This is a genomic window from Salipiger marinus (assembly GCF_035481585.1).
Taxonomy (GTDB): Bacteria; Pseudomonadota; Alphaproteobacteria; order Rhodobacterales; family Rhodobacteraceae; genus Salipiger; species Salipiger marinus.
The window spans coordinates 55,845-110,312 of sequence record NZ_JAYKSL010000004.1; the positions used below are offsets into that span (position 1 = coordinate 55,845).

At 66.8% G+C, this 54,468-nt stretch carries 57 protein-coding genes, 3 tRNA genes and 1 other RNA gene (2 of these 61 running past the window's edge); 25 read left to right on the plus strand and 36 right to left on the minus strand.

The window, feature by feature from the left end; translation table 11 throughout:
* The 7 genes from VK682_RS06725 to VK682_RS06755 form a co-directional block, all read right to left on the minus strand.
* On the minus strand, window positions 1-408 hold the start of the coding sequence (locus VK682_RS06725) for an acyl-CoA dehydrogenase family protein (protein WP_230795339.1). It extends 753 nt beyond the left edge of the window; only the first 408 of its 1,161 coding nucleotides appear in the window; its start codon is at window positions 406-408; the stop codon falls past the left edge of the window.
* 39 nt (window positions 409-447) lie between these two features.
* Entirely contained in the window at window positions 448-1,650 is a 1,203-nt protein-coding gene (locus VK682_RS06730) for a CaiB/BaiF CoA transferase family protein (RefSeq protein ID WP_230795341.1), read from the minus strand.
* A gap of 184 nt (window positions 1,651-1,834) precedes the next feature.
* Window positions 1,835-3,070: a saccharopine dehydrogenase family protein gene (locus tag VK682_RS06735; RefSeq protein ID WP_230795343.1), complete on the minus strand. Its 1,236-nt coding sequence runs from the start codon at window positions 3,068-3,070 to the stop codon at window positions 1,835-1,837.
* Between the two features lie 52 nt (window positions 3,071-3,122).
* Window positions 3,123-4,217 carry a carboxynorspermidine decarboxylase gene (locus VK682_RS06740; protein ID WP_089850124.1) on the minus strand — a complete coding sequence of 365 codons (1,095 nt, stop codon included), beginning with the start codon at window positions 4,215-4,217 and terminating at the stop codon, window positions 3,123-3,125.
* A gap of 194 nt (window positions 4,218-4,411) precedes the next feature.
* On the minus strand, window positions 4,412-5,326 hold the full coding sequence (locus tag VK682_RS06745; protein WP_230795345.1) for a glycosyltransferase family 2 protein: 915 nt from the start codon (window positions 5,324-5,326) through the stop codon (window positions 4,412-4,414).
* Window positions 5,327-5,846: 520 nt separating this feature from the next.
* Window positions 5,847-8,306 (minus strand): hybrid sensor histidine kinase/response regulator, encoded by a 2,460-nt coding sequence (locus tag VK682_RS06750; RefSeq protein WP_230795347.1) that lies wholly within the window; start codon window positions 8,304-8,306, stop codon window positions 5,847-5,849.
* A gap of 136 nt (window positions 8,307-8,442) precedes the next feature.
* Complete coding sequence (locus VK682_RS06755; RefSeq protein ID WP_110506218.1) at window positions 8,443-8,964, minus strand: putative pterin-binding protein; 522 nt, start codon at window positions 8,962-8,964, stop codon at window positions 8,443-8,445.
* A gap of 362 nt (window positions 8,965-9,326) precedes the next feature.
* Between VK682_RS06755 and VK682_RS06760 the strand changes: the two genes are divergently transcribed.
* Window positions 9,327-9,941, plus strand: coding sequence for a response regulator (locus tag VK682_RS06760; protein WP_324781640.1), 615 nt, complete (start codon window positions 9,327-9,329; stop codon window positions 9,939-9,941).
* A gap of 12 nt (window positions 9,942-9,953) precedes the next feature.
* On the opposite strand, the gene VK682_RS06765 is transcribed toward VK682_RS06760, so the two are convergent.
* The 7 genes from VK682_RS06765 to VK682_RS06795 all read right to left on the minus strand — a co-directional run bounded on the left by VK682_RS06765 (window position 9,954) and on the right by VK682_RS06795 (window position 15,421).
* Window positions 9,954-10,763 (minus strand): ABC transporter permease, encoded by an 810-nt coding sequence (locus VK682_RS06765; protein WP_089850131.1) that lies wholly within the window; start codon window positions 10,761-10,763, stop codon window positions 9,954-9,956.
* 85 nt (window positions 10,764-10,848) lie between these two features.
* Entirely contained in the window at window positions 10,849-11,730 is an 882-nt protein-coding gene (locus VK682_RS06770; protein WP_230795348.1) for an ABC transporter permease, read from the minus strand.
* A 51-nt stretch (window positions 11,731-11,781) separates the two neighbouring features.
* Window positions 11,782-12,504 (minus strand): transporter substrate-binding domain-containing protein, encoded by a 723-nt coding sequence (locus tag VK682_RS06775; RefSeq protein WP_230795349.1) that lies wholly within the window; start codon window positions 12,502-12,504, stop codon window positions 11,782-11,784.
* Window positions 12,505-12,579: 75 nt separating this feature from the next.
* Entirely contained in the window at window positions 12,580-13,356 is a 777-nt protein-coding gene (locus VK682_RS06780) for an ABC transporter ATP-binding protein (RefSeq protein ID WP_230795350.1), read from the minus strand.
* Window positions 13,357-13,502: 146 nt separating this feature from the next.
* Window positions 13,503-13,943 carry a tellurite resistance TerB family protein gene (locus tag VK682_RS06785; protein ID WP_230795351.1) on the minus strand — a complete coding sequence of 147 codons (441 nt, stop codon included), beginning with the start codon at window positions 13,941-13,943 and terminating at the stop codon, window positions 13,503-13,505.
* A gap of 134 nt (window positions 13,944-14,077) precedes the next feature.
* Window positions 14,078-14,485, minus strand: coding sequence for a tellurite resistance TerB family protein (locus VK682_RS06790; protein WP_089850140.1), 408 nt, complete (start codon window positions 14,483-14,485; stop codon window positions 14,078-14,080).
* 147 nt (window positions 14,486-14,632) lie between these two features.
* A complete protein-coding gene (locus VK682_RS06795) occupies window positions 14,633-15,421 on the minus strand; it encodes a 23S rRNA (adenine(2030)-N(6))-methyltransferase RlmJ (RefSeq protein ID WP_230795353.1) in 789 nt (262 codons plus the stop codon).
* Window positions 15,422-15,579: 158 nt separating this feature from the next.
* On the opposite strand from VK682_RS06795, the gene VK682_RS06800 reads away from it, so the two are divergent.
* The 5 genes from VK682_RS06800 (at window position 15,580) to VK682_RS06820 (ending at window position 21,716) form a co-directional block, all read left to right on the plus strand.
* Entirely contained in the window at window positions 15,580-16,923 is a 1,344-nt protein-coding gene (locus VK682_RS06800; protein WP_089850143.1) for a glutamine synthetase family protein, read from the plus strand.
* A gap of 61 nt (window positions 16,924-16,984) precedes the next feature.
* Window positions 16,985-17,668 carry a type 1 glutamine amidotransferase gene (locus VK682_RS06805; RefSeq protein WP_230795355.1) on the plus strand — a complete coding sequence of 228 codons (684 nt, stop codon included), beginning with the start codon at window positions 16,985-16,987 and terminating at the stop codon, window positions 17,666-17,668.
* Window positions 17,665-19,029 (plus strand): glutamine synthetase family protein, encoded by a 1,365-nt coding sequence (locus VK682_RS06810; RefSeq protein WP_089850147.1) that lies wholly within the window; start codon window positions 17,665-17,667, stop codon window positions 19,027-19,029. Before VK682_RS06805 ends, VK682_RS06810 begins: the two co-directional genes overlap by 4 nt.
* 75 nt (window positions 19,030-19,104) lie before the next feature.
* Window positions 19,105-20,406, plus strand: a complete 1,302-nt coding sequence (locus VK682_RS06815; protein WP_230795356.1) for an NAD(P)/FAD-dependent oxidoreductase — start codon at window positions 19,105-19,107, stop codon at window positions 20,404-20,406.
* A gap of 98 nt (window positions 20,407-20,504) precedes the next feature.
* Window positions 20,505-21,716, plus strand: coding sequence for a DegT/DnrJ/EryC1/StrS family aminotransferase (locus tag VK682_RS06820; RefSeq protein ID WP_230795357.1), 1,212 nt, complete (start codon window positions 20,505-20,507; stop codon window positions 21,714-21,716).
* A gap of 46 nt (window positions 21,717-21,762) precedes the next feature.
* On the opposite strand, the gene phaR is transcribed toward VK682_RS06820, so the two are convergent.
* From phaR to VK682_RS06840, 4 genes are all read right to left on the minus strand, one after another.
* Entirely contained in the window at window positions 21,763-22,308 is a 546-nt protein-coding gene (phaR, locus tag VK682_RS06825; protein ID WP_089850153.1) for a polyhydroxyalkanoate synthesis repressor PhaR, read from the minus strand.
* A gap of 129 nt (window positions 22,309-22,437) precedes the next feature.
* Window positions 22,438-23,412, minus strand: coding sequence for a Gfo/Idh/MocA family protein (locus VK682_RS06830; protein ID WP_230795358.1), 975 nt, complete (start codon window positions 23,410-23,412; stop codon window positions 22,438-22,440).
* 108 nt (window positions 23,413-23,520) lie between these two features.
* Window positions 23,521-24,417, minus strand: coding sequence for an RNA polymerase sigma factor RpoH (rpoH, locus tag VK682_RS06835; RefSeq protein ID WP_230795359.1), 897 nt, complete (start codon window positions 24,415-24,417; stop codon window positions 23,521-23,523).
* 161 nt (window positions 24,418-24,578) lie between these two features.
* Window positions 24,579-25,619, minus strand: a complete 1,041-nt coding sequence (locus VK682_RS06840; protein WP_230795360.1) for an RluA family pseudouridine synthase — start codon at window positions 25,617-25,619, stop codon at window positions 24,579-24,581.
* On the opposite strand from VK682_RS06840, the gene VK682_RS06845 reads away from it, so the two are divergent.
* A complete protein-coding gene (locus tag VK682_RS06845) occupies window positions 25,618-25,935 on the plus strand; it encodes a DUF6476 family protein (protein WP_230795361.1) in 318 nt (105 codons plus the stop codon). The two genes, VK682_RS06840 and VK682_RS06845, sit on opposite strands and share 2 nt — an antisense overlap.
* Window positions 25,936-26,071: 136 nt before the next feature.
* Here the strand turns inward: VK682_RS06845 and VK682_RS06850 are convergent.
* Window positions 26,072-26,148, minus strand: a tRNA-His gene (locus tag VK682_RS06850).
* Window positions 26,149-26,285: 137 nt separating this feature from the next.
* Between VK682_RS06850 and VK682_RS06855 the strand changes: the two genes are divergently transcribed.
* The gene (locus VK682_RS06855) at window positions 26,286-26,480 is read left to right on the plus strand and encodes a DUF6324 family protein (protein ID WP_089850205.1); all 195 of its coding nucleotides are present in this window, start codon (window positions 26,286-26,288) and stop codon (window positions 26,478-26,480) included.
* 6 nt (window positions 26,481-26,486) lie between these two features.
* Here the strand turns inward: VK682_RS06855 and VK682_RS06860 are convergent, their stop codons facing one another.
* Window positions 26,487-26,963, minus strand: coding sequence for an MmcB family DNA repair protein (locus tag VK682_RS06860; protein ID WP_230795362.1), 477 nt, complete (start codon window positions 26,961-26,963; stop codon window positions 26,487-26,489).
* Window positions 26,964-27,069: 106 nt separating this feature from the next.
* Between VK682_RS06860 and VK682_RS06865 the strand changes: the two genes are divergently transcribed.
* The 3 genes from VK682_RS06865 to ssrS all read left to right on the plus strand — a co-directional run bounded on the left by VK682_RS06865 (window position 27,070) and on the right by ssrS (window position 29,371).
* Window positions 27,070-28,407: an AAA family ATPase gene (locus VK682_RS06865; protein ID WP_230795363.1), complete on the plus strand. Its 1,338-nt coding sequence runs from the start codon at window positions 27,070-27,072 to the stop codon at window positions 28,405-28,407.
* Window positions 28,404-29,162, plus strand: coding sequence for a COG3904 family protein (locus VK682_RS06870; RefSeq protein ID WP_230795365.1), 759 nt, complete (start codon window positions 28,404-28,406; stop codon window positions 29,160-29,162). Before VK682_RS06865 ends, VK682_RS06870 begins: the two co-directional genes overlap by 4 nt.
* A 53-nt stretch (window positions 29,163-29,215) precedes the next feature.
* Window positions 29,216-29,371, plus strand: a non-coding RNA gene (gene ssrS, locus VK682_RS27325) — 6S RNA.
* Window positions 29,372-29,442: 71 nt separating this feature from the next.
* Here the strand turns inward: ssrS and VK682_RS06875 are convergent.
* The 5 genes from VK682_RS06875 to rlmB all read right to left on the minus strand — a co-directional run bounded on the left by VK682_RS06875 (window position 29,443) and on the right by rlmB (window position 33,009).
* Window positions 29,443-29,748 carry a hypothetical protein gene (locus VK682_RS06875; RefSeq protein ID WP_230795366.1) on the minus strand — a complete coding sequence of 102 codons (306 nt, stop codon included), beginning with the start codon at window positions 29,746-29,748 and terminating at the stop codon, window positions 29,443-29,445.
* Window positions 29,749-29,987: 239 nt separating this feature from the next.
* Complete coding sequence (nusB, locus tag VK682_RS06880) at window positions 29,988-30,470, minus strand: transcription antitermination factor NusB (RefSeq protein WP_089850168.1); 483 nt, start codon at window positions 30,468-30,470, stop codon at window positions 29,988-29,990.
* On the minus strand, window positions 30,467-31,018 hold the full coding sequence (locus tag VK682_RS06885) for a 6,7-dimethyl-8-ribityllumazine synthase (RefSeq protein WP_089850170.1): 552 nt from the start codon (window positions 31,016-31,018) through the stop codon (window positions 30,467-30,469). The genes nusB and VK682_RS06885 overlap by 4 nt, the downstream gene beginning before the upstream one ends.
* Window positions 31,018-32,142, minus strand: a complete 1,125-nt coding sequence (gene ribB, locus VK682_RS06890; RefSeq protein WP_230795368.1) for a 3,4-dihydroxy-2-butanone-4-phosphate synthase — start codon at window positions 32,140-32,142, stop codon at window positions 31,018-31,020. Before ribB ends, VK682_RS06885 begins: the two co-directional genes overlap by 1 nt.
* An 87-nt stretch (window positions 32,143-32,229) precedes the next feature.
* Window positions 32,230-33,009 carry a 23S rRNA (guanosine(2251)-2'-O)-methyltransferase RlmB gene (rlmB, locus tag VK682_RS06895; protein WP_089850175.1) on the minus strand — a complete coding sequence of 260 codons (780 nt, stop codon included), beginning with the start codon at window positions 33,007-33,009 and terminating at the stop codon, window positions 32,230-32,232.
* A gap of 127 nt (window positions 33,010-33,136) precedes the next feature.
* Between rlmB and VK682_RS06900 the strand changes: the two genes are divergently transcribed.
* A tRNA-Tyr gene (locus VK682_RS06900) sits at window positions 33,137-33,220 on the plus strand.
* 178 nt (window positions 33,221-33,398) lie between these two features.
* Here VK682_RS06900 and VK682_RS06905 read toward each other — a convergent pair.
* The 8 genes from VK682_RS06905 to VK682_RS06940 all read right to left on the minus strand — a co-directional run bounded on the left by VK682_RS06905 (window position 33,399) and on the right by VK682_RS06940 (window position 40,874).
* Window positions 33,399-33,695, minus strand: coding sequence for a hypothetical protein (locus VK682_RS06905; RefSeq protein ID WP_089850177.1), 297 nt, complete (start codon window positions 33,693-33,695; stop codon window positions 33,399-33,401).
* Between the two features lie 178 nt (window positions 33,696-33,873).
* Window positions 33,874-35,376 carry a tripartite tricarboxylate transporter permease gene (locus VK682_RS06910; RefSeq protein WP_089850179.1) on the minus strand — a complete coding sequence of 501 codons (1,503 nt, stop codon included), beginning with the start codon at window positions 35,374-35,376 and terminating at the stop codon, window positions 33,874-33,876.
* Window positions 35,377-35,383: 7 nt separating this feature from the next.
* Window positions 35,384-35,830 carry a tripartite tricarboxylate transporter TctB family protein gene (locus tag VK682_RS06915; protein WP_324781599.1) on the minus strand — a complete coding sequence of 149 codons (447 nt, stop codon included), beginning with the start codon at window positions 35,828-35,830 and terminating at the stop codon, window positions 35,384-35,386.
* Between the two features lie 6 nt (window positions 35,831-35,836).
* A complete protein-coding gene (locus VK682_RS06920; protein ID WP_230795370.1) occupies window positions 35,837-36,817 on the minus strand; it encodes a Bug family tripartite tricarboxylate transporter substrate binding protein in 981 nt (326 codons plus the stop codon).
* A gap of 1,065 nt (window positions 36,818-37,882) precedes the next feature.
* A complete protein-coding gene (locus tag VK682_RS06925; RefSeq protein WP_230795371.1) occupies window positions 37,883-38,146 on the minus strand; it encodes a hypothetical protein in 264 nt (87 codons plus the stop codon).
* Window positions 38,147-38,478: 332 nt separating this feature from the next.
* Window positions 38,479-39,024 (minus strand): YaeQ family protein, encoded by a 546-nt coding sequence (locus VK682_RS06930; RefSeq protein WP_230795372.1) that lies wholly within the window; start codon window positions 39,022-39,024, stop codon window positions 38,479-38,481.
* Between the two features lie 181 nt (window positions 39,025-39,205).
* A tRNA-Arg gene (locus VK682_RS06935) sits at window positions 39,206-39,282 on the minus strand.
* A 494-nt stretch (window positions 39,283-39,776) separates the two neighbouring features.
* Entirely contained in the window at window positions 39,777-40,874 is a 1,098-nt protein-coding gene (locus tag VK682_RS06940) for a CaiB/BaiF CoA transferase family protein (protein WP_089845699.1), read from the minus strand.
* Between the two features lie 253 nt (window positions 40,875-41,127).
* Between VK682_RS06940 and VK682_RS06945 the strand changes: the two genes are divergently transcribed.
* Together VK682_RS06945 and VK682_RS06950 are read left to right on the plus strand one after the other, a co-directional pair.
* A complete protein-coding gene (locus tag VK682_RS06945) occupies window positions 41,128-42,618 on the plus strand; it encodes a fumarate hydratase (RefSeq protein WP_230795373.1) in 1,491 nt (496 codons plus the stop codon).
* Between the two features lie 159 nt (window positions 42,619-42,777).
* Window positions 42,778-44,220 (plus strand): aldehyde dehydrogenase family protein, encoded by a 1,443-nt coding sequence (locus tag VK682_RS06950; protein ID WP_324781600.1) that lies wholly within the window; start codon window positions 42,778-42,780, stop codon window positions 44,218-44,220.
* Between the two features lie 254 nt (window positions 44,221-44,474).
* On the opposite strand, the gene VK682_RS06955 is transcribed toward VK682_RS06950, so the two are convergent.
* Window positions 44,475-44,786 (minus strand): ETC complex I subunit, encoded by a 312-nt coding sequence (locus tag VK682_RS06955; protein WP_089845705.1) that lies wholly within the window; start codon window positions 44,784-44,786, stop codon window positions 44,475-44,477.
* Window positions 44,787-44,966: 180 nt separating this feature from the next.
* Between VK682_RS06955 and uvrB the strand changes: the two genes are divergently transcribed.
* Window positions 44,967-47,165 carry an excinuclease ABC subunit UvrB gene (gene uvrB, locus VK682_RS06960; protein ID WP_324781601.1) on the plus strand — a complete coding sequence of 733 codons (2,199 nt, stop codon included), beginning with the start codon at window positions 44,967-44,969 and terminating at the stop codon, window positions 47,163-47,165.
* A gap of 90 nt (window positions 47,166-47,255) precedes the next feature.
* Here the strand turns inward: uvrB and VK682_RS06965 are convergent, their stop codons facing one another.
* Complete coding sequence (locus VK682_RS06965; RefSeq protein ID WP_089845709.1) at window positions 47,256-47,492, minus strand: hypothetical protein; 237 nt, start codon at window positions 47,490-47,492, stop codon at window positions 47,256-47,258.
* Window positions 47,493-47,704: 212 nt separating this feature from the next.
* Here VK682_RS06965 and VK682_RS06970 point away from each other — a divergent pair, with 212 nt between their 5' ends.
* Window positions 47,705-48,094 carry an excinuclease ABC subunit B gene (locus VK682_RS06970; RefSeq protein ID WP_089845711.1) on the plus strand — a complete coding sequence of 130 codons (390 nt, stop codon included), beginning with the start codon at window positions 47,705-47,707 and terminating at the stop codon, window positions 48,092-48,094.
* A gap of 8 nt (window positions 48,095-48,102) precedes the next feature.
* Here the strand turns inward: VK682_RS06970 and VK682_RS06975 are convergent, their stop codons facing one another.
* On the minus strand, window positions 48,103-48,510 hold the full coding sequence (locus VK682_RS06975) for a universal stress protein (protein ID WP_089845713.1): 408 nt from the start codon (window positions 48,508-48,510) through the stop codon (window positions 48,103-48,105).
* Between the two features lie 240 nt (window positions 48,511-48,750).
* Between VK682_RS06975 and VK682_RS06980 the strand changes: the two genes are divergently transcribed.
* From VK682_RS06980 to VK682_RS07020, 9 genes are all read left to right on the plus strand, one after another.
* Window positions 48,751-49,446 (plus strand): response regulator transcription factor, encoded by a 696-nt coding sequence (locus VK682_RS06980; protein WP_230795377.1) that lies wholly within the window; start codon window positions 48,751-48,753, stop codon window positions 49,444-49,446.
* A gap of 149 nt (window positions 49,447-49,595) precedes the next feature.
* Complete coding sequence (locus tag VK682_RS06985; protein ID WP_089845716.1) at window positions 49,596-50,303, plus strand: DUF484 family protein; 708 nt, start codon at window positions 49,596-49,598, stop codon at window positions 50,301-50,303.
* Window positions 50,300-51,223, plus strand: a complete 924-nt coding sequence (locus tag VK682_RS06990; RefSeq protein WP_089845718.1) for a tyrosine recombinase XerC — start codon at window positions 50,300-50,302, stop codon at window positions 51,221-51,223. Before VK682_RS06985 ends, VK682_RS06990 begins: the two co-directional genes overlap by 4 nt.
* A 74-nt stretch (window positions 51,224-51,297) precedes the next feature.
* Complete coding sequence (locus tag VK682_RS06995; protein WP_230795378.1) at window positions 51,298-51,903, plus strand: glutathione S-transferase; 606 nt, start codon at window positions 51,298-51,300, stop codon at window positions 51,901-51,903.
* A gap of 81 nt (window positions 51,904-51,984) precedes the next feature.
* Window positions 51,985-52,662: a phosphatidylserine decarboxylase gene (locus VK682_RS07000; protein WP_230795379.1), complete on the plus strand. Its 678-nt coding sequence runs from the start codon at window positions 51,985-51,987 to the stop codon at window positions 52,660-52,662.
* Window positions 52,652-53,449, plus strand: a complete 798-nt coding sequence (gene pssA / locus VK682_RS07005) for a CDP-diacylglycerol--serine O-phosphatidyltransferase (RefSeq protein ID WP_230795381.1) — start codon at window positions 52,652-52,654, stop codon at window positions 53,447-53,449. Before VK682_RS07000 ends, pssA begins: the two co-directional genes overlap by 11 nt.
* A complete protein-coding gene (locus VK682_RS07010) occupies window positions 53,446-53,736 on the plus strand; it encodes an alkylphosphonate utilization protein (RefSeq protein WP_089845726.1) in 291 nt (96 codons plus the stop codon). Before pssA ends, VK682_RS07010 begins: the two co-directional genes overlap by 4 nt.
* A 39-nt stretch (window positions 53,737-53,775) precedes the next feature.
* The gene (locus VK682_RS07015) at window positions 53,776-54,279 is read left to right on the plus strand and encodes a GNAT family N-acetyltransferase (RefSeq protein WP_230795382.1); all 504 of its coding nucleotides are present in this window, start codon (window positions 53,776-53,778) and stop codon (window positions 54,277-54,279) included.
* Window positions 54,280-54,356: 77 nt separating this feature from the next.
* Window positions 54,357-54,468, plus strand: the beginning of a protein-coding gene (locus VK682_RS07020; protein ID WP_230795383.1) for a hypothetical protein. The gene runs 308 nt beyond the window's last position; only the first 112 of its 420 coding nucleotides appear in the window; it begins with the start codon at window positions 54,357-54,359; its stop codon lies off the right edge, out of view.

Below are 54,468 nucleotides of genomic sequence, written 5' to 3' on the forward strand. Positions count from 1 at the left end.
CGCGGCGGCATCCGATCCGGCCCCGGGTTCGGTGATGGCCATGGCGCAGATCTTGTCGCCGCGGACGGTGGGATAAAGATAGCGCTCGCGCAGATCGCCGGTGAGCGCGTCCAGCATCGGATAGACCTGCCCGAAGATGCGCCGGATCAGCGCGTCGGAGGTCTGGCCCAGCTGTTCCTCGACCAGACACATGTCGAGCACCCCCAGCCCGCCGCCGCCTGCCGCCTCGCTCATGTTGAGCGCATAGAACCCCAGCGCCTGCGCCTCGGCCTTGAGGGCGGTCAGCGCGTCGGGGGGGATCTGGCCGGTTTCTTCGGTGACCGCCTCCAGCGGCTGGACCTTTTCGCGCACGAAGCGGCCCACCGCCTCGGTCACCATTTTCATCTCGTCCGAGATCGTGAAATCCATCTGTCCTGCTCCTTTGGGATCCGGAATGCGGGATCGGGCTCAGCCGCGCATCCGGTCGGACTGCACCACCACACCGGAGGCCAGCAGCTGGTCGATCTGGTCCGCCTTGAACCCGGCTTCGGTCAGGATTTCGCGGCTGTGCTGCCCCAGCGCGGGGGGCGTGCGCCGCACCGGCGGGGTCTGGCCGTCATAGCGCACCGGATGGGCCAGCATCACCATGGGCGTGCCCTGCGCGGTCGGCGCTTCGGTGAAGGCGGCCAGATGCGCCACCTGCGGGTTCTGGCGCAGCCCGTCGTAATCCACCACCTGCTCGTGCCAGATCCCCGCCGCCGCCAGCCGCTCCATCGCCTGTGCCGTGTCGAGCCGCGCCATGCCGCCCGCCACGCGGCGCGACACCTCGCCCCGGCGGTCGAAGCCGTCTTTTTCGGTGAACTCCATGAATTCCGGCAGATCCAGCGCCCGGGCCAGATCGGCGGGTTTGGACATGGAGATCATCACATGCCCGTCACCGGTGGCGTAGATGCCATAGGGGGCGGGGCTGAACCAGTTGGCCATGCCATCGCTGCCGCGCGGCCCCGCGCGGTCGGCGCCGTTCATCCATGCGGTGATCGATTCCCCCTGCAGATCCATGGCGGCCTGCAGCATGTTGACCTCGACCCGCCGGGCCACGCCGGTGCGTTCGCGTTCGAAAAGCGCCGCCACGATCCCCGCCACGGTCAGCGCCGCCGCGTGGTGGTCGATGGGCACCGAGCCCACGGCGACCGGGCCGCTGTCCATGCTGCCGGTATGGGCGGCAAGTCCCGACATGGCCTGCAGCAGCACATCCTGCCCGGGCCGTTTTGCATAGGGGCCATCGGCGCCATAGCCGGTGGTGGCGGCATAGATGAGGCGGGGATTGACCGCGCGCATCTCCGCCTCGGAGAGGCCGAGCTTGTCGAGCGTGCCGGGGCGGAAATTCTCCATCACCACATCGGCGGTCTTCAGCAGTGTCTTCACCGTGGCGATGCCTTCGGGGGATTTCAGGTCAATGGCGATGGAGCGCTTGTTGCGCCCGGTGGTGATGTGATTGACCGAGGTGTCATCGACAAAGCGGTTGGCCACCGCCCAGTTGCGCTGGAACGCGCCGGTCAGCGGTTCCACCGTGATCACATCGGCGCCGATATCGCCCAGATGCTGCGCGGCGGCAGGCCCCGAAAGAAAGTGGTTGAAGCTCAGAACCCGGATTCCGTCCAGCGCGCCCATATCTGTCCCCTGATGTTGCAGGCCAAGCCTAGGGGAGATGCGGGGGGCTGGGAATATATCGGGCTATGCTATCTGACAGCCAGAGAATTTGCGAAACAAATAGTTCAGCAGACAGGCAAACGCCCGCCCGGAGCGGTCCGGACGGGCGGTTGTAAAAGCGCTGTGGCCTAGGCCCCGGCGGAGATCAGGCGTTCCAGGGCCGGTCGCCCTGCGCGTCCTTGATGCGGGTGGGCAGGCCCATGCCGTCCAGCAGGGTGAAGAACGGCTTCGGATCCATCTCCTCGACATTCTTCATGGTGCCCGCGTCCCATTCGCCGGTGGCGACCAGCATGGCGGCGGCAACGGGGGGCACGCCTGCGGTGTAGCTGATGCCCTGACTGCCCACTTCTTCATAGGCGTCCTTGTGATCGGCGACGTTGTAGACAAAGATCTCGACCTCTTCGCCATCCTTCACGCCCTTGACCAGATCGCCGATGCAGGTCTTGCCGGTATAGTCGGGGGCCAGCGAGGCGGGATCGGGCAGCACGGCCTTCACCAGCTTGAGCGGCACGACCTCCTGCCCTTCGGCGGTGGTCACCGGCTGTTCCGACAGCAGGCCAAGGTTCTGCAGCACGGTGAAGACGTTGATGTAATGCTCGCCAAAGCCCATCCAGAAGCGCACATCGGCCTGCGGAAAGTTGGTGGCCAGAGAATGCACCTCGTCATGGCCGGACTGATAGGCGCGCTGCGTGCCCACCACGGGCAGATCCCAGTCGCGCCCGCTTTCAAACATCCGGGTTTCCTTCCATTGCTGGTCTTCCCAGTAATAGACGGTGCCGGTGAATTCGCGGAAGTTGATCTCGGGGTCGAAATTCGTGGCGAAATACTTGCCGTGCGATCCGGCATTGATGTCCACGATGTCGATGCTTTTCACCTCGTCCATGCGGTCGATGGCAAAGCGGGCAAAGGCATTGACCACGCCCGGATCGAAGCCCGCGCCAAGGATCGCGGTCACGCCGCGTTCCGCGCAGAGATCGCGCTTCTTCCATTCGTAATTGCCATACCACGGCGGGATTTCGCAGATCTTGGCCGGATCTTCGTGGATCGCCGTGTCGATATAGGCGGCGCCCGTGTCCAGACAGGCGTCGAGCACGGTCATGTTGACGAAGGCCGAGCCCACATTGATGACGATCTGCGCGCCGGTGTCGCGGATCAGCGCGGCCACGGCGGCGCTGTCCATCGCGTCGACCTGATGCGCCTTGAGCACGCCATCAGTTTTCATCGCGGCCTTGTCGCGGACCGTCTCAAGGATCGCCTCGCATTTGGAAAGCGTCCGGCTGGCGATGTGGATCTCGCCCAGCACATCGTTGTTCTGCGCGCATTTATGCGCCACGACCTGAGCGACGCCGCCTGCGCCGATGATGAGAACGTTGCGTTTCAACTCAAGGGACCTCCTTCGTTATGTCCGGTTGGGGTGAAGCTGCGGCCACGCGTCACGACAGCGCGGCAGCAAAATCCTCATAGGTGAAGCCGCGCACCAGACGTTCGGTTCCGTCCAGTTCCCGGATGGCGATGGCGGGCATCTGCACGCCGTTGAACCAGTTCTTCTTGACCATGGTATAGCCCGCCGCATCGTCGATGCTGAGCCGGTCGCCCGGTTTCAGCGGCTGCGGAAAGCGGAATTCGCCGAAAATGTCGCCCGCGAGACAGGATTTTCCGCAGATCATCCACTCTTCGGGGCCCTCGTTCGGGAGCATCTTGGCGCTTTCGCGGTAGATCAGCAGATCAAGCATATGCGCCTCGATCGAGCTGTCGACGATGGCAAGGTTCTTGCCGTTATGCAGCGTGTCGAGCACCGTCACCTCCAGCGTGGTCGACCGGGTGATCGCCGCTTCGCCGGGTTCCAGATAGACCTGCACCTCGTTTTCGCCCGCGAACCGCTTCAGCCGTTCGGCGAGCCGGTCCAGCGGATAGCCCTCGCCGGTGAAATGGATGCCGCCGCCAAGGCTGATCCACTCCATCTGGCGGATCAGGGGGCCAAAGCGCTGTTCGATGCGGTCCAGCATGGCGTCGAACCGCGCAAAATCGGCGTTTTCGCAGTTGTTGTGGAACATGAAGCCGCTGATCTGGTCCAGCACGGGCGCGATGGTTTCGGGATCATGTTCCCCCAGCCGCGAAAAGGGCCGCGCCGGATCCGCCAGATCGAAGCTGGAGGTCGACACGCCGGGATTGACGCGCAGCCCGCGCGTGTGCCCGCGCGACACCGCTTCGAACCGCTGCAGCTGTGCTGCGGTGTTGAAGATGACCTTGTCCGAAGAGGCCAGCACCTCGTCAATCTCGTGATCGGCCCAAGCGACGGAATAGGCGTGGGTTTCGCCCGGAAACTTTTCGCGCCCCAGCTTCACCTCGAAGAGCGAGCTGGAGGTGGTGCCGTCCATATACTCGCTCATCATGTCAAAGACCGACCATGTGGCGAAACATTTCAGCGCCAGCAGCGCCTTGGCGCCGGAGGCCTCGCGCAGCGTCGCGATCTTTTCAAGGTTGGGCAGCAGGCGGGACTTGTCGATCAGGTAGTAGGGCGTCTGCATGGCGTGGCGCCTCCGGTCATGGGCGGTCGATTGGAAACAGGCACTATACGCGCTCCTGCACCGCAAAACAATGGTCTGTCATCATGTCAGCGGGGTGACGAAAAAAAAGACAGGTGCCCGGGGGTTTGGGCACCTGTCCTGGTCAGGAGGTCGGCCGGGCCTGTCCGGCCGCCCCCTATGCGATGGGCCGTGGCTTAGTGGCAGAACAGCGCGGTGCGCAGCGGGCGCGGCAGCAGCGGAGCCACGAAGGCGCCGCACAGCGTTTCCGCACCCCGGCGCAGGTCCGAGAACCAGCCGCGCGGGCTTTCGCAGAAGCCAGCGCAGGCCAGCCGCAGCGCCTGCATCGGCGGGGCGCCCACGCGCAGGGCGCGGCGGGCAAGATGGCGCAGATGGATCGCCTCGGCGCGGCGGTCGCTGAAGACGCCGTAGCGCGCGGCGGTGGCCAGCGCCACGCGCCGCCCTTCCTTGACGCCGGTCACATCCATGGACAGGCCCGTCGGATTGGTGCGGAACTGCACCAGCGCCTCGTCCAGACCGACCATGCGGTGTCCGTCCCCCACCAGCCGGATCAGCCATTCCAGATCCTCGGCATGGGTCATGTCTTCGTTGAAGCCGCCGCTGGCGGCCAGCACTTCGGCCCGGACCGCGACATTGGACATGGTGCAGACCGGATTGTCCTGCACCAGCCGCGCCACGGTGAGGTCACCCCCCGGCACGCTGGTCACGCTGCAGATCTGCGGACCGTTGCAGAATTCCACGCGGGCAAAGGCGGCATCGATGCTGCTGTCGCGGAACAGCTCGTCCAGACGGGCCAGCTTTTCCGGGTGCCAGATGTCATCCGCGTCGCAGAAGGCGATGATGTCGCCATTGGCGTAATCGATCGCCATATTCCGGGCCGCCGCCTGTCCCACGCCCTGATTTTCAAGGAAGATGAACCGCGGATCCCCGCGCGAGGCGCAGACCGCTGCAAGCCGCGTGTCGTCGTAGGACGCATCATCAATGATCAGGACTTCCCAGTCCCCCTCGGTCTGTGCGCGCAGACTGTCGATCGTTTCAGAGATGGTGAAAGCGGCATTGTAGCAGGGCACGACGATGGAAAAGCGGGGCATGTCAAAAAACCTTTGCGCACAGCAAGCGAACGACGGGATCAGGCGCGAACCGGGTGAGGCAGGGAGCAGGACGGACCCGCCCCCCGGTTGCGCCAAATATGTGTAGGACGGCACCCGTGGCATTCCGGACGCGACGCTTGGGCAAGCAAGGCCGGGTCCGAAGGCTGGGGCGCATCGTCATGAGGCGGGCTCCGTAGGGCGCGGGCGCCAGTCAGCCCGCCCCCCTTTCTACCAATGCGCGTATTAAAATGTCGTTTGCGCCACTGGAGAGTCTCCACACCCATGCGCACAGCCCCCTACCCGAAGGGGTAGGATCTCCTGCCCATCATGACTTGGAACAAATCCGCAGAATCGGCTTTCCGCCCCTGTCCGCGCGGGATCAGGCGCGCTGCGCGCCAGCGCGTGCGCAGGATGCGAGTCGCCCCGTCCGGCGCAGAACATCAAGCAGCTGATTTCCAAAGAAAAACCGCCCGGATGCGGATCCGGGCGGCTGTCTGGGACATGTCCCAGCAAGCAGAAGTCAGGCGGCGGCCATCCGCGCCTCTAGCTCGGCGCGGCTGCGGCTCCAGAGCGGCTGCAGCGCGGCCAGATCACCCTGCGCCGGACGCTCGCCCCGCTTGATCCGCGCCTCGATCCGGATCAGCGCCGCACGCATGGCCTCGGCGCCAAAGGTACCGCAGGATCCGGCGCATTTATGCGCGGTCGCCGCCAGATCCGCCGCATCCGGCCCGGATTTGGCCAGCGTGATCACGGCATCATCCATCTCGTCAAAGAACCGCGCCAGCAGCCGCGCGCCCGCTTCCTGCGGAACGTTGCGATGGAAATGCGCCAGCACCGTATCGTCGATCAGCGGCTCGCTGGCGGGCGCGGCCTCCACGGCGGGGGCTTCGGCGTTTTCCCCGGCAGCGGCGGCACGCAGCGTCGCAAGCAGCTTCTGCCGCTCCACCGGCTTGTTCAGACAAGCCTCCATCCCCAGCCGGTGAAAGCGCGCGCGCTCTTCGGGCAGGGCATGCGCGGTCAGCGCCACGATCGGCGTGTTGCGGGAGGCACCATCGCCGCCGCGGATGTGCTGCACCGCCTCGGTGCCGTCCATGATCGGCATGGAGATGTCCATCAGGATCACGTCAAACCTGTGCCGCGCCGCCTGATCGACGCCTTCGCGGCCATTCTCCGCCTCGACCACCGAATGCCCAGCGGAATCCAGCATCTCGCGCACGATGAAACGGTTGATCTCGTTGTCCTCGACCAGCAGCACGTCGAGCGGCGCGCCAGTATCCTCGGGGGCGGACCATGCCTCGACCAGACGTTCGACCACGGCCTGCGTCGGCGCCAGCGGCACGCGGAACCAGAACAGGCTGCCCTCGCCCGGCTCGCTTTCCGCGCCGATCTCGCCGCCCATCAGCTTGACGAACCGACGCGCGATGCCCAGCCCCAGCCCGGTGCCGCCGGTTTCCCGCGCATAAGACGAATCCAGCGTCTCGAAATCGTTGAAGACGCGCTCCAGATCTTCCTCGGCGATGCCGATGCCGCTGTCGGAGACGCGGAATTCCACCATGCTCTCGGCGCCGGGCAGACATTCCACCTCCACCTCGATCTCGCCCTGACGGGTGAATTTCGCGGCATTGCCCACAAGGTTCAGCAGCACATGGCGCAGACGGCGCATATCGCCCTCGACGCCGTCGCGCGGCGCGCCCACCCATTGCCAGCTCAGCGTGTTGCCATAGCTTTCGGCAACCGGGCCCGCCGTGTGCATCACCCCGTCCAGAAGCTGCGTGATCGAGAAGGGTTCGGATTCCGCCTTCATCTTGCCGGCCTCGAACTTGGCCAGATCCAGCACGTCATTGACCAGCCCCAAGAGCAGCTCGCCCGAGGCCTGCATCCGCTCCAGCAGATCGGCCTGACGCGGGCTGAGCGGCTGGTCATGCAGCAGCTGCATGGTGCCCAGCAGACCGTTCAGCGGCGTGCGCATCTCGTGGCTCATGACGGCAAGGAATTCCGACTTCACCCGTTCGCCCGCCAGCGCGCGGTCGCGCGCCTCGCGCAGTTCGGCCTCGTCATTCTTGCGGCGCGAGATGTCGCGGATATAGGCGACATACAGCGGCAGCCCCGCCTCGGAACGATCAATGGCGAATTCCGCCGGGAAAAGCCGCCCGTCGCGCGACCGCACCGTCACCTCGAAATGCCGCTCTTCCAGACGCGGACGGCGCAGCTGTTCGGCAAAGGCGAAGGCGCCGTGGCGCTGCGCCTCGGCCTCGTCATGCGGCAGCAGCAGATGCATGGCGGACCGCCCCCGCGCCTCGGCGCGGGTATAGCCGAACATGCGCTCCGCCGCCGGGTTGAATTCGCGGATCGCCCCGGACTTGTCGAACACCACGATGGCATTGGGCGAGGTTTCGACGATGGTCCGCATCCGGCCCGCCGCACTTTCCACCTGATGCGCCCGGCCCTGGGCCAGCCGGAACAGCCGGAACAGCGTGAAGGCCACCATGGCCAGCGCCACGAACAGCACCGCCAGCACGATGCCCAGATAGGCCAGAAGCTGCATCACCCCTTCGCGCCGGTCGTCGGAAATCCCGGCATAGGCGGTCAGCGCCGCCAGCGAGAAGGAGCGCACATCCTCGTTCACCTGTTCCGCGCGTTCGGCCAGAAGGGGCAGCGACGCGCGCAGGTCGGCATCGGGGGAATCTATGAAGGGCACGCTTTCAGAGAGAAAATCCCGCACCCGGGTGCGCGGCCCCCTGAACTGGGGATCGTCGCGCATGGCGCGATACATCTCGCCGCTTTCGATGGTGGCCATGCGGCTGTAGAACACGTCAAAACGGCGGCGCACGCTTTCCAGCGCGGTGGGATCCTCCTCGGCGTCCCGCAGCGCGATCCGGAACCGCAGGAATTCTACGTCCGCCTGCGCAAGGCTCCACTGGACGTTGTCGGAATTTGCGGTGGACAGATCGTCCACCCCGCGCAGGACCAGAAGCGCCATCCACGCGACAAGGGCCACAGACAGAACGAGAGCGGCTGTCGCCGCTCCCGTCTGGACCCATCCGGTCCGGCGGTTGGAAAAATCGTCGTAGCCGGCCAATTCGCTAATCCCGGGAGCATGAAACCTGCCTCCCGGTTTACTCAACCACAACGATGCGGTCCAGTTGCCAAATACTGCGGGAGTAGATGACTTCCGACTGGTAGCTGGCGTTCAGGTCGTAGGGGTAGACCACCCAGAGCGGGCCCTTGTCGCGGACGGGCATTTCCTCGCCGTCGTTGAGATAGGCAAGAATGGGGCCGTCCTGCACCCAGTCCTCGCGCGGGATGTCCACCGCGTAATCGTTGATCGCCGTGGCCTTCATCGAACTGCCCGTGGCGCCCACGGCCTCCATCAGCTCCGACAGCGGCACGCCGGTGAAGGTCTGCGGCCCCTCTGTCCAGATGGTCGAGGTGGTGAAGGTCACCGTCTCCATGCTTTCCAGCATCGCCCGGTCAAAAACCGCAGCTTCGTCTTGATTTGTCACGGAAATTTCTCCCGTGACGGTCAGCAGCGGCTCACCTTCCGGCATGGGCAGGGCCTCCTGCGCGGCCACGGGTGGCGCCACCAGCAGAACCAGCGTCGTGAACACGGTCAGGAAAGGGCGGGCAAGGAGGGACATGGTTTCGGATCCTCTGGGGCTTATTGTCTTTTCGCACAGAACCGTTATTCAGTGTTATAGGTGCAAAGGGACTGTATCCTATCCGAACGGATAGGCACCGCACCTAAAGACCTTGGCAGATCACCATCTTCCTGTCTTGTTCCGCCCCTCTCCACAACGTGGTCCCGGGGTTGCAAAGATCGAACCAGCGCCGGTCGCTGTCTTCCCTGCCGCAAGGATTAACCATAAAATGACCGCATTTGCCTGTTCTGAAAAGAATGTCGTTTACCTTTGACGACCCAGTGATTCGTCCAGTAGGTGCAAGGAGAGTAGTAATGAATGTTCAGCGGGACGTGCAGGCCATGCAAAAAAACTCCGGCGCAATGCGCGTCCTGATCGCGGATGACCACGATCTGCTGCGCGACACCCTGGAGGTTTTTCTGGAAGGTGAGGGAAATTTCGAGACGGTGACCGTCGCCACCTTCGCCGAGGCCGAAAAGCTGTGCCTGCGCGGCGACCGTTTCGATCTGGTGCTGCTCGACTATTCCATGCCCGGCATGAACGGGCTCGAAGGTCTGAAGCGGATGCTGGATCTGAACGGCGAACGCCGCGTCGCCATCATCTCCGGCACCGCCAACCGCGAAATCGCCGAACAGGCGCTGGCGGCGGGCGCCGCAGGCTTCCTGCCCAAGACGCTGTCGGGCAAGTCGCTGGTCAATGCCGTGCGCTTCATGGCCATGGGCGAACAATACGCCCCGCTCGATTTCATGCGCGCCGAGGACGAGGCCGCCAGCAACCCGCTGGCCGAACGCCTGTCGCGCCGCGAGCTTGAGGTGCTGGAAGGCCTGACGCTGGGCAAGTCCAACAAGGAAATCGCCCGCGATCTGGATCTGCGCGAACCCACCGTCAAGCTGCACGTCAAGACGCTCTATCGCAAGATCGGCGCCTCGAACCGCACGCAGGCGGCGATGATCGCCAAGGAGGCCGGGCTGTTCTGAGCCCGCGCCGCCTCAGCGCAGCAGCGGCCCGCGGCGCAGCCGCAGCCGCGCGCGGCGCTCCTGCGGCAGATGCCGGTTCAGCCTGCGGTTGACGATCCCGAAGACCCCCACGATGGCCAGCGTCAGCAGGATGAAATATCCCGCAAGGATCGGATAGGGCACGAAGGGGTTGAAGGTCTTGTCGGCGAAATAGCTGGCATAATACAGCGCGTCGCCGCGCTGCTGCCATGCCGGAAAGCCGGAAAAGAATACCAGCGTCGTGGCGTGGAACAGAAAGATCGCCTCGTTGGTATAGGCGGGCCAGGACAGCCGCAGCAGCGTCGGCCAGATGATGCGCCGGAACCGCGGCCAGCCCGACAGCCCATAGGCATCCGCCGCCTCCACCTCGCCCTTGGGCACCGACATCAGCGCGCCATAGAAGATCTCGCCCGAATAGGCGGCGGTGTTGAAGAACAGCACCAGCGCCGCCCCCAGCCATGCCGAACTGAACGGGTCAAAGACCGGCGACACGCCCTTCAGGCTGAGGAACAGGAAATAGGCAAAGAAGAACTGGATGAACAGCGGCGATCCCCGGAACAGGAAGATCACCCATTCCGCCAGCTTGCGCAGCACGCGCACCTTCGACGCCTTGCCCAGCGCCAGCGCCGTGGCCAGAAAAAACCCGCTCACCAGACTGATCAGGCCGAAATAGATGTTCCACAGCATCCCCGACCCGATCAGCACGACCTGCTGGCACAGCGTGAAATTGTCGCGCGGCAGCAGCCGCTCGCCAATCCCCAGCGACCGCAGCCCGTAATCGGCAATCGTCTCCCAGCAGCTCACGCCCGCCCCTTCTTCTTGGTAAAAATATCCCGGGGGACTCGCCCGCAGGGCGAGGGGGGCAGAGCCCCCTGCCCGCTCGGGCCGCTCACGCGCTTCCCCCCTGCGCCGCACCGCCCAAGGTCGCCTGTCCGCGCGCCAGACGGCGGGTCAGCCGCGCCAGCACCACCTCGGACAGCCGGGTGAAGGCCAGATAGAACACCAGCAGCGCGCCGAAATACCACACCCGCCAGTCGGGATGCGGGTAATCGGTGAAGCGCGGCGTCTTGGCCCCGCCCAGTTCCCGCGCCCAGTAGACGATGTCCTCGACCCCCAGCAGGAACAGCAGCGGCGTCGCCTTGACCAGCACCATCCACAGGTTCGACAGGCCCGGCAGCGCATAGACCCACATCTGCGGCACAAGGATGCGCCGGAAGATCTGCCGCCGGCTCATGCCATAGGCCTCGGCGGTTTCCAGCTGCGCCCGCGGCACGGCCCGCATCGCGCCATAAAGCACATTGGCGGCAAAGGCGCCAAAGACGATGGCAAAGGTCAGCACCGCCACCGCGAAGCCATAGACGTCATGCACCCAGCCTGCCGCCGTCGACAGCGGCAGCTTCGCCTCGGCGCAGACCACAAAATCGCTGCCCTGCCAGACCGAGCCCTCCCAGTCCGGGCATTTCCATTCATGCCGGAGCCATTCCAGAAACTGGTCCAGCGCGATGACGAAGAACAGGAAAAACGCGATGTCCGGCACGCCGCGCACGATCGCGATATAGCCGCGCCCGGCCCAGGCCAGCGGCGGCAGCGGCGACCGCGCCGCCACCGCACCGCCAAACCCGAACAGCAGCGCCGCAGGCGCGGTGATCGCCAGCAGCAGCAGCACCGTACCCACCGAGACATAGATCGACAGATGCTTGCCCGTGGTCAGGTAGCAGGACAGCCAGCTCAGGCCGGACAGGGTCTCGGGATCGGTGCAGAAGGCGAACATGGGTCAGCGCGCGCGGCACGGAGGGCGCAGCCGCCCTCCGTGCCACATTTCTCAGAACGTGGCGCCGATCTGCCATTCCTCAAGCAGCGCGTTCAGCGAACCGTCATCCTTCATGGACTGGATGGCCGCATCAAACGCCGCCCGCAGCTCGGCATCGCTTTCGCGCAGCCCCATGCCGATGCCGCCGCCGATCAGCTCCTCGCGGTCGAGCATGACCAGATCGCCGCCCTCTTCGGCCACCGGCATCAGGAACGACTTGTCGGCCAGCACCGCATCGGCCTCGCCATTGCGCACCGCCGCCACGGTCTCGTCGGGCGAGGCGAATTCCACCAGCGTGGCGCCGCTCTGGGCCACAAAATTCGCCTGAATCGTGCCGGTCTGCGCGGCGATCACCGCAGCTTCCAGATCGATCTCCTCGTTGCCCGCCATCACCAGATAGGCGGAGGGATCGGGCTGGGTGTAATTCTGGGTGAAATCGATGACCTCGTCCCGCTCCGGCGTGATCGACATGCCCGCCATGATGGCATCGTAGTTGCCGGACACGAGGTTCGGGATGATCGAATCCCAGTCATTGGTGACCCAGGTGCAGGTCAGTTCCGCCCGCGCGCAAAGCTCGTCGCCCAGCACCCGCTCGAACCCGGCCACTTCGCCCGCGTCATTGATGAAGTTGTACGGAGGATAGGCGCCCTCGGTGCCAAGCCGCACCACATCCTGCGCCAGCGCCGCCCCGGCGCCTGCAACCACGATGGCCGTCCCGAGAAGAATCGTTTTCATCTGTCTTGCTCCCTGTCTTGTCTGTTTGGTCGTCATCTCTGCTGGCGCGCGGTCGGCGCCGCACGCGCCATCCCGTCACGCGGGCATGGTGGACCGCAGAAACCCCTGCAGCCGCGCGGACTGCGGCGCGTCGAACAGCCGGTCCGGCGCGCCCTCTTCCTCGATCAGGCCCTGATGCAGAAAGATCACCTGATCGCTGACATCGCGGGCCATCTTCATGTCATGGGTCACGAGAATCATGGTGCGCCCCTCCTCCGCCAGATCGCGGATGACGCGCACCACCTCCTGCTCCAGCTCCGGATCCAGCGCCGAGGTCGGCTCGTCAAACAGCAGCGCCTCGGGCTCCATGCACAGCGCGCGGGCGATCGCGGCGCGCTGCTGCTGCCCGCCGGACAGCTGCCCGGGCCAGGCATCGGCCTTGTCGCCGATGCCGACCTTGTCAAGATAACCCCGCGCCGCCGCCTCCACCTCGTCGCGCGGGCGGCCCAGCACGGTCAGCGGCGCCTCCATCACGTTCTGCAGGATGGTCATATGCGCCCACAGGTTGAACTGCTGGAACACCATGGACAGCGTCGTGCGGATGCGCAGCACCTGTTTCGGATCGGCGGGGCGGCGCGCCGCGCCCTGCCCCGACCAGCGCACCGGCTCGCCCTTGAACAGGATTTCGCCCTGCTGGCTGTCTTCCAGCAGGTTGCAGCAGCGCAGCAGCGTGGACTTTCCCGATCCCGAGGATCCGATCAGCGACACCACGTCGCCCCGCCGCGCGGTGACCGACACGCCCTTGAGCACCTCAAGCGGGCCATAGGACTTGTGAAGGTCGCGAATCTCGATGACGGCGTCGGCGGGGGTCAAACCTTACCTCTGGCTGCGATGAAGATCAGGCAGGATGGGGCGCCCTGCGCGCGCTTGTCCATGCCAGAAACGACGCCAATTGCCAGCTTGGCGTAGCGTCAAGCAGAGCTGCCCGGCAAAAAGGCACCCCTCCGGCGCCCGCCCCCTCAGCCTGCGCGGTCTACCCTCTGGCGGGCCAGCGCCGAATCGCGGTCGTTGATTCCCAGCAGATTCGCCACCAGCCGCAGCACCGCGTCTTCCTCGGCATCGCGGCTGCCATCGGCCAGAACGACCTGCCACAGCGCCTCGATCACGCCGATGCGGTCCTCATACCCCACGGCATCCTTGATCGCGCGGGTAAAGCGCACGGTGTCCGGCGCCTCGGCCTCCAGATCCTCCGCCGCGCGGCGCAGCGCCGTGGCCTCGAACGGCGACAGCGCATAGCGGGTGGAGAGAATGCGGTCGATGCGCGCCTGCTCCCCGTCATCATAGACCCCGTCAGCGCGCGCCACGCGCACAAGCAGGGCGGACAGCGCCAGCCGCGCATCCGCGTCGGGCAGGGGCTCGGGGTCGGGCTGGACCAGCCGCTTGAGAAAATCTGCAAACATGCACGGGATATAGCGCGCCTGTCCTCCCGCGCAAATGCCGTATCCGCCAAAAAGCGCCTGCCGTTTCCATTGGCTGCAAATATCCCGGGGGAGCCCGCCCATGGCGGGCGGGGGCAGAGCCCCCCTGCCCCGGCTCAGCCCTCGCGCAGATCCCGGGTCAGGGCGCCCTGCGGCACGCCCAGCACGGCTTCGGCCAGGACCAGCGCTGCGGGATCGGCGGCCAGCACGTCGCAGAGGCACAGCGCCAGCGCCAGCCGGTCGCGATAGGCCACCGCCTCGCAGAGCAGCGCGGCAAAGATCGCGGTCTCGGGGGCCCAGACCGCCACCGCCTCGCAGGTGGCGCGCATCTCGGCGGCCTCGGCGGCGGTCAGGTCGTGGCGCCGCGCCAGCACCGCATCGATCAGCGCCGCCTCGCCCAGAACATCGCGATAGTCGCTGGCCGCCGCGCGCAGCAGCAGCGCCCCCAGCGCCACCGGCACGTCACAGGGGTCAAGCGGCGAGGCCTCGGGCGCCGCCAGCCAGTATCTGAGTCCGCGCCCCAAAGCCCGCCTCAGCCCGAAGCCCCGCAGGGGCCCGGGAACGGACAGGACGGATGGGGCAGCAGCACGGCGCACATGCGGGGTCTCCTTCCGGTTGGACCTTCACTGTGCGGCAGGATGCGGCGCGGAGCAAGAATTGTAACAGCCCGGTCAGCCGGTGCGGCCCGGCCCCGCCAGCCAGCCGTCGATGCGCGCCATCTCCTCGGCCAGTCCCCAGGGCGGATTGACCACGAAAAGGCCCGATCCCACCATGCGATGCCCCTCGCGCACCGGCGGAAAGCGGATCTCGTGACGCAGCGCCTCCGGAAAGCTCTGCTCCAGCGCCTCCAGCATCGGCAGATGCAGGCCAGAGGTCAGCACCGGATACCACAGCGCCAGAATCCCGACGTTCCACGCCCGGTGGATCGCCGCCAGAAACCGCGGAATCTCGACATAATCCTGCTTCAGCTCATAGGGCGGATCGACCAGCATCAGCCCGCGGCGCGGCTCGGGCGGGCACAGGCTCTGCGCCAGCGCATAGCCGTCCTGCCGGTGGATGCGGATATTGTCGCCGCGCAGCGCCTGCACCAGCCCCGCATGTTCCTGCGGGTGCAGTTCCGCCAGATGCAGACGGTCGCCGGGCCGCAGCAGCGTGGCGGCCAGCAGCGGCGAGCCGGGATAGGCGTGCGGGCCATGCTGGGCCCGCACCGCCGCCAGCACGCGACGATAGGGGTGATCCTCGGCCAGCGCCGCCTCGTGCAGCAGGATGCCCTGCGCCGCCTCGCCGGTCTTCCGCGCCTCTGCCGAGCCCAGATCGTAAAGCCCGCGCCCGGCATGGGTTTCGATATAGCTCAGCGGCTTGTCCTTGCGCAGCAGGTAGTCCAGCATCGCGGCCAGTGCCGCGTGCTTCTGCAGATCGGCCAGATTCCCGGCGTGAAAGGCGTGCTGATAGGAAAGCATGCGCCCGTGCTAGGCCGCGCCCGCGCCGCTGGCAAGACCCCGCGGCGCTGCCCAAGCACCAAGCATTTGGCCCTTTGCGCCGCCAAAGCCGCCACCGCACCGCTTGTCAGACCGGATTTCCCCCGCTAGGCTACATTTGATCAAATTTCGGAAGTATCATGACCGACCCCAAAACCTGGCTGCGCAAGAACCCTCAGGTGCGCACCATCCGCGTGGCCGCGGCCGATCTGAACGGCCAGCCCCGCGGCAAGCGCGTTCCCGCCCGTTTCGCCCACAAGGTCGTCGAGGACGGCACCCGCTTTCCCTTTTCGGCGCTGAACCTCGACATCTGGGGCGAGGATATCGACGACAGCCCGCTGGTCTTCGAAAGCGGCGACCGCGACGGCGTGCTGCGCCCCACCGACCGCGGCTTCGTGCCGATGCCTTGGCTTGAAGGCCCGACCGCCCTGCTGCCGATCTGGATGTATCACGAAAACGGCAAGCCCTATGAGGGCGATCCGCGCCACGCGCTGGCGCTGGTTCTGAAGCGCTACAAGGCGCTTGGCCTGACGCCGGTGGTGGCGCTGGAGCTGGAGTTTTTCCTGATCGACGACAGCGGCAAGACGCTGCAGGTGCCGGTCAGCCCGCGATCCGGCAAGCGGCGCAAGGCAGCCGAAGTGCTGTCGATCCGCGCGCTTGACCAGTTCGACACCTTCTTCACCGATCTTTACGACGCCTGCGAGGAAATGGACATTCCCGCCGATACCGCGATTTCCGAAGCGGGTCTGGGGCAGTTCGAGATCAACCTCATGCATCAGGATGACGCGCTGCGCGCCGCCGATGATGCGTGGCTGTTCAAGATGCTGGTCAAGGGTCTGGCGCGGCGGCACGGCTTTGCCGCCTCCTTCATGGCCAAACCCTATGAGGATTACGCCGGATCCGGCATGCACATGCATTTCTCCGTGCTGGACAGCGACGGGCGCAACATCTTTGACGATGGCGGGCCGCGCGGCACCGACGTGCTGCGCCATGCCATCGCGGGCTGCCTGTCGGCGATGCATGACAGCACGCTGGTCTTTGCGCCGCATCTCAATTCCTATGACCGGCTGATCCCGGAAAACCATGCCCCCTGCGGCATCTGCTGGGCCTATGAAAACCGCACCTCGGCGATCCGCGTGCCTTCGGGCAGTCCGGCGGCGCGGCGGATCGAACACCGCGTGGCGGGGGGCGACGTGAACCCCTATCTGCTGGTGGCGGCAATCCTTGGCGCGGCGCTGACCGGGATCGAGGATGCGCAGGAGCCGCCCGAACCCATCAGCGGCAATGCCTATGCGCAGGATCTGCCCCGGATTCCGGCGGACTGGGGCGCGGCCATGGATGCGTTCGAACAAAGCGCCATCATGCCCCGCATCCTGCCCGAGGATCTGATCCGCAACCTCCTGCTGACCAAACGGCAGGAACTTTACTACATGTCCGAGCTGTCGCCGACCGAACAGGTGGAGATCTATCTGGATACGGTCTGAGCCCTTGCCGCCCCGGCGCGGCATGGGTAGGCTTGGACCATCAACCCTAATGATGTGATCCATGAAAATCGGCATTTTGCAGACCGGACTCGTGCCCGCAGATCTTGCGGCGCAGACCGGCGAGTATCCCGCATTCTTTGCCCGTCTGCTGGACGGGCACGGTTTTGACTTCCAGCCCTGGGCCGTGGTCCGGGGTGAATTCCCCGAAGGCCCCGAGGCGGCGGACGGCTGGCTGATCACCGGATCCCGCCACGGCGCCTATGAGGATCACCCGTGGATCCCGCCGCTGGAGCAGCTGATCCGCGACATCTACGCGGCGGGCCTGCCGCTGGTCGGCGTGTGTTTCGGCCATCAGATCATCGCGCAGGCGCTTGGCGGCAAGGTCGAGAAATTTCCCGGCGGCTGGTCGGTGGGGCCGACCCGCTATCAGTTCCCCGAAGGCGAGCGGGTGCTGAACGCGTGGCATCAGGATCAGGTGACCGCCCTGCCCCCCGGGGCGGAGGTGGTGGCCCATGCCCCCGGCTGCGCCATCGCCGCGCTGCATTATCCCGGCCATGCCTTCACCGTGCAGGCGCATCCCGAATTCGACGACGCCTTCACCCGCGCGCTGGCAGAAACCCGCGGCCCCGGCGTGGTGCCGCAGGACCGGCTGGATGCCGCCCGCGCGGCCTTTGGCACGCCGCTCGACAGCGGCGCGCTTGCCGATCAGTTTGCCCGTTTCTTCAAACAAAAGGCCTTGTCATGACCGCCGACTGGACTGCCAACCTGCCCCCCTCCGCGGTCAGCTACCTTGAGGGGCGGCGGCTGGACGAGGTGGAATGTATCATCGCCGATCTGCCCGGCATCGCGCGCGGCAAGGCCGTGCCCGCGTCGAAATTCGCCCGGCAGAGCTATTTCCATCTGCCGGAATCGATCTTTTACCAGACGATCACCGGCGACTGGGGCGAGGCCGCCGACGAGGAGGTGGGCTTTATCGAACGGGACATGATCCTGAAGCCCGACATGTCCACCGCCACCGCCGCGCCATGGACCGCCGACTGGACGCTGCAGGTGATCCATGACGCCTATGACCGCAAGGGCGAGCCCATTCCCTATGCGCCGCGCAACGTGCTGAAGCGGGTGGTCAAGCTTTACGAGGATCAGGGCTGGCAGCCGGTGGTGGCGCCGGAGATGGAATTCTTCCTTGTGGCGCGCAATCTGGACCCGGCCAAGGAGATCGAGCCGATGATGGGCCGCTCGGGGCGCCCCGCCGCCGCGCGTCAGGCCTATTCCATGACCGCCGTCGACGAATTCGGCCCGGTGATCGACGACATCTACGATTTTGCCGAGGCGCAGGGCTTCGAGATCGACGGCATCACGCAGGAAGGCGGCGCGGGGCAGCTGGAGATCAACCTGCTGCATGGCGACCCGGTGCGGCTGGCCGACGAGATCTTCTATTTCAAGCGGCTGATCCGCGAGGCGGCGCTGCGCCACAACTGTTTTGCCACCTTCATGGCGAAACCCATCGCCAGCGAGCCGGGATCGGCCATGCATATCCATCATTCGGTGATGGACCGCGACACCGGCCGCAACATCTTTGCCGGGCCTGCGGGCGGCGAGACCGACGCCTTCTTCCACTTCATCGGCGGGCTGCAGACCCATCTGCCCGCCGCCATCGCGGTGCTGGCGCCTTATGTGAACAGCTACCGCCGCTATGTGCGCGACAGTGCCGCCCCCATCAATCTGGAATGGGGCCGCGACAACCGCACCACCGGCATCCGCATCCCGCTGTCCTCGCCCGAGGCGCGGCGGGTGGAAAACCGGCTGGCGGGCATGGACTGCAATCCCTATCTTGGCATCGCCGCCTCGCTGGCCTGCGGCTATCTGGGGCTGATGGAGGAACGCCGTCCTTCCAAGCAGTTCCGGGGCGACGCCTATGAGGGCGAGGGGGACATCCCGCGCGTGCTGGGACAGGCGCTGGACGTGTTCGAGGCCTCGCCCGCGCTGCATCAGGTGCTGGGCAAGGAATTCGCGCGGGTCTATTCCATCGTGAAACGGCTGGAATACGAGGAGTTTCTGGCCGTCATCAGCCCGTGGGAGCGCGAGCACCTGCTGCTGAACGTCTGAGACGGTCGCAGAGGCCGGGGGCGCTGCCCCCGGACCCCCGGGATATTTTGACCAAGAAGAAGGACAAGGGCCGCCATGGACCTGCTGTTTTCCAACGACCGGCGCGGCGCCTATCCGCCAAGCTGGTATGCGGCGACCGCGGAACCGCTGGCGCCATTTGCGGCGCTGTCGGGAGAGACGCGCGCCGATGTCTGCATCGTGGGCGCGGGCTATACCGGCCTGTCGGCGGCGCTGCATCTGGCCGAAGCCGGGCTTGACGTGGTGCTGCTGGAGGCGCATCGCGTCGGGTTTGGCGCCTCGGGGCGCAATGGCGGGCAGCTGGGATCGGGGCAACGGCAGGATCAGCTGACCCTTGAGAAGATGGTGGGCGAAGGCCCGGCGCGCTATCTGTGGGATCTGGGCGAGGAGGCCAAGAGGCTGGTGCGCGACCTGATCGCCCGGCATGGCATCGACTGCCATCTGCGCGACGGCGTGGCATGGTGCGGATCCCATGCCTCCGAGGTGGCGCATCTGCATGACTACGCCCGGCATATGGGCGACCGCTACGGCTATGACATCGAGATGCTGGACCGCGAGGCGTTTCACGCGCTCTGCCCCTCGCCCGATTATCACGGCGGCGTGCTGGACATGGGCGCGGCCCATCTGCATCCGCTGCGCTTTGCTCTGGGACTGGCCCGCGCGGCGGCGGGGGCTGGCGCGCGCATTCACGAGGGCAGCCCCGTGGTGGAGCTGACCGAGGGCGCGCCCTCGCTGGTGCGCACCGAGGCGGGGGTGGTGCGGGCGGATCACGTCATCCTTGCCGCCAATGGCTATCTGGGCCGACTGGACCGGCGCGTGGCGGCGCGGGTCATGCCCATCAACAATTTCATCGTGGCGACCGAGCCCTTGGGGCCGCGCACGCGCGAGGTGCTGACCCGCGACGTGGCGGTGGCCGATTCGAAATTCGTGGTGAATTACTTCCGGCTCAGCGAGGACGGACGGCTGCTGTTCGGTGGCGGCGAAAGCTATGGCTACCGCTTTCCGCAGGATATCGGCGCGCTGGTGAAAAAGCCGATGCTGGAGATCTTTCCGCATCTGAAGGATGTGCGGCTGGATTACGCCTGGGGCGGGACACTGGCCATCACCATGAAGCGCCTGCCCTATCTGGCGCGGCTGGGGCCAAGCCTGCTGAGCGCGTCGGGCTATTCCGGCCATGGCGTCGGCACCGCCGTGCATGCCGGGCGGCTGCTGGCGGAAGCGGTGCGCGGGCAGTCGGCGGGATTCGATGCCATGGCGGCCCTGCCGGTTCCGGCCTTTCCGGGCGGCAGCGCGCTGCGCACGCCGCTGCTGACGCTGGCGATGAGCTGGTACGCGCTGCGCGACCGGCTGGGGATCTGAGCGCGTCCGCGCCGACCCAAGCAACCGGGCCGATTTCACTTGGCTGTTACAGAGCCGGTGTTTAAGATTTCCCGAAGAACCAATTCGGGAAAGTCAAAATGAGCAGCCTGCCCAACATGCACGACGCCGAACCCATCCCCGAGGCGGCGCGGGCCGAGATCGACCGCCTGCTGGCCTCCGGGGATCTGTTCCGCTACACCGCGCCGCAGGATGCGCCGGTGGCGCTGCTGGAGCGGGAATTCGCGGCCCTTCTAGGCGTGAAATACGCGCTGGCGGTGTCGAGCTGTTCCGCCGCGCTGTTTTTGTCGCTGAAGGCGCTTGGCCTGCCGCGCGACGCGCGGGTGATGATCCCCGGCTTCACCTTCGCCGCCGTGCCTTCGGCGGTGATCCATGCCGACTGCGTGCCGGTGCTCTGCGAAGTGGGCATGAATTACCGCATCGACATGGCGGATTTCGAGGCGAAACTTGACGGCGTGCAGGCGGTGATCATCAGCCACATGCGCGGGCATACCTCGGACATGGACGCCATTCTTGCGCTGTGCGAGGCGCGCGGCCTGCCGGTGGTGGAGGATGCGGCCCATTCGCTGGGTACGGTCTGGGGCGGGCGCAAGATCGGCACGCTGGGCCGGGTCGGCTGTTTCAGCTTCCAGTCCTACAAGCTGGTGAACGCGGGCGAAGGCGGCATCCTTGTCACCGATGACGCCGATCTGGTGGCCCGCGCGGTGATCCTGTCGGGCGCCTATGAGCACAACTGGCGCAAGCACATGGCGCCGGGCGACAATTCCGCAGCGCTGGAAGAGGCTTTCGCCCGCTGGCAGAACCGGCTGCCGCTTTACAACATGCGGCTGTCGAACCTGTCGGCGGCGGTGATCCGTCCGCAGCTGCCGCTGGTGGCGCAGCGGGTCATGGACGGGCGGCGCAACCACGATCACGTGGCCGAGGCGCTGTCCCGCAGCCCGTGGATCGACGTGCCCGCCAAGCTGCCCCCCGAAGAGCGCGCACCCGACTCGCTGCAGTTCAACCTTGTGGGCATGGATGCGGCGGAACGGCACGCCTTTCTGGCGGCAGCCGCGGCGGGGGGCGTCAAGGTGCAGCTTTTTGGCCTGTCCACCGACAATGCCCGCGCCTACTGGAATTGGGAATTCCTGCCGGAGATGCCGGATCTACCCGCCACCCGCGCCATGCTGGAAGTGGCCTGCGACACCCGCCTGCCCGCCCGGCTGACGCTGGCGGACTGTGACGCGGTGGCACGGGTTCTGGTAGAGGCGGCGGAGCAGGTGATGGGGCAGCAGCGCGCCTACGGCACCTGAGCCCATGGCAAGGCGCGGGGGCAGAAGCCGCCGCCGCGCCGCCCGGTTACTTGTTCAGCTTCGACAGCTTGGCCTGCAGCTCCGCCAGCTGTTTCTTGATCGCGTCCAGATCCTCTTCGGGCTCCGGCTGTTCCGGGGCCGACCAGCCCTTGCTCATATTGCCGGTCATGGCCTTCAGAAAGGCTTCCTGCTGGGCCTGCATCGCCTCCAGACCCGGGATCTTGGGCATCATCGGGTTGATCTGCGTCATGCTTTCCGCCCATTTCGACTGGCTCTCGCGGAACATGTCGAAGCTCGCGGCCAGAAACTGCGGCACGCTGGACGTGGCATGGGTGGTGTAGCTGCGCACCAGATCGGTCAGCACGTTGATGGGCAGCACCGATTCGCCGCGGCTTTCATGTTCGGCCACGATCTGCAGCAGATATTGCCGGGTCAGATCATCACCGGATTTCAGGTCGATGATCTGCACCTCGCGCCCCTCGCGGATGAAGCCCGCGATGTCCTCCAGCGTCACGTAGTCGCTGGTTTCGGTGTTGTAGAGCCGCCGGCTGGCATAACGCTTGATCAGCAACGGTTTTCCCATGTCGGCCATGTCAGCGCCTCCCCTCATGCGTTGCAGAAAAGCCTATGCGAGCGCAGAATAAAAGGAAAGCACTAGATTCCGGCACAACTTGCTGATTCTGCCCGAAACTTCGACAGGGCAGCGGGGCGGGCGCCCGGCTCAGGGTTTCTGCGCCGCGGCATAGATCTGGTCGATGAACGCCTGCGTGCCCCGGCAGAATTCCAGCGGCAGCGGGAAATCCGCCTGCCCCAGCGCTGCGGCATTGAACGCCTCCACCTGCAGGACGTAATGATTGTCGCCGGGCCAGCGCCATGTCCGCGTCTCCAGCCCCGGACCGAACAGCTCCAGCGTCGCCGGGCCAAAGACATTGACGTTGAACGGCACCGACAGGCGCATCACGCCGCGTTCGCCATGCAGCAGGATTTCCTGCCACGGCGCGGCGCGGGTCGAGACGCGCCCGGTATACAGAAAGTCCGGAAACCGCGCCATGACATGCGCGGCGGTGTCCACCCCGCCCTCCCAGTCCAGATGCGCGGCGAGGATCTGCTGCGGATCCTGACCGGTGATCAGCCGCACGCTGCCAAAGGCATAGATGCCGACATCGGGCAGCGCGCCGCCCCCCGCCGCCGCCTGATTGCGGATATTGCCCGGATCGGCGTTGTAAAAGCTGTGGGTGCTGTCGACCCGCACCAGCTTTCCCAGCGCGTCTTCCTGCAGCAGTTCGCGCGCCTTGGCGAATTGCGGGTGATGCGCGATCATCCACGCCTCCGCCACCAGCCTGCCCGACCCGTCGCGCAGGGCGATCAGCTCGTCGATCTCGGACGCGGTCATGGCGATCGGCTTTTCGCAAAGCACATGTTTGCCCGCCTCGACCGCGCGCCGCGTCCATTCCACATGCATCGTGTTGGGCAGCGGGATATAGACCGCGTCGATCTGCGGGTCGGCCAGCAGCGCGTCGTAACTGTCATGCACCCGCAGTTCGGGGGCAAAGGCGGTGAATCCCGCGGCCTTGGCCGGGTCAGAGGTGGCCAGCGCCGCCAGCACGCCACCGCGCGCCGCATGAATCGCCGGGGCCATCTGCGTGCGCGCAAAATTCGCCGCGCCCAGCACACCCCATCTCAGATACTCCGCCATGATCCGCTCCTCTCCTGCTGGCGCCAAGGTAACCTAAGTATCGGGCGCTGCAAGCAGAACGCCCGCCGGTGAGGGCGGGCGCAAAGCAGGCGGCAAGGCTTCAGGGGCTCAGGCGGTGGCCATCATGCCCTGTTCGGCGGCCAGATCGCGCATGCGCTTCTGCAGCTTCTCGAAGGCGCGCACCTCGATCTGGCGGATCCGTTCCCGGCTCACGTCATAGACGGAGGACAGATCCTCCAGCGTCACCGGCTGTTCGGCCAGACGGCGCTGGGTCAGGATGTCGCGCTCGCGCTCGTTGAGCACGTCCATCGCCTGCTCCAGCAGGGCCCGGCGCGCTTCCATCTCGTTGCGCTCGGCATAATCGCCCGCCTGATCGGCGCCTTCATCCTCCAGCCAGTCCTGCCATTGCATGGTCCCTTCGCCTTCGGACCCGACCGTGGCGTTGAGCGAGGCATCGCCCCCCGACAGCCGCCGGTTCATCGAGATGACCTCGTCCTTGGTCACACCCAGATCATGCGCGATCTTTTCCACATGCTCGGGGCGCAGGTCGCCCTCTTCCAGCGCGCCGATGCGGCTTTTCGCCTTGCGCAGGTTGAAGAATAGCTTCTTCTGCGCCGAGGTGGTGCCAAGCTTCACAAGGCTCCACGACCGCAGGATATATTCCTGAATGGAGGCGCGGATCCACCACATCGCATAGGTGGCCAGACGGAAGCCCTTTTCGGGATCGAAGCGTTTGACGGCCTGCATCAGGCCCACATTGGCCTCGGAAATCACCTCCGCCTGCGGCAGTCCATAGCCGCGGTAGCCCATGGCGATCTTGGCGGCGAGCCGCAGATGCGAGGTGACCAGACGGTGCGCGGAGTCAGAATCCTGATCCTCCACCCAGCGCTTGGCCAGCATATACTCCTCCTCGGGCTCCAGAAGCGGGAACTTCCGGATTTCCTGCAGATAGCGGCTGAGTCCGGCTTCCGGCGACGGAGCCGGGAGATTTGCATAGGTGCTCACTTGTCCCAGATCCTCCAATGTTTCGGGCGTTAACATGCATATGGATGCGGCCCGGGTGGGTTTCAAGCGTCGATGACGCTTCATGCTTGTTACGGTGTTAACGCAAAACTCCGTCGCCCGGATCCGCAAAACGCCCGGCTCACGCAGATGGGAAAACCATGTCAGCCGGCGTGTGCCGCACCCCGCAGCGCGGCAACCAGCGCCTCCATATCTGCGGGCAGCGGGGACTCGAACCGCATCATCTCGCCGCTGACCGGATGCGCAAAGCCCAGAACGGCGGCATGCAGCGCCTGCCGGTCAAACGACTCGACCTGCGCCAGCACCCCGGCGGGCAGCGCGCGGGCGGCGGCGCGGCGGCGCCCGCCATAGACCGGATCCCCCAGAAGCCCGTGCCCGGCATGGGCCATATGCACCCGGATCTGATGGGTGCGCCCGGTTTCCAGACGGCATTCCACCAGCGACAGGGTCGGCGGCTGACCATAACTTTCCAGCACCCGCGCGCGGGTCACCGCATGGCGCCCCTGCCCGTCGAAATAGACCGCCTGCCGCTGCCGGTCGGTCTTGTGCCGCGCCAGCCCGGACTGGATGCGCACCACCTCGCCCGGATCCATCGACACGCCGCGCGTGCCGCGCAGCCGGGGATCGGCGGCAGAGGGCACGCCATGCACCAGCGCCAGATAGGCGCGTTCGGCGCTATGCGCCTCGAACTGCGCGGCAAGGCCATGATGCGCCCGGTCGGATTTCGCCACCACCAGCAGGCCGGAGGTGTCCTTGTCGATCCGGTGCACGATGCCGGGGCGCTTGCGCCCGCCCACCCCCGACAGCGCGCCGCCAAAATGATGCAGCAGCGCATTGACCAGCGTGCCCGAGGGCGTGCCGGGCGCCGGATGCACCACCATGCCCGCAGGCTTGTCGACCACCACCAGATCGGCATCTTCCCAGATCACGGTCAGCGGGATGTCCTCGGGGCCGATATGGCTGTCCTCGGCGGGGGGCAGCGCGATCTCCAGCACGTCGCCCGCCTCGACCCGCGCCTTGGGATCGCTCAGCACCGCGCCATCCCGCGTCACCGCCCCTTCGGCGATCAGCCGCGCCAGCCGGGTGCGCGACAGCGCCGCCTCCTCTGGCACATCGCGCGCCAAGGCCTTATCAAGGCGCGGCGGCGGGGTCTCCCCGATGACGATGCGCAAAGGCTGGTCCATGTCCGATACTCCCGATCCCGAAAAACTGCCCGAGCCCGCCAACCTGCGCCTGCTGCGGCGGCTGGTGCTCGTGCTCATGGGGGTGATGATCGTGGGGCTTGTAACCCTGCTCGGCCTGCTTGTCATCCGGCTCACGACCACCCGCGCGCCCCTGCCCGCAGAGATCACCCTGCCCGACGGCGCCACAGCCACGGCCTTCACCCAGGGCCCCGACTGGTATGCCGTGGTGACCCGCGATGACAGCATCCTGATTTTCGACCGCGCCACCGGCGCGCTGCGCCAGACCCTGCAGATCGCGCCCGCGCCCGCGCCCTGACCCCGCCCCGCGGCGGCGTTCCGGCGTTCCAGCGGCCCCAAATATCCCGGGGAGTCCGCGCGCAGGCGCGGACGGGGCAGAGCCCCGGATCAGGGCCCGCAGCCAGCGCGACCCGGTGTCATCATGTCCTGAAGGATGGTACCGCCTTCCCGGTTCGAACGGGAGACCTCTTGATCCACAATCAAGCGCTCTAACCTACTGAGCTAAGGCGGCACGCCGGTGGGCAATACCGCCGCTTCCCCACGATTGCAACCCCAAAATCCGCCCTTGTGTCCCAGCATTGTGCCGCATGCTTGCAAAAGCCCAAGCGCGGCTTTAAGGCCGCTGCAGGCACCCGGACGGAGGCGATCATGGGGATCAACAGCGAACGCGACATCGAAGCCAACCTGCAGATCGGTCCCACCGATCTGGGCATGGTGCGGCTGTTCATCTTCGCCGGGGACATGGAAATCCCGATGGATTTCGACCCCGAAGAAGCCGAGGAAATCGCCGAGGAACTGCGCGCCGCCGCTGCCGCCGCGCGCAAGGTCAAGCCGCGCCGCTGACCCCGTTCAGCCCCAGGCGTCCAGCCGCGCCTCGGGGTCGCGCAGGGCCTGCAGCCGCCGCGCCGCATGCTGCGCGAAGCGGCGGGTCAGCGCCGTGCGCCGCGCCCCCGCCAGCCGCACCTCGGGGGCCATGCGCAGAATCTCTGCATCATAGGCATCCGCGATGAGGAGCCCGGTGCCGTCGGGCAGAAGCTCGGTCGGGAACATCTCGTCCACCGCCCAGAAATACCGGTCGCACCAGTCCAGATAGCCGGTCCATTTGCCGTCCGACAGGAAGTCGGCGCGCGAGCTTTTGCACTCCACCACCCAGATCTCGCCCTTGGGCCCCAGCGCCATCACATCGACGCGGCGCCCGCGTTCGGGCACAAATTCCTCGACCACGGCAAAACCGAGGCTGGCCAGATGGCGGCAGACTCCGCGCGCCAGCGCTTGGCCGGGCATCTGCGGAACGGAGGGCGGGGGCATATCTTCAGCAAAGCTCATGCACAAATTATGAACAGGTCGTGAACGAATGCAAGCCGGGCGCCGGACCCTCTTTTTTGAGCGCGCGCGACGCTTACCTGTTGACGCAATGCAGCAAGGGGCCCGCATGACACAGGACACACGATCCCAGACCGCGCAGGCGCGCGGCATCCGCCATGCGCGCGATCTCGAGGCGCATCTGACATGGCTCGACAGCTTTTCCGGCACGGCGCTTGGCGTGCTCTCGGTGGCCTCGGGCATCTACACCTATCTTGGCGTCTCCTCGCTGCTGGAGGAAAACGGCGCCTTTGCGGTCTTCGCCGCCATCGCCTATTCCGTCGCGGTCTCGGTGGGCATCTTCGTCTTCTGGTCCTACATGATGCGGCTGTTTCCCGCGATCCGCACCGCCCGCGCCCGCGCCGGGCTGCTGGGGGCCATGGCGCTGGGATCCCTCGCCATCGTCGCCATGTCCTCCTGGCTCAACGCCGCGGCGCTGGCAGGCTCTGCGGCGGTGGAACAGCATCTGGCCAAGACCGTGCAGGATTATCAGGGCGCGCTGGAACGCACCCATGAGATCGCCCTGACCGGGCAGGCGCTGGAACGCGACGTGGCAAGGGTGCGGCAAAGCTTCGAGGATCTGTCCGAACAGGAGGCGCAGGGCTCGCTCTCCGGTCTTGCCGGGCGCGGCGCGGTGTTCCGGGTGCTGCGGCAGAAGGCGGCGGAGCTGACCGCGCTGGAGGCACAGATCGCTCAGCAGACCCCGCTGGTCAACGAGGCCTTTGCCCGGGGCAACACCATCCTGTCGCGGATGCGCGCGCTGACGGTAGAGCCGGGGCCGGTGGAGCCGCGCTCGGTCGAATTTTCCGAAGCGGCGGTGGAACTGCAGGGGCTGATCGCGCAGCTGCGGCAGCTGTCGGTGGCGCCGCTGGTGGAACGCGCGGCGCAGGATCTGGCGGCCTCGGTGGTGCTGCCGGAACTTGACGGCCAGAACGAGACCGACCGCGGCAATCAGGCCGCCACCATCACCTCGGTGCTGGAGGTGCTGGCGCAGCGGGCCACCACGCTGGAAGGGGCCGCGCAGAACGTGCTGGCGCTGCAGCCCGCCGCCGAAGTGACCTATACCCCCGTTTCCGCCGCCGATGCGGTGATCCTTTACGCCCGCAACTTCGTGCCGTCCTGGGCCGGGGCCATCGCCATCGACCTGCTGCCCGCCGTGCTGGTGCTGATCCTTGCCGTCACCCATGGCGCCATCCGCGAAGGCCGCGACGGCGCCGCCATCGAGGACACGCTGACGCTCGCCGAACTGCGCGCAGCGCTCCATGCCATGCGCGATGTCGAAGAGACGATGGCGGCCATGCCCAAGGGCCCGCTGCCCGACCCTGCCGCAGAGCCCGGGCCGGACCGCACGGCGCCGCGCATGGGTCCGGTGGCGCCGGAGCCGCCGGCGGACCGGGGCGCCGCATGAAGGCGCCGACCATTGCCCGCGTGCTGACCGGCGTGCTGGTCAGCCAGCTTGCCCTTGGCGCCTTTCTGGTGATCAGCGATCTGGCCGGGGCGGGATTCCGGATGCCGCAGTTCGGGCCCCAGACGCCGCGCCTGTCGGATCCGGTGCGCCCCGGCGACCAGCGCCGCACGTTCAGCCCCGACCGCGACCTGCCGCCGCTGTCGCCGCTTCGCACGCCGGGCGACCTGCCCGACCGTCTGACCCTGACCCAGATCGAGGGCGGCACATGGCGGCTGGAGGGCGGCATCGCCGCAGGCGACGGCGCCCGGCTGATCGAACAGATCGACGCCGCCGCACCGCCGGTCGAGACCTTGGTGCTGCAAAGCCCCGGCGGATCGGTGCAGGACGCGCTGGCGCTTGGCCGCCACCTGCGCGAACAGGGCATCGCCACGCAGATGCTGGAGGGGGAGTTCTGCTATTCCGCCTGCCCCTATCTTCTGGCCGCAGGCAGCCCGCGCCGCATTGCCGAAGGCGCCGCCGTGGGGGTGCATCAGCATTATTTCGGCGAAAGCACCCTGCTGCCCGCCTTTGTCGCCGTCTCCGACATCCAGCGCGGTCAGGGCGAGGTGATGGTCTATCTCGACGAGATGGGCATCGACCCCATGGTGATGAGCCATGCCATGACCACACCCGCCGATGAAATCTACATCCTGCTGCCGGAGGAACTGGCCCGCTACGGCTTCACCGAGGCCGAAACCGAAGCCGCCGCCAACTGAATTTTACCGGCCCCCTTGCCGAAGCCACGCGCAGCCCCTATCTCGCGATCAGGCGGGTTCTGGGCATCTCGTGTAGGGTTGCATTCCGGTGGCCTTAAGCAATTCCGAGGGAGTTGGCTCTGTCCGGGCCCTGGTTCGGTTACCTGACGCCCACCTGTATATACAGGTCCTCGGGAATGAGAGAACCCCACGGATGTCTCGGTTCCCGCCACTTATCCCTTCCCCAAGACACAGAAAAGCGCCCCTTGGGGCGCTTTTGTCGGTCTCTGGGGCAGCACCGTTACAGCAGGCGGCGCTTGCGCGGCTTCTCTGCCCGCACGGGGATCGGACGCAGCTGCAAGCGCGCGCCACCGGATCCGCCTTCGTCTTCGCCCATGCGCATGACGCTGATCGCGAACTGCACGCTGCCGAAGACCAGCCCGTTGAACAGCCACAGCAGGGAGACCGCCAGCAGCCCCGCCTCCGAATGGCTGACCAGATGCTGCAGGTTGGCCACGTTCTGCCACAGCAGCAGGCCGGTAAAAAGGCTCGACAGGGCGAAGCCGGAAACGCATTGCGTGATATAGAGCCGCACAAGCCGGGGCATGTCTCTCTCCTCTGATCCTTGCATGAAGCGTAACGCGTCATCGCCACTTGGCAAGCCCGACGCGACGTTCAGGTCTCGGAATCAGCATGAAAGAGATGTGACGCGCCCGCAAGGCGCAAATGAGCGCATCCCCCTGCCCGCCCGGACGGCGTTTTGCCTTCTTCTTGGTCAAAATATCCCGGGGGAACGGCGCGGCACGCGCCGTGGGGGCAGAGCCCCCTGCCCCAGCCCGCCCCAGCTCAGAACGCTTCGGGCCTGGCCTCGCGCGCCATGTGATCCAGAACCGCGTTCACGAAGCTGGGCTCGCGGCCATCGGGGAAAAACGCCCGCGCCACGTCGACAAATTCGGAAATGACCACGCGCGGCGGCGTGTCGCAGGCCACCAGTTCGGCCCCCGCCGCGCGGAACAGGCCGCGCAGCGTCGGATCGATCCGGTCGATGGGCCATTTCGCCACCAGCGCCCGGTCGGTCATCTGGTCGATGCGCGCCTGCCAGTTCACCGCCTCCGAGACGAGGCGCGTGAACAGATCGACATCCCCTTCCATCAGATCCACACCCTCTTCGACTTCGGCGCCAAAGCGGTAGTCGATGAACTCGCGCGTCACCTTCTCGGCGGTCTGGCCGGACAGCTCCATCTGGTAAAGCGCCTGCACGGCATAAAGCCGGGAGGCGGATTTCATCTGGCGCTTGCGATTGCCGGAAGGCGCGGCGGGCGTGGTCATGCGGTGTCTTTTCCTCTGGAAGCGCCCGCAATCTGGATCTCGTCGCGGGCGGGCACGAATCCCACCCCCTTGCGGGCGCCGCCCCACCTACGGGCCAGCGCGACCAGATGCAAGGCCGCCGCCGCCGCACCGCCGCCCTTGTTCTGGCCTGCGACCTCGGCGCGCACCTGCGCCTGATCAAAATTCTCGACGGTCAGGATGCCGTTGCCGATGCACAGCCCCTGCAGCCCCAGCAGGGTGATCCCGCGCGAGCTGTCATTGCAGACCGTGTCGTAATGGGTGGTCTCGCCGCGGATCACGCAGCCAAGCGCCACGTAGCCGTCAAAATCCGACAGACGCTCGGCGATGCCGATGGCGGTGGGGATCTCCAGCGCGCCGGGCACCTCGACGGTTTCGTGAAACCCGCCCGCCGCCTCGATCTCGGCGCGGGCCCCGGACACCAGCGCATCGGCGATGTCCTTGTAATAGGGCGCCACCACGATCAGGATCTTCACCGGGCGGTCGAATTCGGCGCGCGGCAGGGTGTAATGCGTTTCGGTCATGGCCATCAGTGATCTCCGATTCTGCGGGTTCCGGTGATGACCAGCCCGTAAGCCTCCAGCCCGACGATGCGGGGGGTCGGCGAATTGGTCAGCAGCACCAGTTTCGACAGGCCCAGCGAGGACAGGATCTGCGCGCCCAGACCATATTGCCGCAGCGTGCGCGGCGACACGTCGTCATGCAGTTCCAGCTTCATCGAGGTGTCGCGCAGCAGAACGACCACGCCGCGCCCCTCTTCGGCCACCGCCCGCATGGAGGCGCGGAATTCATCCGCCCGTCCGCCCGGCCCGGTGCCCACGATGTCCAGCATCGGATCCAGCGCATGCATCCGCACCAGCACCGGCGCGTCGCCGGAAATATCGCCCTGCGTCAGCACGATATGCTCGTCGCCATGGGACTGGTCGACATAGATGCGCATATTCCAGTCGCCGCCGAATTCCGACCGCACCACCTCTTCGGAGCGCACCCGCACCAGATTGTCGTGGCGGCGCCGATAGGCGATCAGGTCGGAAATCGTGCCGATCTTCAGCCCGTGTTTCTGCGCGAAGCCCACCAGTTCGGGCAGGCGCGACATGGTGCCGTCCTCGTTCATGATCTCGCAGATCACGCCCGCGGGGTTCAGCCCCGCCAGCCGCGCCACGTCCACCGCCGCCTCGGTATGGCCCGCGCGCACCAGCACGCCGCCATCCTTGGCCCGCAGCGGGAAGACATGGCCGGGGGTCGCGATGTCCGCCGCCCCCTTGGAGGCGTCGATCGCCACCTGAATCGTCCGCGCCCGGTCCGAGGCGGAGATGCCGGTGGTCACGCCCTCGCGCGCCTCGATGGAGATGGTGAAGGCGGTTTCATGCCGGGACGAATTGTTGACCGACATCAGATGCAGGCCCAGTTCGTCGATCCGCTTGGAGGTCATGGACAGGCAGATCAGCCCGCGCCCATGGGTCGCCATGAAATTGATGGCATCGGGCGTCGCCCATTGCGCGGGGATCACCAGATCCCCCTCGTTCTCGCGGTCCTCGTGGTCGACAAGGATGAACATGCGCCCATTGCGGGCATCTTCGATGATCTCTTCCACCGAAGAAATCGCGTCCTTCCAGTCTTCCTGAACCGGACCCGGCGTTTCGTAATCCGTCATGGCGCCTCTCGCTTCTGCCCCTGCCAGATACGTCAGCGCGCCCCGAAAGACTAGGGCGCAAATTGTGCGCGCACGCGCGCGTGGCGTTCAGGGGCGCGCGGCATAGAGCGCCACCGCGGCGGCGTTCGACACGTTGAGCGAGCCAAATCCCCCCGCAAAATCGATGCGCACCAGCTGGTCCACCGTCTCTTTGGTCTTCTGGCGCAGGCCCGGCCCTTCTGCCCCCAGCACCAGCGCCACGGCGCGGTCGCGCCGCCCGTCCAGCGCCGCCTCGATGCTGGTTTCCGCTTCACCGTCGAGCCCCAGCACCACATAGCCCATGGCCTGCAGCGCGGTGATGGTGTCGGCAAGGTTGCGTTCGCGCAGATAGGGCTGGCGTTCCAGCGCACCCGAGGCGGTCTTGGCCAGCGCCCCGGTTTCGGGGGCGGCGTGATGCTGCGTGCCAATCACCGCCTGCGCGCCGAACACCTCGGCAGAGCGCAGGATGGCGCCGACATTATGCGGATCGGTCACGCGGTCCAGCAGCACCAGCCGCGGCGGGCGGATGCCATCCCCCAGCGCCACGTCCTGCAGGCGCCCCCAGTCCAGCGGCTTGACCTCCAGGGCGGCGCCCTGATGCACCGACTGCGGGTCGAGCGGCGCGCCGAATTTGCGCGGGTCGTGAATCTCTGGCGTGATCCCCGCCCCTTCCAGCGCATCGGCGAGCTTGGTCTGGGCGTTCAGCGTCAGGATCAGCCGCAGCTTTTCCCGGCGCGGGTTCAGCAGCGCGTCGCGCACCGCATGCAGGCCGAACAGCCAGACGGTTTCCGCCGCCCCGGCCTTTTTCGCCTGTTCCTTTTCCACCACCCATTTCGGTTTTTTGACCATGGCCTGCGTCCTTGTCCTGAGCCGCGATCTCTGCATCGACAGCCTGCGGGCTGCAAGGATTTTTCCTGTTGACGCCGGATTGGCCCGCAGGTAATCACCCCGCACACCGGCGGTGCCGGTGGAAAGTGGGCGACAGGCCGCAAGGTGTGGCAGGGGACTGTAACTCCCTCGCGGAGACGCACGCCTGGTTCGATTCCAGGGTCGCCCACCACTTTCCCTTAGAAGTCAACAAGATGGCGCTGCGGCGCAGACACCCGTCGCTGTCGCAAGGCGGCGTGCGGTCGCCTGTCGCCAGCGCTGCGCAAAGGCTGGCGCGTGGTGCGCTGTCCATCCCCCCGCCTTTCGGCAGACCCGCGCGGCGATCTGCACCCCCGCGCGGCCTGAACGCGTTACTGCGCCGGTTCGGGGCAGTTCTTTGCCCGCGCGACCTGCTGTGCCTCGCGGATATAGGCCTGCGTGGCGGGTGCGTTGAGCGGGTTAATATAGCCCATGCGCGCGCTGGCCATTTCACGGGCCAGTTCCTCGCAGCTTTGCCCCTCGAACCGGCTGCGGTTTGCCGTGGCCGACATCTTTCCCGCCACCGCATTGCCCGCCACCGCCGTGCCCACCGTCCCCGCGACGCTTGAACATCCGGCCAGCCCAAGGGCGGCGCCCGTAATCACAATCGCAAAAAGGCAAGATTTCATAAGGCATACTCCGTGAATGGCTTTAAAGAGCACCAGCCATGCCCGCTCCGCCCGCCAGCGTCTCCCCCCTGATCGGGGGTGATTCACAAGCTGCCCCTTTTCAACAAATGCCAAAACGCCCGCCTGACGCGCCGCCTTGCCGCGTCAGGCACGAGCCCGCGATTCGCCTCTCGGCGCGTCAGCGCGCCGGGATGGCTCTGCGCCGCCGCCGCACCCACTGGACCAGCGACAGGAGCAGCAGACCCGCGATCGCCACCACAAAGGCAGCCGAGATCGGGCGTTCAAGGAACACCATCGGATCGCCCCGGCTGATCAGCAGGGCGCGGCGCAGGTTGGTCTCGATCAGCGGACCAAGCACGAAGCCCAGAAGCAGCAGCGCGGGATTGAACCGGGCCAGCGCCAGAAGATAGCCGGCAAGGCCGATCCCCGCGACGGCCACGATGTCATAGGTCAGGCCGCGCACGGAATAGACACCAAGGCAGATGAAGATCAGGATCGCGGGATAAAGCCAGCGGAACGGGATGCGCAGCAGCGCGACCCAGACGCCGATCAGCGGCAGATTAAGGATCAGCAGCAGCAGGTTGCCGATCCCGAAACTTGCGACGAGCCCCCAGAACATCTCTGGCCGTGCCTCAAGCATCATCGGGCCGGGCTGCACGCCATGGATGACCAGCGCGCCCAGCATCAGCGCCATGATCGGATCGCCGGGGATGCCCAGCGTCAGCGTGGGAACAAAGGCGGTGATCGCGGCGGAGTTGTTGGCCGCCTCCGGCCCGGCCACACCTTCGATGGCGCCATGGCCAAAGCGTTCCGGGCGGCGCGCGATGCGCCGCTCCATCGCGTAGCTCAGGAAAGACGACAGGGTCGACCCGGTCCCCGGCAGCGCCCCGAAGAAACTGCCCAGCCCGCTGCCGCGCAGGGAGGGAAAGACCATGCGCCTGAGATCGTCGCGGGTGGGGGCCATCTGACGGAAGCCGATCTTTTCTGTCACGGCCTGACGTTCGGGATCGCGGACATTGCCGATCACCTCGGCCACGCCAAAAAGCCCCATGGCCAAGGCGACAAGGTTCACGCCGTCCAGAAGCTCGGTCTGCCCGAAGGTGAAGCGCATGGCGCCCGAATTCACATCGGTGCCGATACATCCCAGAAGCATGCCAAGCACGATCATCGCAAAGCCCTTGGCCGGGCGGGCGCTGCCGATGGTGGAGGCGGCGACCAGCCCCAGCACCATCATCGCCGCATAATCCGCCGCGCCGAACGCCACCGCGACGCGCGACAGCCAGCCCGCCAGCAGGACCAGCACGACGATGCCGATGATCGATCCCGCGAAGGATGACACCATCGCGGCAAAAAGTGCGGCCCCTGCGCGCCCGTCGCGCGCCATCGGATAGCCGTCAAGCGCTGTCACCGCCGATTGCGGCGTGCCGGGAAGCCGCATCAGGATGGAGGCCACGGCCCCGCCATACTGCGCGCCGTAATAGACCCCCGCCAGCATGATGAGCGCGGCTTCGGCAGAGATGTAATAGGTGATCGGCAGCAGCAGCGAAATCGCGGCCATCGCCCCGATGCCCGGCAGCACGCCGACAAAGGTGCCCAGCAGCACCCCCAGAAGGCAGAAGATCAGCACCCCCGGCTGCAGGGCGAAGTTCAGCCCGGTGACAAGCCCTTCCCAGGTTCCCATGCGCGCCTCAGATCGAGACCGGCCAGAGCGGCAGCGACATCTGCAGCCCGGTGCGGAACACCAGAACCGTCAGCAGCGTCACCACGCCCGCAAGCACGAGCCGCCATGTCACCCCGCGCCGCGGCGCGGGCAGCGAGGCGACGAGCACGCCAAGGTAGGCCGCGATGACCAGCCCCAGCGACCTCAGACCAAAGCCGAAGACAAGGATCGAGGCCAGCACGGCAAGCGCGGACCATGGCTCGACCGGCACCGCCTCCCCGGCCCGGCGCAGGGCAGGCACCGCCACGATCAGGCCGATGCCCGTCAGCAAAAGCCCGAGCCCCACGGGAAAGGCGCCCGGCCCCATCTGCCTGAGCGAACCCAGATCGTAATGGAGCAAGGCCCAGCCCGCCGCCCCCGCGCCGATCAGCGCAAGGGCGAGGCCGCCGAAGATGTCGGTCCAGTCGCGCTGCATGCCTGCTTACTGCGCCTCGATCCGGTCGATCACCCCGCCCCACATCTGGGTGTCGGCAGAGATGCGTTCCTGCATCTGCTGCGCGGTGCCGGGGGCCGCCTGCCAGCCGATGGCCAGAAGCTGCTCCTGAACACCCGGATCCGCGAGGATCTCGGTGATCTCGGTGGTCAGCCTTTCGACCACCGCCGCATCGGTGCCCGAGGGCGCGATGAACCCGTTCCAGAGTTCGGCCCGGAAATCCTCGGCAAAGCCCGCCTGACCCGCGATGACCGGAACGTCGGGCGCCTGTGCGGAAGGCTCCGACGAGGTGATCCCGAGGATCCGCATGTTGCCGCCCTCCACATGCGGCATCGCTGCCGACGGGGCCATGAAGCCTGCATCGATCTCGCCGCCCATGATCGAGGTGGTGACCTCGGCATAGCTGGTGAAAGGAATATGGAGCATCGTCACGCCCGCCTCATCGGCAAAAAGCTCTGCCGTCAGATGCGCGCCCGACCCCTGCCCGACCGAGCCATAGGCGATGGCTTCCTCCTCGGCCCCGGCTGCCGCAACGAAGCCTTCCAGATCCTCAAGCCCCGACTGGCTCGACACGGCCAGCACCAGCGGCGAGGTGGCGATCAGCGTGACCGGCGCGATGTCGGCGGTCACGTCAAAGCCGGTATCACCCATCATCCGAAGCGCGGTGGTCAGCGGGCCATTGATCGTGGTGCCGAAGGTCAGATCGTCGTCACCGGCATTGGCCAGCATCTGCTGGATGCCGATCACCCCGCCCGCGCCCGGACGGTTCTCGATCACGACGGGCTGGCCCAGACGTTCGGCCAGCGGTTCCGTGATGATGCGGGCCAGCGTGTCGGGCGACGAGCCTGCGGGGAAGCCGACATAGACATGCAGCGGCCCGGTGGGCCAAGCGTCCTGAGCAAATGCGGGCGCGGCAGCAAAAGCCAGCACGCATCCGAACGCCGCGCGGCGCGGGATGTGGGTGGTCATGGGCAGGTCTCCTCCTATTTTGCGCGCAACGAACACTAACTTGGCGCACAGGGCAATACCTGCAGACCCCCGCGCCCCGGACTTTCCGTGCAGAGCCGGGGCGGCGCCATCACGGATCTGCGTGATTTCAGAATGAACCGGTCAGCTTCGCGGGGTCAGACAAAGCGGGTCGCCGATCCCGGGGCGGGACGGACACCAAGGGATCCATTGCCCCCGCTTAAAGGCTGATCCCCCCAGGAAACCGCATCGCACCGGGATTATGACCAGCCCGAAATGTGGCGTAGCCCCCGAAATCGGGGAAAGCCCGGCAAGGTGACGCAAGACAGCGCAGACGCCTCTCGGTCCGTGACAAAAGGGACCCGCCTCGGGACGCGACAGTGCGGGTCACCGGCATGGCAGGCGGCCTTGCCAGCCCGATAGCGGAGCCTGCCATCCTGATCGGGCTTCTCCTCCCGGGGATGCGTGAGGCTCCGGAGGGGCTGCTTCACCGCCTTGCCACCCGGGCAGGTGAAGACATCGCTGCGGGCATCATAGGTGACGTCACCGCGCTCCGACATCCCGTCCCTGCGGCCTGACGTGTCGAATACCGGGATATGGGCCGCGCTGCCGGTCCAGCCAGTCCAGCCAGTCCAGCATGACGCCGGAGCCACAGGCGGTGTCCGCGATCAGCCGGTCGGGCGCGATGTCAAAGGTCTCGTTCGCCCGGTCGATCAGGGCCGCACCGATCCGTCCCCGGCCAGCCGGATCGACCGGCGGCTTCCACGTCGAGGATCACGCCATTGCCTGTGTCGGTCAGATGGCTGGTGGAACAGGCAAAATAGGCCTCCCCCCGCGCCGGTCCATTGCGAATCCGGATCAGACTGCAAGGTGGCCTCGGCCCGACCGGGTTCGCTGGCATCATCAAGCGCTTCGCGACGCGCCCTGACAGCCCGAGGCGCATCTGCGGGATCGATGCTGTCGGGCTGCCTGTCCAACCTCGGCCTCGGCCTGCATGATACTGGCATCGGCGGCGAAGTGCTGGCCGCTGGCCAAGCGCTCTGCGAGAAAGTGCCACGACCGGGCCGGTCAGATCAAGGCGCGGAACCAGCGGCAGGCAAGGTTGAGGTGAACTTCCCCGCAGGGGCGACGCTTGGACCGTTCGATGCGCTTGCACGGCTCCACATTCGCCTCTGACCCCATGAGGCAACCGGCCAGCAGCACGCGGATCAACAGTTCCGGATCAACTGGCGGGCCATCCGGCGGAACCGTGGAAAGGCGCCATGTGCTGCCACATGCCTGCCGGGTCGGCGCATCGCTCAGCCGATCTGAACATGTGGTCAGGCGGGACATGCGCTTCGATCAAGGTCTCACAGAACCGAACACCGTGCTCAAGCGGCCGGGGCCCATCTTCGCCCTCCACCTCAAGCTGCCGCAGCCAAATTGCATCGGTGGGTGGCCCTGAAGGCATGCCATGTTCTTCACCGGAACGGGCACGAAGCTGCCATGCGGCGGCGGAGCCGGTCATGCCTTCAGCGGTGTCTGCCGTCCGTCGCTGTCGGCCCCCGGGCTGCCGGTGATCCAAGTGACCGGCACTGCAGTGCAGCTTGACCCATGCGGACATGTTCGTGCCAAAACGGACGAGCGCCCCCAAGCGCCTTGGTCCGGCAGCGGGCTACGGCAAGCTAGGCCGCGCCCTTCCACGAGTCTGGCGCAATGTAGACGACGCTCTCATCGACGCTGACCATCACCTCGCCGTCCTGGATATTGACTTGCAGCTTCATCGCGCGGCTGGCCAGCTTGGCAAGGGCTGCAGTGTCGGTTTCGGAGAAACTGATCACCCGCAGATTGTCGAAACGGGTGGTGCCGTTCTTCACCTTGTCCCACCAGATCTCGGCAGTCCTGCCGCCATAGGGGTAGACAATCACCTTCGCGGCTTTGCTGCAGGACTGACGTATGACCTTTTCGCTCGGGAGCCCGAGCGCCACCCACACATCGATCTCGCCGCTCAGGCTCTTCTGCCAGATGTCGGGCTCGTTATCCGTCGACAGTCCCTTGGTCAGCTCCAGATGCTCGTGAGCATTCAGGGCAAAGGCGACGATACGGACCATCAGCCGCTCATCGGTCTCCGAAGGATGCTTGGCAACGGTAAGTTTATGGGTCTCGTAATAGTGGCGATCCATGTCCGAGACCGACAGTTCGATTTTGTAGATGGTGGCATTCTGCGCCATGTGCGTCCCAGCCCTTCCAAGGATCGGGCTGCCTACCGCGTCCGGTCCTCCTTGGGAAGCAGATATAAGGGCCGCGGATGACCTCCCCATGAACGAGGCCCCACCTCCGCCGCCGCGCTGAACGAGAGGTGGTTGACCGATCTCTCCCTCATCAGGCGCTTGCAATGGGATGGAAGGGCGGTGGCGATCCCGGGAGGACTCGAACCCCCAACATCCTGATTAGAAGTCAGGTGCTCTATCCAGTTGAGCTACGGGACCGCTGCCGCCTGTCGGGTGCGGGACCTGCGGGGCGGTCTGCGCCCGGCGGGTTGCCGACACCTCGGTCTGGACGGGTCCGAGGTCGCAGAGTCTGTGACTCTTGTCAAGAACCCGCAACCGCGTCCCCCTGCCCCAAACAGCGACCTTGCCGGGGGTGCGGTCCAGCAGCCGCAGGGCGGTTGATCATCTGCCCGTCACGGCGCGCGGTCTCCTCGCCCGCCGCCGCCACCCGCCGGGCCCGGTCGCGTTCGGCCTCGGAGGGGAGGACGCGGGGGGATGCACATCTTGCCGCCCGTCGCCAGTTCGCGGCCATGGGCCGCATCCCGCGTCGCCAAGCTGCAGCGTGACCCCGTCCAGCGGCGGCACGATCCCCGCCAGTCACGCGCAAGTTCGCAGCGCCCGCTGAGCAGCGTCGTTTCCAGATCAACGATCCGCCCCCCGCCGCCTTGGCAAAGGGCTCCGTCCGGTCAGCGGGGCGACCAGCGGCGGCAGGGTCATGGCAGGCTCTCTCCGACGGCGGGCACGGCGCGATAGGCGCGCGGCGCCTCGGCCACGCGCGGCGCAGGCGCGGGATAGCGCACCGGCCCGCCCGGGGTCTGCACGGTGATGCGGCGCAGATGCGGGTGGCTGGACAGGCCCGCCATGTCATTGACCCGTGCCAGCGCCACATCGGCCTCGCGCAGCCGCGCCTCGGCCTGATCGGCGGTCAGGGTGGCAAAGGCCTGCGCCACCAGCGCGTCGGTCTGGTCGCGATGGGCCACGCGGGCCACGTTGGTGGCGAAACGCGGATCGGTCCCAAGACCGGGCTCCCCTAGAAACACCTCCGCCAGCTTGCGCCATTCCCGGTCGCTCTGGACCGAGATCAGGATCAGCTGCCCGTCGGCGGTGGAAAAGGCGCTGTAGGGTGAAATCGACGGATGCGCCATGCCCACCCGCTGCGGGCTGCTGCCCGCCTCGTGGTTCAGCAGCGGCACGGTCAGCCAGTCCGCCATCACGTCGAACATCGACACCGACAGCGTGGCCCCCTGCCCGGTGATGCCGCGCGCGATCAGCGCCTCCAGAATGGCGGCATGGGCGGTGGCCCCGGTCGCCACATCGACGATGGACATGCCCACCCGCGCGGGTTCGGACGGCCCCCCGGTGATGGAGCACAGCCCGGATTCCGCCTGTATCAGCAGATCATAGGCCTTGCGGTCGGCCAGCGGCCCGCCCTCGCCATAGCCGGTGATGGAACAGGTGATCAGCCGGGGATGACGGTTCCGCAGATCCTCGGGGGCAAAGCCCAGCCGGGCCAGCGCGCCGCGTTTGAGGTTCTGCACCAGCACATCCGCACCCGCCACCAGATCGGCGAACCGGGCCTTGTCGGCGGGATCGGTCAGATCCATCACCACCGAGGATTTGCCCCGGTTCAGCCAGACAAAATAGCTGGACTGCCCGGCGGCGGCAGTGTCGTAGCCACGCGCAAAATCGCCCTCGGGGCGTTCGATCTTGATGACCTCCGCCCCGGCATCCGCAAGGCGCGAGGTGGCAAAGGGGGCGGCAACCGCCTGTTCAACGGCCACGACCCGCAGGCCGGTCAGCGGCAGGGTCATGGCCGCCTCCGGAATTCCCGCCGCTCAGGCGTCGTCAGAACCGTCGTCATGCACTCCTCCGCTCAAGGCTGGTCCCATGGCGGTGCCGCCGCGCCATCCGGCCCCGCCTCGTCCCGCAGGGCCAGTCTACGCAGCGGGCGGGGCGCGCAAAAATAGCAAGGCGCGCTAGAGGCGATAGGTTTTGCCTTTAGCCCCCCGGCTTTGCCTGCCGCCTGCCGCATGGCAGTCTTGCCCCATGCAAGGGAGGGGCAGAATGCCGGCCATCACCGAAAGCCACGTCACCGACAGCATCGCCGAGGCGCTGCAGTTCGTCGCCTGCTACCACCCGCCCGATTTCATCGCCGCCCTGAGCCGCGCCCATGCCGCCGAAGAAAGCCCCGCCGCCCGCGAGGCCATCGCACAGATCCTTGTCAATTCGCGGATGTGCGCGCTGGGGCAGCGCCCGATCTGTCAGGATACCGGGGTGGCCAATGTCTTTGTCGACATCGGCGTGCAGGCCCGGCTGGACTGGCACCGCCCCCTGCAGGACATCGTTGATGACGCCGTGCGCCGCGCCTACCGGCTGGACAGCAACCCGCTGCGCGCCTCGGTGGTGCGCGATCCGTTCGACAGCCGCCAGAACACCGGCGACAACACGCCCGCGATGATCCAGACGCAGATGGTGGCGGGCGACCGGGTAGAGATCACGGTTTCGGCCAAGGGCGGCGGGTCGGAAAACAAGACGCGGTTTGCGGTGCTGGCGCCTTCGGCCTCCGTGGCGGACTGGGTGGTGGAGCAGATGCGCGGCATGGGCGCGGGCTGGTGCCCGCCGGGGCTGCTGGGTCTTGGCATCGGCGGCAGCGTCGACAAGGCCATGGCCATGGCCAAGGAGGCGCTGAACGATCCCATCGACCTTGACGCCCTGCGCGCCCGCGGTCCGCAGTCCGCCGCAGAGCGCCTGCGGCTGGAAATCTGCGACCGCGTGAACGCGCTTGGTCTGGGCGCGCAGGGGCTGGGCGGGCTGACCAGCGTTCTGGACGTAAAGATCCGGCATTTTCCGACCCATGCAGCCTCGCTGCCGGTTGCGCTGATCCCCAACTGCGCGGCGACGCGGCATGTGTGCTTCACGCTTGACGGCACGGGGCCTGCGCGGTTCACCCCGCCGGATCTGGCGCTCTGGCCGCAGATCACGCTGGAGACGGCGGCGGCGCAGGCGCGCCGCATCGATCTGGATGCGCTGGATCAGAGCACGCTGGACAGCCTGCAGCCGGGCGAGCGGCTGCTGCTTTCGGGCACGCTGTATACGGGGCGCGACGCGGCGCACAGGCGCATGGTCGATCATCTGGACCGGGGCGAGGCGCTGCCCGTCGATCTGCGCGGGCGCGCCCTCTATTACGTGGGCCCCGTCGATCCGGTCGGGGCGGAGGTGATCGGCCCCGCCGGTCCCACAACCGCCACGCGCATGGACCGCTTCACCGACCGGATTCTGCGCGACACCGGGCTGAAGGTGATGATCGGCAAGGCGGAACGCGGCCCCGAGGCCCTGCGCGCCATCGCCGAACATGGCGCGGTCTACATGGTCGCGGTCGGGGGCGCCGCCTATCTGGTGGCACAGGCCATCCGCGAAGCCACGCAGGTGGCATGGCCCGATCTGGGAATGGAAGCGATCTATCGCTTCCGGGTGGAGGACATGCCGGTGCTGCTGGCCGTCGACACGCAGGGCCGCTCCATCCACGAGATCGGACCCAAGGCGTGGCGGCGCTGAGTCCGCGCCCCTTGCGGCCATAGCCCCCGGCTCTGGCGCCAAGACCGGAAAGATATTTCCGCCCCGCCCCGCGCCGCGCCAGACTTCGGCCCGCAGGGCGCACGGATCCGCCGGACCGCAACGGCGCGCGCCCCTTCAGGACAAAGGGAGAGGACAGGCATGTATCGGCTGGAGCACTGGATCGGCGGCGCCTTGGTGGCGCCAGCGCGCGGCGCCTATCTGGACGCCGTGAACCCCGCAACCGGACAGGTGGCGGGACAGGTGGCGGCAGGTGACCGCGCGGATGTCGACCGGGCCGTGGCTGCGGCGCAGGCCGCCGCCGAAGGCTGGCGCCGCTACCCCGCGGCAGAGCGGGGCCGGATCATGCTGGCCATCGCCGCCGCCCTGCGCGTCAACCGCGACCGTCTTGCGGCGCTGGAACGCGCCGATACCGGCAAGCCGCTGCCCACCGCACTGGCCGAGGTCGAGGGCAGCGCCGCCTATTTCGAATTCTACGGCAGCCTCGTCTATCTGCCTGCGGGCGATGTTCTGGACGTGGCACCCGACCAGCATGTGTTCACCCGGCGCGAGCCTTTCGGGATCGTGGGCGTGATCACGCCGTGGAACCTGCCGCTCAATCAGGCCGCGCGGGCCATCGCCCCGGCGCTGACCGCAGGCAATGTGGTGGTGGCCAAACCGTCCGAGGTGACCTCGCAGTCCACCCTCGCGCTGGCGGAACTGGCCGCCGGGGCGGGTCTGCCTGCCGGGGTGGTCAACGTGGTGCTGGGCACGGGTCCGGAGGCGGGCGAGGCGATCGTGCGCCATCCTCAGGTGCGCAAGGTGGCCTTTACCGGCTCGGTCGGCGTGGGTCAGGCCATCGGGCGCATCGCCGCCGACCGGATCATTCCGCTGACGCTGGAACTGGGCGGCAAATCCGCCAACATCATCTTCGAGGATGCCGATCTGGATCTGGCGGCGCGGGAGTCGGTCCGGGGCTTTACCCTGAACGCCGGGCAGGTCTGTTCCGCGGGCACGCGGATTCTGGTGCAGCGCGGCGTCTATGACCGCTTTCTGGACGCTGCCCGCACCGCCGCAGAGGCGCTGATCCCCGGCGACACGCTGGGCCCCATCATCACCGAGGCACAGTTTCGCCGCGTTCAGGGGTTTTTCGAGGTGGCCCGGCAGGACGGCGCGCGGCTGGTCACCGGGGGCCGGGTGGCCGAGGTGGCGGGGCATCCGCAGGGGCATTTTATCGCCCCCACGCTTTATGCCGATGTCTCGAACGACATGCGCATCGCCCGGCAGGAAATCTTTGGCCCGGTCGGGGTGGTCATCCCCTTCGACACCGAGGCAGAGGCGGTGGCGCTCGCCAATGACAGCGAGTACGGGCTGATCGGCACGCTCTGGACCCGCGATGTCAGCCGCGCGCTGCGGGTCGCGGACCGGATCGAGGCCGGGCAGATTTTTGTCAATGTCTGGAACACCATGTCGGTGCAGACCCCGTTCGGCGGCCACAAGAACAGCGGCTACGGGCGCGAAAAGGGCATCGAGGCGCTGCACCATTACGGCCATGTAAAGACCGTGACGCTTCGGGTGGACCCGGCTCCGGACGGGCGGTCTTGACCGCCTCTGCCAAGCCCGCAGCCTCGACGGCGAGGCCCCCGCTTTCCGGGTGACCAAACCATTCCGAAAGCACGCATCCCGGAAGGCTGCCTGAGGGACCGTCAGAGCCGCCTCTGCCGGGGCATTGCCCCCTGCAGAAACCCCGACCGCCGTCGCCAAAAGTCAAAGGGCGCCCAAGGGCGCCCTGCATATGGGTAAACAAAAGCCTCGGCGCACGCTGTCGCCCCTTCAGCCCTTGAGTCCGGCCTACAGCCTCAGTGCGTCCAGGCGCCGCGGCGGTCTACGGCGAAGTTTTCGGCATAGCCGCGGGCGCGGACGTTGGGCTTGCGCTTGTGCGGTTCGGTCACCACGGCCTCGATGCCGTTTTCGCGGGCATAGGCCAGCGCCGCTTCCTTGCTGTCGAAGCGCAGCCGCACCTGGCTCTGGGTGTCGGCGGAGGAGGTCCAGCCCATCAGCGGATCGACTTCGCGGGCGCTGGCGGGGGCGAAATCCAGAATCCAGTCCTTCGTCTTGCCCTGCCCCGAAGACATGGCGGTTCTGGCGGGCTGATAGATCCGTGCGCGCATGGACACTCTCCTGACATTCTGCCGCTTTATCGGCAATTCCCGCGCGCAGGGCAAGAGAGCGCCGCGGATTTTCGGCAGATCGCCCCGCCCCTGCCGCCGCAGATGGGACAGAGGGACGCGCTCTCTTGAATCCGCGCGCAGACGGGCCAATTCTGGACAGGTCTCAGGAAAGTGTCCCCCATGTCCTACGCCCATTCCGACAAATCCGCCCCTTCGGTGCTGCAGGCCGTTCCCGACCGTGCGCCACGCGAAAAGCTGGAGGGCGGGCGCCGCTTCGTGATGAAGACCGAATTCCAGCCTGCGGGCGACCAGCCGACGGCGATCGTCGAGCTGGCGCAGGGGGTGACGTCCGGAGAGCGCAATCAGGTGCTGCTGGGGGCGACCGGCACCGGCAAGACCTTTACCATGGCGAAGATCATCGAAGAGACCCAGCGCCCCGCCATCATCCTTGCGCCGAACAAGACGCTGGCGGCGCAGCTTTATGGCGAATTCAAGGGCTTCTTCCCCGACAACGCGGTGGAATACTTCGTCAGCTACTACGATTACTACCAGCCCGAAGCCTATGTGCCGCGCTCTGACACCTATATCGAGAAGGAAAGCCAGATCAACGAACAGATCGACCGGATGCGCCATTCGGCCACCCGGGCGCTGCTGGAGCGGGATGACGTGATCATCGTGGCCTCGGTCAGCTGCATCTACGGCATCGGCTCGGTGGAGACCTATGGCGCGATGACGCAGGATCTGCTGGCCGGGCAGGACTATGACCTGCGCAAGGTCATGGCCGATCTGGTGGCCCAGCAATACCGCCGCAACGACGCGGGCTTCCAGCGCGGCAGCTTCCGGGTGCGCGGCGATTCGCTGGAAATCTGGCCCGCCCACCTTGAAGACCGGGCATGGCGGCTGTCCTTCTTTGGCGAGGAACTGGAGGCGATCACCGAATTCGACCCGCTGACCGCCGAAAAGACCGGCAGTTTCGACCGCATCCGCGTTTATGCCAATTCGCACTACGTGACCCCAAAGCCCACGATGAATCAGGCGGTGATCGCCATCAAGAAAGAGCTGCGGCAGCGGCTTGACCAGCTGGTGAACGAGGGCAAGCTGCTGGAGGCGCAGCGGCTGGAACAGCGCACCAATTTCGACATCGAGATGCTGGAGGCGACCGGCGTCTGCAACGGCATCGAGAACTATTCGCGCTACCTGACCGGACGCGCCCCTGGCGAGCCGCCGCCCACGCTGTTCGAATTCATCCCCGACACCGCCATCGTCTTTGCGGATGAATCCCACGTCACCGTGCCGCAGATCGGCGGCATGTACAAAGGCGACTTCCGGCGCAAGATGACGCTGGCCGAACATGGCTTCCGCCTTCCCTCCTGCATGGACAACCGCCCGCTGAAATTCGAGGAATGGGACGCGATGCGCCCGCAATCGGTGTTCGTGTCCGCCACACCTTCGGCATGGGAACTGGAACAGGCGGGCGGCGTCTTTACCGAACAGGTGATCCGCCCCACCGGGCTGCTGGATCCGCAGGTGGAAATCCGCCCCGTCGAGATGCAGGTGGACGATCTGCTGGACGAGATCCGCCGGGTGGCGGCGGCAGGCTTCCGCACGCTGGCCACGGTGCTGACCAAACGCATGGCCGAGGATCTGACCGAATACCTGCACGAACAGGGCATCCGCGTGCGCTACATGCACAGCGACATCGACACGATCGAACGGATCGAGATCCTGCGCGACCTGCGGCTTGGCACCTTCGACGTGCTGGTGGGCATCAACCTGCTGCGCGAAGGTCTGGACATCCCCGAATGCGGGCTGGTGGCGATTCTGGATGCCGACAAGGAAGGCTTCCTGCGGTCGGAAACCTCGCTGATCCAGACCATCGGGCGTGCCGCGCGGAACGCCGAAGGCCGGGTCATCATGTATGCCGACCGCATGACCGGCAGCATGGAACGGGCGATCGGCGAGACCAACCGCCGCCGCGAAAAGCAGATCGCCTATAACGTCGAACACGGGATCACCCCCGCCACGGTCAAGAAGAACGTCGATGACATTCTGGCCGGGCTCTACAAGGGCGATACCGACATGAACCGCGTGACGGCCAAGATCGACCCCAAGCTGCAGGGATCGAACATGCGCGCGGTGCTGGAGGGGCTCAAGACCGACATGCGCAAGGCCGCCGAGAATCTGGAATTCGAGGAGGCGGCGCGGCTGCGCGACGAGGTCAAGCGGCTGGAGGCGGTGGAGCTTGCCCTGCAGGACGATCCGCTGGCGCGGCAGTCGGCGGTGGATCAGGCGGCAGAAGCGGCGGTGGGCGGGCGTGGCCGGTCCACCGGGGGCCGCGCCGGGCAGCGCGGCGGCAACGTCAAGCGCCGCGGCCGCTAGAGCACGCCCCGCGCAAGAAAAACCCCCGCAGCGCGCAGCTGCGGGGGCGTCGTGCCCGGCTGGACGCGGGGGCGTCCGTCGGATCAAGGATCAGTTGGAGTTTTCTTCGGGCGGGGTCACATCGACGGTGGGCACTTCGATGGTTTCGGTGGTGGTGCCCACGTCCACATCACCCACATCGGCCTCGACCTCGGGCATGTTGCCGCCTTCGACGCTGACCTCGGGCATCGAGCCCTCTTCGGTGACGTTGAAATCGATCATATAGGCCCCGACGGCGATCACGATGGCGGCGGCGACCACGAGGCCGATGATGGATCCGGTTTTCATGTCCTGCTCCTTGGCTTTTGTTGCGAGCCGCGGCTTGTCGCAGCGGCGTTCCCTCAAGCAACTGTGAGGCGGGCGTGCAGGTTCCCGGATTTATTTCCGGAACCTCCCCGCGCGGCCCCGCGTTAACCGTGCCTTGTCCGCCGGATCACGGCGGCGCGACGGGGGCCGCGCGCCCCTCGACAGGGGGCAGAGGCCGCGCTACGTATCTTGCCATGCGCGCATCTCTCCTGCTTCTCCTGCTTGTCCTGACCGCCTGCGGCACCCCGCAGGAACGCTGCGTCCGCGACGCGGCGGCGCCCTATCGCGACGCGCTCAAGGAACGGCAGCGCATCGCGCAGGATCTGTCGCGCGGCTTCACCTACGAGACCGAATTTGAACGGGTGGAGCGTTTTACGTGGTGCCGCGGCCCCAAGGGCAGCGCCTATCCCTGCTGGGAAACCGACATGGAGCCGGTCACCCGCCGCGTGCCGGTGGACCGTGCCGTGCTGCGCGCCCGCGACGCCGATCTGGCGCGGTCGCTGCCCACCCTGCGCAGCGATGCCCAGCAGGGCACCGCCGAATGCCGCATCGCCTTTCCGGAGCCGGAAACCGCCCCGACCTGACCCGGCTGTCAGCGCAGCACATGCACCGAACAGGCCGCATGACGCACCACCATCGAGGCGGTGGATCCCAGCAGCAGATCGCTCATCCCCGGACGGTGCGAGGCAATGACGATCAGGTCGCTGCCCTGCTCCGCCGCATAGTCAAGGATGGTGCGCCCGGAATGCCCCTCGACCACCACACCGCGCCCATGCGGCAGCGTCAGCGCCATCTGGTGCAGTTCCGCCTCCACCGCCGCGCGCGACTGCGTCACGTAATCGGCGGGCAGATAGGTGATGGCATAGCCCGGCACATGTTCCATGACATGCAGCAGGGTGATCCGCGCCTCGGGCTTGGCCAGATGGCGGGCGATGGCGATGGCGCGTTCCGTCTTCGTGTCGCTGTCAAAGGAAATCGGCACCAGAATGTTGCTATACATGAGAATCCTCCTGTCTCTGCCATGGACAGGATGCGCTATGCGAACGATGCGCACATTGATACAAATCATACCGAAGCCGCTGAGGACGCACCACATTTTGGGCGCAATCCGGGCCTAGCTTCTTGGACAGGCCGCAGAATGCGCCGCTGATCGCCACCGTCCGCCCAGAAGGTCCGGACGCCCGGCTCAGCCCCGCCCCCTTGGGTGGACGGCATCCCGACATAGAAAAGGAGCGGCCTCATGCGGTATCTGATCGCCGAAACCACATGGAAGATGATGAGCCTGTCGCATGTCCTTGCGGGCAACGGCACCCTGCTGACGCGGTGCGATCAGGCGGAAGAGATCGAGGAGTTTCACCGCGCGGGCGCCCATGACCTGCTGGTCTGCGACGCCTCGCTGCTGGTGCAGCACAGTTCGCTGGCGCGGCTGCGCGACATCAAGCCCGATGTGCCGATCTGCCTGCTGGCGCGCAACGCCGCCTCGGACCAGACCGCCGCATGGCTGATGGCGGGCGCCGATGCGGTGCTGCCCGACAGCGCCGCCCTGACCGAGATGGCGGCCCGGCTGAACGCCGTGGCCCGCCGCGCGCTGGGGGTCGCCCGGCCCGTGCTGGAATGCGGCCCGCTGCTGCTGGATCTGGAACTGCGCCGCGCCCGGGTCGGCGAGGTCACGCTGTCGCTGTCGCCCAAGCTTTACGAGCTGCTGGAATTTCTGGCCCTGCGCCCCGGCAGGCTCGCCTCCCGCGAGGAGCTGATGAGCCATGTCTATGGCTTTGAAAACGAACCGGCGCCGCGGGTGTTCGACGTGTATATGTGCAACCTGCGCTCGCATCTCTCCTCGCTCAAGGGCGCGCTCGCCATCGAGACGGTGCGCGGCGAAGGCTATCGCCTGCAGGTCACCGAACGCCGGGGTACTGCCCGCCCGCTGGCCGCCTGATCCGGACCGGGGGACGGGTGCCGCCTGCGCCCGCCCCCCTGACCGATGCGCAACAGCACGCCGAAACCCGACTTTTGGGGCGAAATACCTGACGCGCCGTCTGGCCGGACCTGATAGGGTCGACGCCAAAAGAAACCCAAGAGACAGCCATGAGCAGCAGTTCGCGTATCGACGAAACCCTGCGCGAAGAGATCATCTCGCGCCCCGACATTATTCTGGACGACCGGGATCTGATGCAGGCGCTGATCGCGTCCAACGAGCGTGCGATGGGCGGCAACATCGTCGATCTGCGCGGCATCGCCATGGAACGGCTGGAGGCCCGGCTGGACCGGCTGGAGGACACGCATCGCAGCGTGATCGCCGCCGCCTATGAAAACCTTGCCGGCACCAACCAGATTCACCGCGCCGTGCTGCGCATGCTGGATCCCATCGAATTCGAGCCCTTCCTGCGCGATCTGGCGGGGGATGTGGCGGCGATCCTGCGGGTCGACGTGATGCGGCTGGTGCTGGAATCGACCCAGTCCGACCGCGACAGCGCGGTGCGCCGCGTCGGAGAGGTGCTGTCGGCGGCAGAGCCCGGCTTCATCGAGGATTACATCACCGAAGGCCGCAACATCCCGCTGCGGCAGGTCACGCTGCGGCAGCTGGCGGGGGGCGATGCGCGCATCTATGGCGACCGCGCCGCGTGGATCCGCTCCGAAGCCTGCCTGAAGCTGGATTTTGGCCCCGGTCGCCTGCCCGGCCTGCTGGCCATGGGATCGGAGGATCCGCACCTGTTCACGCCGCAGCAGGGCACCGACCTTCTGGGCTTTTTTGCGGGCGTGTTCGAACGGACGATGCGCCGGTATCTGTCATGACACTGGAGATCTCTGCCGCCGCCCGCGACGCGCTGCAGACATGGCTCGCCTCGGCGCGGGCGCTGAACGGGGTGTCGGAAAACACCGTGACCGCCTATCGCGGCGACGTGCTGGATTTCATCACCTTCCAGACCCGGCATCACGGCGAACCGCAGGGGCTGGCGCCGCTGGCGCGCATCACCACCTCGGACATGCGGGCCTTTCTGGCGCATCTGCGCGCCGAGGGCGTGGCCTCGCGTTCCATGGCGCGCAAGCTGTCGGCGGTCAAAAGCTTCTACCGCTGGCTGGCCGAACGCGAGGGGTTCGAACCCACCGCCGTGCTGTCGGCCCGGTCGCCCAAGTTCCAGAAGAAGCTGCCGCGCCCGCTGACCGAAGACGCCGCCCGCGCCATGATCGGCACGGTGGAGATGCAGTCGCAGCAGGGCTGGATCGGCGCACGCGACGCGGCGGTGATCACCCTGCTTTACGGCTGCGGCCTGCGCATCTCCGAAGCGCTGGGGCTGACGGGATCGCACTGGCCCTTTGGCAGCGCCCTGCGCATCCTCGGCAAGGGCAACAAGGAACGCATTGTGCCGGTGCTGCCGGTGGCGCAGCGCGCCGTCGCCACCTATCTCGATCTCTGCCCATGGCCCATGGCCCCCGATCTGGCGCTGTTCCGGGGCGCGCGCGGCGGTCCGCTGAACGCGCGGCTGATCCAGAAGGTCACCGAACAGGCGCGGATGCAGCTTGGCCTGCCCGCCACCGCCACCCCCCATGCCATGCGCCACAGCTTCGCCACGCATCTTCTGGCGGCGGGCGGCGATCTGCGCGCGATTCAGGAACTGCTCGGCCATGCCTCGCTGTCGACGACGCAGGCCTATACCTCGGTGGATCAGGTGCATCTGATGAAGGTCTACGAGGCGACACATCCCAAGGCGTGACGCCCAAGGATGCCGTTTCCCTTTCAGGGCCCGTCGCGTTAGGCTCCGGCCATACGAGACAGGAGACCGTTCGCATGAAACTGCTCAAGGCCGGGCCCTCGCCCTTTGTCCGCAAGGTTCTGGTGACCCTGCACGAAACCGACCAGATCGGCGATGTGGACATGGTGGATGTCACCGCCTCGCCCGTGGCGCCCGACCCGGCGCTGATCGCGGCCAACCCGGTGGGCAAGATCCCCGCGCTGGTGCGCCCCGACGGGCCCGCCCTGTATGACAGCCGGGTGATCTGCCGCTTTCTGGACCATCGCGCACAGACCGGGCTTTATCCCGACTCCCGGATCTGGGACACCCTGACGCTGGAGGCCACGGCGGATGGCATCATGGATGCCGCCGTGCTCATCATCTACGAAGAACGCTTCCGCCCGCGCGAACAGGTGTCGATGGACTGGATCGAAGGCCAGTGGGGCAAGGTCGCGCGCGCGCTCGACGCGCTGGAAACGCGCTGGCTCAGCCATCTGGCCGGACCGCTGGACATGGGCCAGATCGCCGTGGCCTGCGCGCTGGGATATCTGGATTTCCGCCATGACGCGCGCAAATGGCGCACCGGGCGGGACGGGCTGGCACGCTGGCACGAGGCGTTCTGCACCCGCCCGTCGATGGTGGCGACCGATCCCATGGCGTGACGCCCCGTCCGCGGGACTTGCATCGCAGGCCCCGCGGGCTTAGCTGCGGACCACCTCACGTCCTGAAAGGAGCCCCGCCCGATGCGGATGCGCGACACGTTCATCAAGCCCATGCACCCCGAAGGCCGCAAGTTCGTGGCGATTTTCGCCGCGATCTCGCTGGTCCTGTTCCTGATCTGGGATCCGCTGGGCTGGCTCGGCGTCGGGCTGACGGTCTGGTGCTACTACTTCTTCCGCGATCCCGAACGGGTGGTGCCGCAGCGCCCCGGCCTGCTGGTCAGCCCCGCCGATGGCATCGTGTCGCTGATCGAACCCGCCGTGCCCCCCGCCGAACTGGGCATGGGCCCCGAGGCACGCACCCGCGTGTCGGTGTTCATGTCGGTGTTCAACTGCCATGTGAACCGCTCTCCGGCGGCGGGCGAACTCGTCAAGATGGCCTATCGTCCGGGCAAGTTCCTCAACGCCTCGCTGGACAAGGCGTCGGAGGACAATGAACGCCACGCCCTGCGGATCCGGCTGGAAGACGGGCGCGAGATCGCCGTGGTGCAGATTGCCGGTCTGGTGGCGCGGCGCATCATGTGGTGGAAATCCGAAGGCGACCATCTGGCGCGCGGCGAACGGTTCGGGCTGATCCGCTTCGGCTCGCGGCTGGATGTCTACCTGCCCGATGGCGTGGCGCCGCAGGTGCTGATCGGCCAGACCATGACGGCGGGCGAAAGCGTGATCGCCGATCTGCGGAGCCCCGCTGATGGCGCCTGAGCAGCCCCCCACCCCGTCGCCCGTGCCCCCCAAGGAGCGTGCCGCCGAAAAGCTGACGCTGGTGCAGCTTCTGCCCAACATGCTGACCGTGCTGGCGATCTGTGCCGGGCTGACCGCGATCCGCTTCGGGCTGCAGGGATCCTATGAATTCGCCGTGCAGCTGATCATGGTGGCCGCCGTGCTGGACGGGCTGGACGGGCGGCTGGCCCGCGCGCTGAAATCCGAAAGCGGCATGGGGGCGGAACTGGACAGCCTCGCCGATTTCATGAACTTCGGCGTGGCCCCTGCCCTGCTGCTTTACACATGGGCGCTGGAGGACAGCCGGAATTTCGGCTGGCTCGCGGTGCTGGCCTATGCCGTCTGCGCCGTGGTGCGGCTGGCCCGGTTCAACGTGATGCGCAAATCCGAAGACAAGGCGCATGACAACGCCTATTTCACCGGCGTGCCCTCGCCCGCCGGGGCCATGCTGGTGCTGCTGCCGATGTATCTGAGCTTTGCTTTCGGCAGCGGGCCCTTCCTGCCCGATCTGGTGATCGCGGGCTGGATGGTGCTGACCGGCTTTTCCATGATCAGCCGCGTGCCGACATGGTCGTTCAAGACCACGCGCATTCCGCGCCGCAACGTGAAATACCTGCTGCTGGGGGTGGCGCTGGCCATTGCCGCCGTGGCCACCTATGCGTGGATCACGCTGGCGGTGTTCTGCGTGGTCTATGTGGCTGCCGTCTTCGTCATGATGCCCCGCAAGCGCGCCCTGACCGGCGCCGACCCGCATGAGGACCGGCCATGAGCGATGAAGATTACGTCTATGACGAAGCAAGCGGCGAATGGCGCCCCGCCTCCGAGCTGTCGCAGCCCGAAAGCGTGGTGGTGCGCGACGCCTCCGGCACGGTGCTGGCGGATGGCGATTCCGTGGTGCTGGTCAAGGATCTGAAGGTCAAGGGCGCGGGGCAGACGCTGAAACAGGGCACGGTGATCCGGTCGATCCGGCTGACCGACAACCCCGAAGAAATCGACTGCCGCCACGACACCATCAAGGGGCTGGTGCTGCGCACGGAATTCGTGCGCAAGCGCTAGGGCGCACATGGGGCCGCTGACAAACCGAAGGCCGGGCCCATGACCCTAACCCTGCGACCGCTGCGCGCCGAAGATTGCCGTGACGCCGCGCGCATCTTCTTCTGCGCGGTCCATGACGGCACGCGCCACGCCTATACGCTGCAGGAGCGGCGGGCATGGGCCGGAGACAGCATCGACCTGCCGCGCTGGCAGACCCGCCTTGCCAGCCTGACCGGCTTTGTCGCGGTAGAAAACGCCGAGCCAGTCGGCTTCATGGCCATGATCCCGGACGGCCACCTTGATCTCGCCTTCGTGCTGCCCTCCTGCGCGGGCCGGGGCATCGGTCGCGCCCTGCTTGACGCGGTCGAGGCGCAGGCCCGTGCGCTCGGCCTCGGGCGGCTCACCACCCATGCAAGCCTTGCCGCGCGGCCTTTCTTTGCAAGGCAGGGCTGGCGCGTGATGTCAGAGGAGACGGTGCTGCGCGCGGGTGTCAGCCTCCGCCGTTTCGCCATGGACCGGCAGCTTGGCGATGCCCGCGACCAGCCCTGCGACATCCGGCGTTGACCTGCCCGCCCCGCGACGGGCAAGCTGGTCATGTGCCGGGTGCCGGCGCGGATATTCCCGCAGATTCAAGGACTGAGATGACTTATTCTGACAGACTGGTGCTTTCGACGCGGCTTGGCCTTTGCGCGGGCCTGATGCTGGCGCTAGGCGGGTGCGGCGGCGGCTCCTCGGGGGCGGGGATCGCCACCA

Bases quoted from the DNA above. Each gene is read 5' to 3' on its own strand.
- VK682_RS06730 (WP_230795341.1), bottom strand. From the start codon at position 1,650: ATGGGCGCGCTGGACGGAATCCGGGTTCTGAGCTTCAACCACTTTCTT.
- VK682_RS06740 (WP_089850124.1), bottom strand. From the start codon at position 4,217: ATGCAGACGCCCTACTACCTGATCGACAAGTCCCGCCTGCTGCCCAAC.
- VK682_RS06745 (WP_230795345.1), bottom strand. From the start codon at position 5,326: ATGCCCCGCTTTTCCATCGTCGTGCCCTGCTACAATGCCGCTTTCACC.
- VK682_RS06750 (WP_230795347.1), bottom strand. From the start codon at position 8,306: ATGGCGCTTCTGGTCCTGCGCGGGGTGGACGATCTGTCCACCGCAAAT.
- VK682_RS06755 (WP_110506218.1), bottom strand. From the start codon at position 8,964: ATGTCCCTCCTTGCCCGCCCTTTCCTGACCGTGTTCACGACGCTGGTT.
- VK682_RS06760 (WP_324781640.1), top strand. From the start codon at position 9,327: ATGCGCGTCCTGATCGCGGATGACCACGATCTGCTGCGCGACACCCTG.
- VK682_RS06770 (WP_230795348.1), bottom strand. From the start codon at position 11,730: ATGTTCGCCTTCTGCACCGATCCCGAGACCCTGTCCGGCCTGAGCTGG.
- VK682_RS06775 (WP_230795349.1), bottom strand. From the start codon at position 12,504: ATGAAAACGATTCTTCTCGGGACGGCCATCGTGGTTGCAGGCGCCGGG.
- VK682_RS06785 (WP_230795351.1), bottom strand. From the start codon at position 13,943: ATGTTTGCAGATTTTCTCAAGCGGCTGGTCCAGCCCGACCCCGAGCCC.
- VK682_RS06795 (WP_230795353.1), bottom strand. From the start codon at position 15,421: ATGCTTTCCTATCAGCACGCCTTTCACGCCGGGAATCTGGCCGATCTG.
- VK682_RS06800 (WP_089850143.1), top strand. From the start codon at position 15,580: ATGACCGACCCCAAAACCTGGCTGCGCAAGAACCCTCAGGTGCGCACC.
- VK682_RS06805 (WP_230795355.1), top strand. From the start codon at position 16,985: ATGAAAATCGGCATTTTGCAGACCGGACTCGTGCCCGCAGATCTTGCG.
- VK682_RS06810 (WP_089850147.1), top strand. From the start codon at position 17,665: ATGACCGCCGACTGGACTGCCAACCTGCCCCCCTCCGCGGTCAGCTAC.
- VK682_RS06815 (WP_230795356.1), top strand. From the start codon at position 19,105: ATGGACCTGCTGTTTTCCAACGACCGGCGCGGCGCCTATCCGCCAAGC.
- VK682_RS06820 (WP_230795357.1), top strand. From the start codon at position 20,505: ATGAGCAGCCTGCCCAACATGCACGACGCCGAACCCATCCCCGAGGCG.
- phaR (WP_089850153.1), bottom strand. From the start codon at position 22,308: ATGGCCGACATGGGAAAACCGTTGCTGATCAAGCGTTATGCCAGCCGG.
- VK682_RS06830 (WP_230795358.1), bottom strand. From the start codon at position 23,412: ATGGCGGAGTATCTGAGATGGGGTGTGCTGGGCGCGGCGAATTTTGCG.
- VK682_RS06845 (WP_230795361.1), top strand. From the start codon at position 25,618: ATGTCCGATACTCCCGATCCCGAAAAACTGCCCGAGCCCGCCAACCTG.
- VK682_RS06840 (WP_230795360.1), bottom strand. From the start codon at position 25,619: ATGGACCAGCCTTTGCGCATCGTCATCGGGGAGACCCCGCCGCCGCGC.
- VK682_RS06855 (WP_089850205.1), top strand. From the start codon at position 26,286: ATGGGGATCAACAGCGAACGCGACATCGAAGCCAACCTGCAGATCGGT.
- VK682_RS06860 (WP_230795362.1), bottom strand. From the start codon at position 26,963: ATGAGCTTTGCTGAAGATATGCCCCCGCCCTCCGTTCCGCAGATGCCC.
- VK682_RS06865 (WP_230795363.1), top strand. From the start codon at position 27,070: ATGACACAGGACACACGATCCCAGACCGCGCAGGCGCGCGGCATCCGC.
- VK682_RS06870 (WP_230795365.1), top strand. From the start codon at position 28,404: ATGAAGGCGCCGACCATTGCCCGCGTGCTGACCGGCGTGCTGGTCAGC.
- VK682_RS06875 (WP_230795366.1), bottom strand. From the start codon at position 29,748: ATGCCCCGGCTTGTGCGGCTCTATATCACGCAATGCGTTTCCGGCTTC.
- nusB (WP_089850168.1), bottom strand. From the start codon at position 30,470: ATGACCACGCCCGCCGCGCCTTCCGGCAATCGCAAGCGCCAGATGAAA.
- VK682_RS06885 (WP_089850170.1), bottom strand. From the start codon at position 31,018: ATGGCCATGACCGAAACGCATTACACCCTGCCGCGCGCCGAATTCGAC.
- ribB (WP_230795368.1), bottom strand. From the start codon at position 32,142: ATGACGGATTACGAAACGCCGGGTCCGGTTCAGGAAGACTGGAAGGAC.
- rlmB (WP_089850175.1), bottom strand. From the start codon at position 33,009: ATGGTCAAAAAACCGAAATGGGTGGTGGAAAAGGAACAGGCGAAAAAG.
- VK682_RS06905 (WP_089850177.1), bottom strand. From the start codon at position 33,695: ATGAAATCTTGCCTTTTTGCGATTGTGATTACGGGCGCCGCCCTTGGG.
- VK682_RS06910 (WP_089850179.1), bottom strand. From the start codon at position 35,376: ATGGGAACCTGGGAAGGGCTTGTCACCGGGCTGAACTTCGCCCTGCAG.
- VK682_RS06915 (WP_324781599.1), bottom strand. From the start codon at position 35,830: ATGCAGCGCGACTGGACCGACATCTTCGGCGGCCTCGCCCTTGCGCTG.
- VK682_RS06920 (WP_230795370.1), bottom strand. From the start codon at position 36,817: ATGACCACCCACATCCCGCGCCGCGCGGCGTTCGGATGCGTGCTGGCT.
- VK682_RS06925 (WP_230795371.1), bottom strand. From the start codon at position 38,146: ATGTCCCGCCTGACCACATGTTCAGATCGGCTGAGCGATGCGCCGACC.
- VK682_RS06930 (WP_230795372.1), bottom strand. From the start codon at position 39,024: ATGGCGCAGAATGCCACCATCTACAAAATCGAACTGTCGGTCTCGGAC.
- VK682_RS06940 (WP_089845699.1), bottom strand. From the start codon at position 40,874: ATGACCCTGCCGCTGACCGGCCTGCGGGTCGTGGCCGTTGAACAGGCG.
- VK682_RS06945 (WP_230795373.1), top strand. From the start codon at position 41,128: ATGCCGGCCATCACCGAAAGCCACGTCACCGACAGCATCGCCGAGGCG.
- VK682_RS06950 (WP_324781600.1), top strand. From the start codon at position 42,778: ATGTATCGGCTGGAGCACTGGATCGGCGGCGCCTTGGTGGCGCCAGCG.
- VK682_RS06955 (WP_089845705.1), bottom strand. From the start codon at position 44,786: ATGCGCGCACGGATCTATCAGCCCGCCAGAACCGCCATGTCTTCGGGG.
- uvrB (WP_324781601.1), top strand. From the start codon at position 44,967: ATGTCCTACGCCCATTCCGACAAATCCGCCCCTTCGGTGCTGCAGGCC.
- VK682_RS06965 (WP_089845709.1), bottom strand. From the start codon at position 47,492: ATGAAAACCGGATCCATCATCGGCCTCGTGGTCGCCGCCGCCATCGTG.
- VK682_RS06970 (WP_089845711.1), top strand. From the start codon at position 47,705: ATGCGCGCATCTCTCCTGCTTCTCCTGCTTGTCCTGACCGCCTGCGGC.
- VK682_RS06975 (WP_089845713.1), bottom strand. From the start codon at position 48,510: ATGTATAGCAACATTCTGGTGCCGATTTCCTTTGACAGCGACACGAAG.
- VK682_RS06980 (WP_230795377.1), top strand. From the start codon at position 48,751: ATGCGGTATCTGATCGCCGAAACCACATGGAAGATGATGAGCCTGTCG.
- VK682_RS06985 (WP_089845716.1), top strand. From the start codon at position 49,596: ATGAGCAGCAGTTCGCGTATCGACGAAACCCTGCGCGAAGAGATCATC.
- VK682_RS06990 (WP_089845718.1), top strand. From the start codon at position 50,300: ATGACACTGGAGATCTCTGCCGCCGCCCGCGACGCGCTGCAGACATGG.
- VK682_RS06995 (WP_230795378.1), top strand. From the start codon at position 51,298: ATGAAACTGCTCAAGGCCGGGCCCTCGCCCTTTGTCCGCAAGGTTCTG.
- VK682_RS07000 (WP_230795379.1), top strand. From the start codon at position 51,985: ATGCGGATGCGCGACACGTTCATCAAGCCCATGCACCCCGAAGGCCGC.
- pssA (WP_230795381.1), top strand. From the start codon at position 52,652: ATGGCGCCTGAGCAGCCCCCCACCCCGTCGCCCGTGCCCCCCAAGGAG.
- VK682_RS07010 (WP_089845726.1), top strand. From the start codon at position 53,446: ATGAGCGATGAAGATTACGTCTATGACGAAGCAAGCGGCGAATGGCGC.
- VK682_RS07015 (WP_230795382.1), top strand. From the start codon at position 53,776: ATGACCCTAACCCTGCGACCGCTGCGCGCCGAAGATTGCCGTGACGCC.